At 72.0% G+C, this 56,609-nt stretch carries 49 protein-coding genes and 2 riboswitches; of the genes, 10 read left to right on the plus strand and 39 right to left on the minus strand.

Annotated features, from left to right (window positions below):
* Positions 1-149 precede the first annotated feature (149 nt).
* From serA to ACZ404_RS36115, 6 genes are all read right to left on the minus strand, one after another.
* The gene (gene serA, locus ACZ404_RS36090; RefSeq protein ID WP_468447496.1) at positions 150-1,739 is read right to left on the minus strand and encodes a phosphoglycerate dehydrogenase; all 1,590 of its coding nucleotides are present in this window, start codon (positions 1,737-1,739) and stop codon (positions 150-152) included.
* A 282-nt stretch (positions 1,740-2,021) separates the two neighbouring features.
* A complete protein-coding gene (ilvC, locus tag ACZ404_RS36095; RefSeq protein WP_468447498.1) occupies positions 2,022-3,020 on the minus strand; it encodes a ketol-acid reductoisomerase in 999 nt (332 codons plus the stop codon).
* Positions 3,021-3,140: 120 nt separating this feature from the next.
* Positions 3,141-3,665 (minus strand): acetolactate synthase small subunit, encoded by a 525-nt coding sequence (gene ilvN / locus ACZ404_RS36100; protein WP_055708145.1) that lies wholly within the window; start codon positions 3,663-3,665, stop codon positions 3,141-3,143.
* Positions 3,666-3,687: 22 nt separating this feature from the next.
* A complete protein-coding gene (locus tag ACZ404_RS36105) occupies positions 3,688-5,535 on the minus strand; it encodes an acetolactate synthase large subunit (protein ID WP_468447500.1) in 1,848 nt (615 codons plus the stop codon).
* A 254-nt stretch (positions 5,536-5,789) separates the two neighbouring features.
* Entirely contained in the window at positions 5,790-8,810 is a 3,021-nt protein-coding gene (locus tag ACZ404_RS36110) for a putative bifunctional diguanylate cyclase/phosphodiesterase (RefSeq protein ID WP_468447502.1), read from the minus strand.
* A gap of 374 nt (positions 8,811-9,184) precedes the next feature.
* Positions 9,185-10,138 carry a 2-hydroxyacid dehydrogenase gene (locus tag ACZ404_RS36115; RefSeq protein WP_468447504.1) on the minus strand — a complete coding sequence of 318 codons (954 nt, stop codon included), beginning with the start codon at positions 10,136-10,138 and terminating at the stop codon, positions 9,185-9,187.
* Between the two features lie 76 nt (positions 10,139-10,214).
* Between ACZ404_RS36115 and ACZ404_RS36120 the strand changes: the two genes are divergently transcribed.
* On the plus strand, positions 10,215-11,213 hold the full coding sequence (locus ACZ404_RS36120; RefSeq protein WP_468447505.1) for an aldo/keto reductase: 999 nt from the start codon (positions 10,215-10,217) through the stop codon (positions 11,211-11,213).
* 468 nt (positions 11,214-11,681) lie between these two features.
* Positions 11,682-12,842: a PQQ-dependent sugar dehydrogenase gene (locus ACZ404_RS36125; protein WP_468447507.1), complete on the plus strand. Its 1,161-nt coding sequence runs from the start codon at positions 11,682-11,684 to the stop codon at positions 12,840-12,842.
* A 33-nt stretch (positions 12,843-12,875) separates the two neighbouring features.
* Here ACZ404_RS36125 and ACZ404_RS36130 read toward each other — a convergent pair whose 3' ends face one another.
* From ACZ404_RS36130 to ACZ404_RS36155, 6 genes are all read right to left on the minus strand, one after another.
* Positions 12,876-15,920: a helix-turn-helix transcriptional regulator gene (locus ACZ404_RS36130; RefSeq protein WP_468447585.1), complete on the minus strand. Its 3,045-nt coding sequence runs from the start codon at positions 15,918-15,920 to the stop codon at positions 12,876-12,878.
* Positions 15,921-16,072: 152 nt separating this feature from the next.
* A complete protein-coding gene (locus ACZ404_RS36135; protein WP_468447509.1) occupies positions 16,073-16,267 on the minus strand; it encodes a hypothetical protein in 195 nt (64 codons plus the stop codon).
* 195 nt (positions 16,268-16,462) lie between these two features.
* Positions 16,463-17,008, minus strand: a complete 546-nt coding sequence (locus tag ACZ404_RS36140) for a hypothetical protein (RefSeq protein WP_468447511.1) — start codon at positions 17,006-17,008, stop codon at positions 16,463-16,465.
* A gap of 35 nt (positions 17,009-17,043) precedes the next feature.
* On the minus strand, positions 17,044-17,619 hold the full coding sequence (locus ACZ404_RS36145) for a GNAT family N-acetyltransferase (protein ID WP_468447513.1): 576 nt from the start codon (positions 17,617-17,619) through the stop codon (positions 17,044-17,046).
* Entirely contained in the window at positions 17,597-19,828 is a 2,232-nt protein-coding gene (locus ACZ404_RS36150; protein ID WP_468447515.1) for an MMPL family transporter, read from the minus strand. Before ACZ404_RS36150 ends, ACZ404_RS36145 begins: the two co-directional genes overlap by 23 nt.
* 251 nt (positions 19,829-20,079) lie before the next feature.
* Entirely contained in the window at positions 20,080-20,445 is a 366-nt protein-coding gene (locus ACZ404_RS36155) for a hypothetical protein (RefSeq protein ID WP_468447516.1), read from the minus strand.
* 183 nt (positions 20,446-20,628) lie between these two features.
* On the opposite strand from ACZ404_RS36155, the gene ACZ404_RS36160 reads away from it, so the two are divergent.
* Positions 20,629-21,429 carry a methyltransferase domain-containing protein gene (locus tag ACZ404_RS36160; protein WP_468447518.1) on the plus strand — a complete coding sequence of 267 codons (801 nt, stop codon included), beginning with the start codon at positions 20,629-20,631 and terminating at the stop codon, positions 21,427-21,429.
* A 49-nt stretch (positions 21,430-21,478) separates the two neighbouring features.
* Here ACZ404_RS36160 and gatB read toward each other — a convergent pair whose 3' ends face one another.
* From gatB to ACZ404_RS36210, 10 genes are all read right to left on the minus strand, one after another.
* Positions 21,479-22,993, minus strand: coding sequence for an Asp-tRNA(Asn)/Glu-tRNA(Gln) amidotransferase subunit GatB (gatB, locus tag ACZ404_RS36165; protein ID WP_468447520.1), 1,515 nt, complete (start codon positions 22,991-22,993; stop codon positions 21,479-21,481).
* A gap of 16 nt (positions 22,994-23,009) precedes the next feature.
* A complete protein-coding gene (locus ACZ404_RS36170) occupies positions 23,010-23,249 on the minus strand; it encodes a hypothetical protein (RefSeq protein WP_351664495.1) in 240 nt (79 codons plus the stop codon).
* Entirely contained in the window at positions 23,246-24,745 is a 1,500-nt protein-coding gene (gatA, locus tag ACZ404_RS36175; RefSeq protein WP_468447522.1) for an Asp-tRNA(Asn)/Glu-tRNA(Gln) amidotransferase subunit GatA, read from the minus strand. Before gatA ends, ACZ404_RS36170 begins: the two co-directional genes overlap by 4 nt.
* Before the next feature lie 5 nt (positions 24,746-24,750).
* Positions 24,751-25,047, minus strand: coding sequence for an Asp-tRNA(Asn)/Glu-tRNA(Gln) amidotransferase subunit GatC (gene gatC, locus ACZ404_RS36180; RefSeq protein ID WP_004925108.1), 297 nt, complete (start codon positions 25,045-25,047; stop codon positions 24,751-24,753).
* A gap of 76 nt (positions 25,048-25,123) precedes the next feature.
* A complete protein-coding gene (locus tag ACZ404_RS36185) occupies positions 25,124-25,615 on the minus strand; it encodes a cupin domain-containing protein (RefSeq protein ID WP_468447525.1) in 492 nt (163 codons plus the stop codon).
* 312 nt (positions 25,616-25,927) lie between these two features.
* Positions 25,928-28,159 carry a putative bifunctional diguanylate cyclase/phosphodiesterase gene (locus ACZ404_RS36190; RefSeq protein ID WP_468447527.1) on the minus strand — a complete coding sequence of 744 codons (2,232 nt, stop codon included), beginning with the start codon at positions 28,157-28,159 and terminating at the stop codon, positions 25,928-25,930.
* Between the two features lie 259 nt (positions 28,160-28,418).
* Positions 28,419-30,614 (minus strand): NAD-dependent DNA ligase LigA, encoded by a 2,196-nt coding sequence (ligA, locus tag ACZ404_RS36195; protein ID WP_468447529.1) that lies wholly within the window; start codon positions 30,612-30,614, stop codon positions 28,419-28,421.
* A 13-nt stretch (positions 30,615-30,627) separates the two neighbouring features.
* Positions 30,628-31,635: a methionine synthase gene (locus ACZ404_RS36200; protein ID WP_468447531.1), complete on the minus strand. Its 1,008-nt coding sequence runs from the start codon at positions 31,633-31,635 to the stop codon at positions 30,628-30,630.
* A gap of 39 nt (positions 31,636-31,674) precedes the next feature.
* Complete coding sequence (locus tag ACZ404_RS36205; RefSeq protein ID WP_468447533.1) at positions 31,675-32,373, minus strand: SDR family oxidoreductase; 699 nt, start codon at positions 32,371-32,373, stop codon at positions 31,675-31,677.
* Between the two features lie 7 nt (positions 32,374-32,380).
* Entirely contained in the window at positions 32,381-32,920 is a 540-nt protein-coding gene (locus tag ACZ404_RS36210) for an LOG family protein (protein WP_468447535.1), read from the minus strand.
* Positions 32,921-32,971: 51 nt separating this feature from the next.
* On the opposite strand from ACZ404_RS36210, the gene ACZ404_RS36215 reads away from it, so the two are divergent.
* Entirely contained in the window at positions 32,972-33,295 is a 324-nt protein-coding gene (locus tag ACZ404_RS36215) for a DUF427 domain-containing protein (RefSeq protein ID WP_468447537.1), read from the plus strand.
* A gap of 63 nt (positions 33,296-33,358) precedes the next feature.
* Positions 33,359-34,156: an alpha/beta fold hydrolase gene (locus tag ACZ404_RS36220; RefSeq protein WP_468447538.1), complete on the plus strand. Its 798-nt coding sequence runs from the start codon at positions 33,359-33,361 to the stop codon at positions 34,154-34,156.
* 392 nt (positions 34,157-34,548) lie between these two features.
* On the opposite strand, the gene mnmA is transcribed toward ACZ404_RS36220, so the two are convergent.
* Positions 34,549-35,670 carry a tRNA 2-thiouridine(34) synthase MnmA gene (mnmA, locus tag ACZ404_RS36225; protein WP_468447540.1) on the minus strand — a complete coding sequence of 374 codons (1,122 nt, stop codon included), beginning with the start codon at positions 35,668-35,670 and terminating at the stop codon, positions 34,549-34,551.
* 146 nt (positions 35,671-35,816) lie between these two features.
* Here mnmA and ACZ404_RS36230 point away from each other — a divergent pair, with 146 nt between their 5' ends.
* Positions 35,817-36,464 (plus strand): N-acetylmuramoyl-L-alanine amidase, encoded by a 648-nt coding sequence (locus ACZ404_RS36230; protein WP_468447542.1) that lies wholly within the window; start codon positions 35,817-35,819, stop codon positions 36,462-36,464.
* Between the two features lie 64 nt (positions 36,465-36,528).
* On the opposite strand, the gene ACZ404_RS36235 is transcribed toward ACZ404_RS36230, so the two are convergent.
* The 3 genes from ACZ404_RS36235 to ACZ404_RS36245 form a co-directional block, all read right to left on the minus strand.
* On the minus strand, positions 36,529-37,698 hold the full coding sequence (locus tag ACZ404_RS36235) for a cysteine desulfurase family protein (RefSeq protein ID WP_468447544.1): 1,170 nt from the start codon (positions 37,696-37,698) through the stop codon (positions 36,529-36,531).
* Between the two features lie 94 nt (positions 37,699-37,792).
* The gene (locus ACZ404_RS36240) at positions 37,793-38,071 is read right to left on the minus strand and encodes a DUF4190 domain-containing protein (protein WP_468447546.1); all 279 of its coding nucleotides are present in this window, start codon (positions 38,069-38,071) and stop codon (positions 37,793-37,795) included.
* 32 nt (positions 38,072-38,103) lie between these two features.
* Positions 38,104-38,271, minus strand: a complete 168-nt coding sequence (locus ACZ404_RS36245; protein WP_468447548.1) for a hypothetical protein — start codon at positions 38,269-38,271, stop codon at positions 38,104-38,106.
* 157 nt (positions 38,272-38,428) lie between these two features.
* Between ACZ404_RS36245 and ACZ404_RS36250 the strand changes: the two genes are divergently transcribed.
* Complete coding sequence (locus tag ACZ404_RS36250; protein WP_468447550.1) at positions 38,429-39,055, plus strand: TetR family transcriptional regulator; 627 nt, start codon at positions 38,429-38,431, stop codon at positions 39,053-39,055.
* Between the two features lie 36 nt (positions 39,056-39,091).
* Here the strand turns inward: ACZ404_RS36250 and ACZ404_RS36255 are convergent, their stop codons facing one another.
* Positions 39,092-39,487, minus strand: coding sequence for a hypothetical protein (locus ACZ404_RS36255; RefSeq protein WP_468447552.1), 396 nt, complete (start codon positions 39,485-39,487; stop codon positions 39,092-39,094).
* Positions 39,488-39,627: 140 nt separating this feature from the next.
* A complete protein-coding gene (locus ACZ404_RS36260; RefSeq protein WP_468447554.1) occupies positions 39,628-40,608 on the minus strand; it encodes a helix-turn-helix transcriptional regulator in 981 nt (326 codons plus the stop codon).
* Positions 40,609-40,710: 102 nt separating this feature from the next.
* On the opposite strand from ACZ404_RS36260, the gene ACZ404_RS36265 reads away from it, so the two are divergent.
* On the plus strand, positions 40,711-41,310 hold the full coding sequence (locus ACZ404_RS36265) for a TIGR03086 family metal-binding protein (RefSeq protein WP_468447556.1): 600 nt from the start codon (positions 40,711-40,713) through the stop codon (positions 41,308-41,310).
* Positions 41,311-41,371: 61 nt separating this feature from the next.
* Here the strand turns inward: ACZ404_RS36265 and ACZ404_RS36270 are convergent, their stop codons facing one another.
* Positions 41,372-42,232: a thioesterase family protein gene (locus ACZ404_RS36270; protein WP_468447558.1), complete on the minus strand. Its 861-nt coding sequence runs from the start codon at positions 42,230-42,232 to the stop codon at positions 41,372-41,374.
* Between the two features lie 186 nt (positions 42,233-42,418).
* Here ACZ404_RS36270 and ACZ404_RS36275 point away from each other — a divergent pair, with 186 nt between their 5' ends.
* Positions 42,419-43,675, plus strand: a complete 1,257-nt coding sequence (locus ACZ404_RS36275) for an alpha/beta hydrolase (RefSeq protein WP_468447560.1) — start codon at positions 42,419-42,421, stop codon at positions 43,673-43,675.
* Here ACZ404_RS36275 and ACZ404_RS36280 read toward each other — a convergent pair.
* From ACZ404_RS36280 to ACZ404_RS36325, 10 genes are all read right to left on the minus strand, one after another.
* Positions 43,584-44,243, minus strand: a complete 660-nt coding sequence (locus tag ACZ404_RS36280) for a trimeric intracellular cation channel family protein (RefSeq protein ID WP_468447562.1) — start codon at positions 44,241-44,243, stop codon at positions 43,584-43,586. The two genes, ACZ404_RS36275 and ACZ404_RS36280, sit on opposite strands and share 92 nt — an antisense overlap.
* Positions 44,244-44,290: 47 nt before the next feature.
* The gene (locus ACZ404_RS36285; protein ID WP_468447564.1) at positions 44,291-45,682 is read right to left on the minus strand and encodes a M1 family metallopeptidase; all 1,392 of its coding nucleotides are present in this window, start codon (positions 45,680-45,682) and stop codon (positions 44,291-44,293) included.
* 99 nt (positions 45,683-45,781) lie between these two features.
* The gene (locus ACZ404_RS36290) at positions 45,782-47,119 is read right to left on the minus strand and encodes an ABC transporter ATP-binding protein (RefSeq protein WP_468447566.1); all 1,338 of its coding nucleotides are present in this window, start codon (positions 47,117-47,119) and stop codon (positions 45,782-45,784) included.
* Positions 47,116-48,210 (minus strand): ABC transporter ATP-binding protein, encoded by a 1,095-nt coding sequence (locus tag ACZ404_RS36295; RefSeq protein ID WP_468447568.1) that lies wholly within the window; start codon positions 48,208-48,210, stop codon positions 47,116-47,118. Before ACZ404_RS36295 ends, ACZ404_RS36290 begins: the two co-directional genes overlap by 4 nt.
* Complete coding sequence (locus ACZ404_RS36300) at positions 48,207-49,214, minus strand: ABC transporter permease (RefSeq protein ID WP_468447569.1); 1,008 nt, start codon at positions 49,212-49,214, stop codon at positions 48,207-48,209. Before ACZ404_RS36300 ends, ACZ404_RS36295 begins: the two co-directional genes overlap by 4 nt.
* A gap of 72 nt (positions 49,215-49,286) precedes the next feature.
* Complete coding sequence (locus ACZ404_RS36305; RefSeq protein ID WP_468447571.1) at positions 49,287-51,038, minus strand: ABC transporter substrate-binding protein; 1,752 nt, start codon at positions 51,036-51,038, stop codon at positions 49,287-49,289.
* Positions 51,039-51,093: 55 nt separating this feature from the next.
* A complete protein-coding gene (locus ACZ404_RS36310; RefSeq protein WP_468447573.1) occupies positions 51,094-52,092 on the minus strand; it encodes an ABC transporter permease in 999 nt (332 codons plus the stop codon).
* A gap of 352 nt (positions 52,093-52,444) precedes the next feature.
* A complete protein-coding gene (locus ACZ404_RS36315; RefSeq protein WP_468447587.1) occupies positions 52,445-53,230 on the minus strand; it encodes an enhanced serine sensitivity protein SseB C-terminal domain-containing protein in 786 nt (261 codons plus the stop codon).
* Positions 53,231-53,445: 215 nt separating this feature from the next.
* Entirely contained in the window at positions 53,446-54,240 is a 795-nt protein-coding gene (locus tag ACZ404_RS36320) for an enhanced serine sensitivity protein SseB (protein WP_468447575.1), read from the minus strand.
* Positions 54,241-54,343: 103 nt separating this feature from the next.
* Positions 54,344-55,012 carry an AAA family ATPase gene (locus ACZ404_RS36325; RefSeq protein WP_468447577.1) on the minus strand — a complete coding sequence of 223 codons (669 nt, stop codon included), beginning with the start codon at positions 55,010-55,012 and terminating at the stop codon, positions 54,344-54,346.
* Positions 55,013-55,191: 179 nt separating this feature from the next.
* Positions 55,192-55,289, plus strand: a riboswitch (glycine riboswitch).
* Positions 55,290-55,402, plus strand: a riboswitch (glycine riboswitch). It abuts the riboswitch before it with no gap.
* A gap of 43 nt (positions 55,403-55,445) precedes the next feature.
* Between ACZ404_RS36325 and gcvT the strand changes: the two genes are divergently transcribed.
* On the plus strand, positions 55,446-56,564 hold the full coding sequence (gene gcvT / locus ACZ404_RS36330) for a glycine cleavage system aminomethyltransferase GcvT (protein ID WP_468447579.1): 1,119 nt from the start codon (positions 55,446-55,448) through the stop codon (positions 56,562-56,564).
* The last annotated feature ends 45 nt before the right edge of the window (positions 56,565-56,609 follow it).

Genomic DNA, 56,609 nt, shown 5'->3' on the forward strand with positions numbered 1-56,609 from the left:
GCCGGATCTTCTCCAGGAAGTCCTTGGCTCCCTCAGGGTCGGCGGCCAGCATGAAGCTGAGCTACTCCAGCCCCCCCCCCCCCCCCCCCCCCCCTACCTCCCCCCCCCCCCCCCCCCCCCCCCCCCCCCCCCGCGATCCGTCAGGATCCTCAGACCAGGTTCACCGACCGCGCCGACGTGGCCCCGATCTCCGAGGCCACCTCACCGAGCACACCCGGCGCCACCGTGTCGTCCACGGTCAGCACGGCGAGGGCCTCGCCGCCCACCGCCGCGCGGGCGACCTGCATGCCGGCGATGTTGATGCCCGCCTCGCCGAGGATGCGGCCGACGGTGCCGACGACACCCGGGCGGTCCTCGTAGCGCAGGACGACCATGTGGTCGGCGAGCGCGAGGTCGACGTCGTAGTCGCCGACCGCGACGATCTTCTGGACGTGCTTCGGGCCGGCCAGCGTGCCGGAGACCGACACCTCCTCGCCGGTGCCCAGCGTGCCGCGCACGGTCACCACATTGCGGTGGTCCGCCGACTCGGAGCTGGTGGTCAGCCGCACCTCGACCCCACGCTCCTGCGCGAACAGCGGGGCGTTGACGTAGGACACCGTCTCGTCGACGACGTCCTCGAAGACACCCTTGAGCGCGGACAGCTCCAGCACCTTCACGTCGTGCTGCGTGATCTCGCCGTAGACCTCGACGTCGAGGCGGACCGCGACCTCGCCCGCGAGGGCGGTGAAGATGCGGCCGAGGCGCTCGGCGAGCGGCAGGCCCGGCTTGACGTCCTCGGCGATGACACCGCCCTGGACGTTCACCGCGTCCGGCACCAGCTCGCCGGCGAGCGCGAGCCGCACCGACCTGGCGACGGCGATACCGGCCTTCTCCTGCGCCTCGTCCGTCGACGCGCCCAGGTGCGGGGTGCACACGACCTGGTCCAGCTCGAACAGCGGCGAGTCGGTGCACGGCTCCTTGGCGTACACGTCCAGGCCGGCGCCGGCGACCCGGCCCTCCTTCAGCGCCGCGTACAGCGCCGCCTCGTCGACGATGCCGCCGCGCGCGGCGTTGACGATGCGCACGCTCGGCTTGACCTTGCGCAGCGCCTCGTCGCCGATGAGGCCGAGGGTCTCGGGGGTCTTGGGCAGGTGGACGGTGATGAAGTCGGAGACCTCGAGCAGCTCGTCCAGGGACAGCACCTTGACGCCCATCTGCGCGGCCCGGGCGGGCTGCACGTAGGGGTCGTAGGCGACGACCTTCATGCCGAAGGCGGACATGCGCTGCGCGACGAGGGCGCCGATGCGGCCCAGGCCCACGACACCGAGGGTCTTCTCGGCCAGCTCGACGCCCGTGTACTTGCTGCGCTTCCACTCGCCGTTCTTCAGCGCGGCGTTGGCCTGCGGGATGTGGCGGGCGGTGGCGACGAGGAGGCCGCAGGCCAGCTCGGCTGCGGTGACGATGTTGGAGGTGGGGGCGTTGACGACCATTACGCCGGCCTTGGTGGCGGCGGAGACGTCGACGTTGTCCAGGCCGACGCCGGCTCGCGCGACGACCTTGAGCTTCTTCGCCGCGGCGATGGCCTCGGCGTCGACCTTGGTGGCGGAACGGATCAGGATCGCGTCGACGTCGGCGATGGCGGGGAGCAGTTCGGCTCGGTCGGCTCCGTTGCAGTGCCGGATCTCGAAGTCCGGGCCCAGTGCGTCGACGGTCGCGGGCGAAAGCTCTTCGGCGATGAGTACGACGGGTTTCGAGCTCACGAGAGGTCCTCACAAGTCCAATGCGGACGGCCGTCCCGACGGCCGCTGGCGGTGGAGGGGGGCTAGCCGCGGAAGACGCACGACGCTGTGGGCCTGACGCGTTGTTGTGCAGCAGTGTAGTGGCGCCGCGGTCCTCGCTTTACGCCACCGCGGAAGTATCACCCGGACGGGAAACTACATTTCGTAGTCCTGCCGGCAGTTGTCGAAGTCCTTCCGGCCGTGGTGGAACCGGTTGTGGAACAGGGGGCCGGAGCAGTGTGCCCCGACCCCCTGACGCGAGGCTTACGCCTCCTCGTTCACCCAGCTCATCAGCTTGCGCAGCTGCTTGCCGGTGGTCTCCAGCAGGTGCTCGGAGTCCTGCTGCTTGTACTCGTTGTACTTCTTCAGACCGCCGTGGTACTCGTCCATCCACTGCCTCGCGAAGGTGCCGTCCTGGATCTCGGCGAGGACCTTCTTCATCTCGGCCTTGGTGGCCTCGGTGATGATGCGGGGGCCGGTGACGTAGTCGCCCCACTCGGCGGTCTCGGAGATGGACCAGCGCATCTTCTCCAGGCCGCCCTCGTACATGAGGTCCACGATCAGCTTCAGCTCGTGCAGGCACTCGAAGTAGGCGATCTCCGGCTGGTAGCCGGCCTCGGTCAGGGTCTCGAAGCCCGCCTTGACCAGGGCCGCGGTACCACCGCAGAGGACGGCCTGCTCACCGAACAGGTCGGTCTCGGTCTCCTCGGTGAAGGTGGTCTTGATGACGCCGGCGCGGGTGCCGCCGATGCCCTTGGCGTACGACAGGGCGAGCGCGAAGGCGTTGCCCGAGGCGTCCTGCTCGACGGCGGCGATGCAGGGAACGCCGCGACCCTCCTCGTACTGGCGGCGGACCAGGTGGCCCGGGCCCTTGGGGGCGACCATGCAGACGTCGACGCCGGCCGGGGGCTTGATGAAGCCGTAGCGGATGTTCAGGCCGTGGCCGAAGAACAGGGCGTCGCCGTCGTTCAGGTTCGGGGCGATGTGCTCCTCGTAGACCTGGGCCTGGATCGGGTCCGGGACCAGGATCATGATGACGTCGGCCTCGGCGGCGGCCTCGGACGGCGTCACCACGCGCAGGCCCTGCTCCTCGGCCTTGGCCTTGGACTTGGAGCCCTCGTGCAGACCGACACGCACGTCGACGCCGGAGTCGCGCAGCGACAGCGCGTGGGCGTGACCCTGGCTGCCGTAGCCGATGACCGCGACCTTGCGGCCCTGGATGATGGACAGGTCGGCGTCAGCGTCGTAGAACAGCTCGGCCACTTTGGGTTCTCTCCTTGGTGTGCAGGTTGTGCGTCCCACCGTATGCCGGTGAGGGGACGGGAAGTCTCGGGGTCTCGGCATACGGGCGACCGGCAGCGCGCCGACCGCCCGTTTCCAGCCTTACGCGGATCGGTCCAGCGCGCGCAGCGAACGGTCCGTGATCGAGCGGGCGCCGCGGCCGATCGCGATCGTGCCCGACTGGACCAGTTCCTTGATGCCGAACGGCTCCAGCATCTTGAGCATGGCGGACAGCTTCTCGCTGGATCCGGTGGCCTCGATGGTCACGGCCTCCGGGGAGACGTCGACCGTCTTGGCGCGGAAGAGCTGGACGATCTCCACGATCTGGGAGCGGGTCTCGTTGTCGGCGCGCACCTTCACCAGAACGAGTTCGCGCTGCACGGCCTGACCCGGCTCCAGCTCGACGATCTTCAGCACGTTGACGAGCTTGTTGAGCTGCTTGGTGACCTGCTCCAGCGGCAGGTCCTCGACGCCCACCACGATGGTGATGCGGGAGATGTCGGGGTGCTCGGTGACGCCGACCGCGAGCGAGTCGATGTTGAAGCCGCGGCGGGAGAAGAGGGCCGCGATCCTGGCCAGGATGCCCGGGGTGTTCTCCACCAGGACGGAGAGCGTGTGCTTGGACATGGTCTTTTTACGTCTCTCTCGCTCAGTCGTCTTCGTTGTCGCCGAAGTCGGGGCGGACGTCCCGGGCGGCCATGATCTCGTCGTTGGAGGTGCCGGCGGCGACCATCGGCCACACCATCGCGTCCTCGTGGACGATGAAGTCGATGACGACCGGGCGGTCGTTGATGGAGTTGGCCTCCGCGATGACCTTGTCCAGGTCCTCGGGACGCTCGCAGCGCAGGCCCACGCAGCCCATCGCCTCGGACAGCTTCACGAAGTCCGGCACCCGGGTGCCTCGGGCCTCGGGGTTGATGTCCTCCGGGCCGCTGTGCAGCACGGTGTTGGAGTAGCGCTGGTTGTAGAACAGGGTCTGCCACTGGCGGACCATCCCGAGGGCGCCGTTGTTGATGATGGCGACCTTGATCGGGATGTTGTTCAGGGCGCAGGTGGTGAGCTCCTGATTGGTCATCTGGAAGCAGCCGTCGCCGTCGATCGCCCAGACGGTGCGCTCCGGCTGCCCGGCCTTGGCGCCCATGGCGGCGGGGACCGCGTAGCCCATCGTTCCGGCGCCGCCGGAGTTCAGCCAAGTGGCGGGCCTGTCGTACTGGATGAAGTGGGCGGCCCACATCTGGTGCTGGCCGACGCCCGCGGCGAAGATCGTGCCCTCGGGCGCGAGCTGCCCGATGCGCTCGATGACGGCCTGCGGGGACAGCGAGCCGTCCTCGGGCTGGTCGTAGCCGAGCGGGTAGGTCTCGCGCCAGCGGTTGAGGTCGCTCCACCAGGCGGTGTAGTCGCCCTGGTGGCCCTCGCTGTGCTCCTTCTGCACGGCTTGGACCAGGTCGGCGATGACCTCGCGGGCGTCGCCGACGATCGGCACGTCCGCGGCGCGGTTCTTGCCGATCTCGGCGGGGTCGATGTCGGCGTGGACGATCTTGGCGTACGGGGCGAAGCTGTCCAGCTTGCCGGTGACGCGGTCGTCGAAGCGGGCTCCGAGGGCGACGATCAGGTCGGCCTTCTGCAGCGCGGTGACGGCGGTGACCGCACCGTGCATGCCCGGCATTCCCACGTGCAGCGGGTGGCTGTCGGGGAACGCGCCGAGCGCCATCAGGGTGGTGGTGACGGGCGCTCCGGTGAGTTCGGCGAGGACCTTCAGCTCGGCGGTGGCCTGCGCCTTGATGACGCCGCCGCCGACGTAGAGGACGGGCCGCTTGGCGGAGGTGATGAGCTTCGCGGCCTCGCGGATCTGCTTGGCGTGCGGCTTGGTCACCGGCCGGTAGCCGGGCAGGTCCATCACCGGCGGCCAGGAGAAGGTGGTCTTCGCCTGCAGGGCGTCCTTGGCGATGTCGACCAGGACCGGGCCGGGGCGGCCGGTGGAGGCGATGTGGAACGCCTGCGCGATGACGCGGGGGATGTCCTCGGCCTTGGTGACGAGGAAGTTGTGCTTGGTGACGGGCATCGTGATGCCGACGATGTCCGCCTCCTGGAAGGCGTCCGTGCCGATCGCCTTCGAGGCCACCTGGCCGGTGATCGCGACGAGCGGCACCGAGTCCATGTGCGCGTCCGCGATCGGGGTGACCAGGTTGGTCGCACCGGGGCCCGAGGTCGCCATGCAGACGCCGACCTTGCCGGTGGCCTGCGCGTAGCCGGTGGCCGCGTGGCCGGCGCCCTGCTCGTGCCGGACCAGGACGTGGCGGACCTTGGTGGAGTCCATCAGCGGGTCGTACGCCGGAAGGATCGCACCGCCGGGAATGCCGAATACCGTCTCAGCGCCGACCTCCTCGAGGGAGCGGATGAGGGACTGCGCACCCGTGACGTGCTCGACGGGGGCGGACTGCTGTCCTCCGGATCGGGGCCGCGGCTGCGGATGGGCCCCGGTGGCCTGCTCGGTCATCGGCATTCTCTTCTCGATGCTGAGGGTTTGTTCGAGGTTTGTACGACGTACGGCTCGGGCTCTGCCGGAGTTCGACTTGTGCCCGTGCAACAAAAAACCCCTCGTGCCGGGAGGCAAGCGAGGGGAGCGCGCCGGTGAAGGTCGCTGGGTGTTCCGGACGTTCTCCGGTGGGTCCCAGCTCAGCCGACGCGCTGTCCAAGTACGAGAATTCGGGTGCGCATGGCACTGACCCTCCCCCCGGCACGCACCACGTGTCAAGTGGGTGGGACGGGAGTCTCATTATGTGAACGAAGGGCACTGCCACCTCCGATGACGGCGGACACCCCTCCGGTGTACACCCCCGGGCCCCCGCCCGCGAACGCCGGTTCGGCGGGGGTGTGCGGGACCGGATAGTGGCCGGATCCGAGCGCTCGGCGCAGCCGGTACTCGTCCAGCGGCCCCGCGAACGCCATGCCCTGGCCGTGCGTGCATCCCATCGCGCGCAGGGCGGCCACCTGCTCGGGCAGGTCCACGCCTTCGGCGACGGACTGCAGCCCGAGGTCGTCGGCGATGCGGAGCAGTCCACTGGTGATCTTGTGCATCCGCGGGGACTCCACGACGCCCTCGACCAGGCTGCGGTCGAGCTTGAGGATGTGCACGGGCAGTCTTCTCAGGGCGGTGATGGCCGCGCAGCCGCTGCCGAAGCCGTCGAGCGCGATCCGCACCCCGAGCCGGCTGAGCGCGGTCAGGCGCCGCTCCAGCTCGTCCAGCGACGTCCGGGAGTCGGTGTCGGCGAGCTCCACGACCAGCGCGCCGGGCGGCAGCCCGTGCCGGGTGAGCAGGGCCTCCACGGAGCCGAGCGGTTCCCCGCGGTCGAGCAGCCTGCGTGCGCTCATCCGCACGGTGACGGGGACGACGATGCCGGCGGTGGCTCGCTCGGCGGCCTGCTCCACCGCCTCCTTGAGGGTCCAGCGGTCCAGCTCCGCGGTCTTGTCGCCGTCCTCGGCGACCCGCAGGAACTCGGCCGGGGTGAACAGCACCCCCTGGGAGGAGCGCCAGCGGGCCTGGGCGCACACCGATGTGATCCGGCCGTTCTCCAGGCACACCACCGGCTCGTGCAGCAGCGCGAACTCGCCGTCGTGCAGCGCCGAGCGCAGCCGGGTGGCCAGCTCGGCCTTGCGGACGACGTCCTGCTGCATCTGCGGCCGGTACAGCTCGACGCGGCCCTTCCCGGCGGCCTTCGCCCGGTACATGGCGAGGTCGGCGTTGCGCAGCAGCTCGCCCGCGCCGAGGCCCGGCTCGGCGAAGGCGACGCCGATGGAGGCGTTGACCCGGACATCGTTGCCGTCGATGGCGTACGGCTGGGAGAGGGTCGCCCTGAGGCGGTCGGCGAGCTCCAGGATGTTGCGCTCGCGGGCGGCACGGTCGCAGGTGCCGTCCCCGGCGATCAGGGCCGCGAACTCGTCGCCGCCGAGCCGGGAGGCGGTGTCCCCCTGCCGGACGGCGTCCTGGAGTCTGCGGGCGGCCTGGACGAGCAGCTCGTCCCCGGCCTGGTGCCCGATCGTGTCGTTGACGGCCTTGAAGCCGTCCAGGTCGATGAAGAGCACGGCCGTGCCGCGCAGGGCGGCGCCCCGGTCGGTGGCGCGGCGGCCGGTCAGGGCCTGCTGGACGCGCCGGGTGAACAGCGCGCGGTTGGGCAGGTCGGTGAGCGGGTCGTGCTCGGCGTTGTGCTGCAGCTGGGCCTGCAGCCGCACCCGTTCGGTCACGTCCCGGCTGTTGAAGATCAGCCCGCCGTGGTGGCGGTTGACGGTGGACTCGACGTTGAGCCAGCCGCCGTCGCCGGAGCGGAACCGGCACTCGATGCGGGTGGTGGGTTCCTCCAGCGGGCTGACGGCGAGGAAGCGGCGCACCTCGTGCACCACGCAGCCCAGGTCCTCCGGGTGGATCAGCGCGGCCAGTTCGGTGCCCACCAGCTCCTCGGCGGGCCGTCCGTAGACCCCGGCGGCGGCCGGGGAGACGTACCTCAGGACGCCGTTGGGCGCGGCGATCATGATGACGTCGCTGGAGCCCTGCACCAGGGAGCGGAAGTGGTTCTCCGCCTGCGCCAGCTCCTGCGTGAGGGTGATGTTGTCCAGCAGCATGATGCCCTGGCGGATGACGAGCGCCAGCACGACGGCGCCCGCGGTGATCAGCACGACGTGGTCGGGCCTGCGGCCGTTGAGGACGCTGTAGAGAATGCCGAGGGTGCACACGGCTGCGGCGAGGTACGGGGTGAGCGCGGCGAGGGATCCGGTGAGCGGGCGGCCGGCCGGGTAGCGGCTGTGGTCGCTGCCGGGGGCGGGTGCGGCCGGGTGCGGGTGGGCCGCGCCGCGCTGGCCCGGCACGTGCTCGTGGACCACGCGCGTGTGCCCGTCCGGCACGTGCCGCTCGGCCTCCTGTGCCCCGCGGCGGCGCGGGGCGGCCCAGGGGGCGTAGGCGAGCAGCAGCGAACCGGCGAACCAGCCCGCGTCCAGCAGCTGTCCGGAGTGGTAACTGCTGTGCAGCAGGGGCGAGGTGAACAGCGCGTCGCACATGACGGTGAGGGCGAGCGCGCCGATCGCGGTGTTCACCGCCGTGCGGTTGCCCGGGGAGCGGCGGAAGTGCAGCGCGAGCACCATGCTGACCAGTGCGATGTCGAGCAGCGGGTACGCCAGCGACAGCGCGGTGTGCGCCACGCTCGGCCCGTCGAACCGGGCGGCCTGGGCGAGGGCGAGGCTCCACGACAGGGTCAGCAGGGAGCCGCCGATCAGCCAGGCGTCCAGCCCCAGGCAGATCCAGCCCGCCCGGGTCACCGGCCGCTTGGCGAGGACCAGCAGGCCCACGATGGCCGGGGGCGCGAAGCACAGGAAGAACAGGTCGGCGTAGCTCGGGCTGGGCACGGGCCGGTCGAGGACGACCTCGTACCACCCCCAGACCGCGTTGCCCAGGGCCGCCATCACCGAGGAGAGCGCGAACAGCAGCCAGGCCGGGCGGAAGCGCACCCGGGGGCTGCGCGCGTAGCGGAAGCAGGAGACGGCGGCGGTGCCGGCCGCGGCGCTCAGTCCGAAGTCGCCCATGACGAGGGCCAGTTCCTGTGAGCCCCAGTCGAAGGTGGACCCGATGGCGTAGGCCCCGCAGATCAGGGCGAGGACGAGCTGAGGAACCAGCCGCGATCCGGGGCCGGCGGCCGGCGGACGGGGCGGCGGCAGCGCCCCCGACGAGGGCGCCGTGCGCAGCGCTCCGTCGAGGGGGGTGGTCACGGAGGGCGGCGCGTTCACCGGGGCCTCCCGGTCTGCGCCGCTCCCCGGTCCCGCGGGTCCCGGTGCGCATGCCTCCTGCGTCCGCCCGGCCTGCGGTGGTGGGTGTGGTGGCCGGTGTGATGGCCGCGCCTGCGCGTGGCCGTGCGCCAGGGTCGCCGCCGGCGGCTCCGCCGCGTCGGATCGTTCGTCCATAGGCCGTGCATCGCCCGTCGCCCCCCTCACAGATCTGAAATGTCCATCCCCGGCGCCGAACGGTCAGCGGCGCTGCCCCTGTCCGGGACGATACACCAGGATCGTCACTCAGGGACATAGCTTCTCTACGCTCCGTGACGAGTGAGGGAGGGTCGGACACCGTCCGCGTCCGGAGGATTGCGGAGCGTACCGGAGCTGGATTACGCCCCTGTGGTGAGGATCACGTTCCGCAGGGGCTCGTGGTTCACGAAGCGGGTGAGCTGGTCCACGAGCAGCCGCTTGGCGCGCGGCAGGAAGGCCGAGCTGGGCCCGCCCACATGGGGGCTGATGAGCACGCCGGGCGCCTGCCACAAGGGATGTCCCGGGGGCAGCGGCTCGGGGTCCGTCACGTCCAGGGCCGCGGTGAGGCGGCCGGTCTCCAGCTCCGCGAGCAGGGCCTTGGTGTCGACGACGGGCCCGCGGGCCACGTTCACGAGCAGCGCCCCGTCCTTCATCCGGCCGAGGAACTCGGTGTCCACCAGACCCCTGGTCTGCTCCGTCAAGGGCGTGGAAAGGATCACGACATCGGCGTGCGGAAGCAGTGAGGGCAAATCGGTGAGCGGATGCACCAGACCGCGCGCCGTGGTGCGCTCGGAGCGCGCAACGCGCGCCACCCGCGCGAGTTCAAAGGGCGCGAGCCGGTCCTCGATGGCGGCGCCGATCGCGCCGTAGCCGACGATGAGGACGCTCTTGTCGGCGAGGGAGGGGTGGAAGGAGCTCTGCCAGCGCTCCTCCGCCTGCGCGCGCACGAACTGCGGGATGCCGCGCAGCGAGGCCAGGGTGAGGGCCAGCGCGAGCTCGGCCGTGCTCGCCTCGTGCACGCCCCGCGCGTTGCAGAGCCGCACGCCCGGCCGGATGACCGAGAGCCGGGCGGTGACGTCGTCGACGCCGGCCGTGAGCGTCTGGATGACCTGGACGCCGGTCAGGTGCTCCAGCGGGCGCACCTTCACCGGCCACCGCTTCATGTACGGCACCACGTACAGGACGCAGTCCGCCGGGTCGCCGGGGAACTCCTGGTCGCCGTCCTCGCCGCCGTCCCAGAACAGGTACCGGGGCCCCTCGGGCAGCCCCTCGATCTCCTCCGGCGCGATGGGAAGCCATACGTCTGCAGTCATGGGAAGGAGGCTATGTCAGCCGTACTGGTGTGCGGGGGTTAGGTTGGGGGCCCGGACGAGGGAGGTTCACGGGCACGTGGAGCGCAGGACGATCGGCGCGGGGGCGCTCGCGGTGGGGGCCGTCGGACTCGGGTGCATGCCGATGAGCTGGGCATACAGCACCTCGCGGCAGCGGGGGGACGAGTCGCTCAGAACCGTGCACCGGGCGCTTGACCTCGGCTCCACGTTGCTGGACACGGCCGACATGTACGGCCCGTTCACCAACGAGCTGTTGCTGGGGCGGGTGTTGAAGGAGCGGCGCCAGGACGCCTTCGTGTCGACGAAGGTGGGGCTGCTGGTGGGCGAGCAGCACATCGTGGCCAACGGGCGCCCCGGGTATGTGAAGCGGGCCTGCGACGCCTCGCTGCGGCGCCTGCAGACGGACGTGATCGACCTGTACCAGCTGCACCGCGCCGACCCCGAGGTCCCGGTCGAGGAGACATGGGGTGCGATGGCCGAGCTGGTGCGGGCCGGGAAGGTGCGGGCGCTGGGCCTGTGCGCGGTGGGCGCCCGGGCCGGACGCCGGCCGGGGGCCCGGCTGCACGACGCCACGCTGCGCCGGCTGGAGCGGGTGCAGCAGGTGTTCCCGGTGAGCGCGGTGGAGGCCGAGCTGTCGGTCTGGTCGCCGGAGGCGCTGGAGGCGCTGCTGCCGTGGTGTGCGGCGCGGGGCGTGGGCCTCCTCGCGGCGATGCCGCTGGGCAACGGCTTCCTGACCGGAACGCTGACTCCCGGTGAGGGCTTCGAGCCGGACGACGTGCGCGCCCGGCACCCGCGGTTCACGGCCGAGATGATGGCGGCCAACCAGCCGATCGTGGCCGGTCTGCGCCGCGTCGCCCGCCGGCACGGCGAGGGTGTCACCGCCGCCCAGGTGGCGCTGGCCTGGGTCCTCGCGCAGGGCCCTCAGGTGATCGCGCTGCCCGGCGCCAAGCGGGCCCGCTGGGCGCAGGAGAACGCGGCGGCCGCGGCCCTGCGGCTGACGCCCGAGGACCTGACGGAGCTGTCCCGGCTGCCGGGGGCCCAGGGGTCGTGGGACTGACGGGCGGCGGGCCCGAGCTGACGCCAGGGTCGTGGGACCGGCGGGCGGCGGGCCCTGGATGACGCCAGGGTCGTGGGACTGACAGGTGGCGGGCCCAGGATGACGCCAGGGTCGTGGGACCGGCGGGCGGCGGGCGGCGGGCGGCGGGCGGCGGGCGGCGGGCCCAGGATGACGCCAGGGTCGTGGGACTGACCGGCGGCGGGCCCGAGGTGACGTCAGGGTCCTGCAACCGTCCACCGGCTCCCGAACGGCGGCCGGCCGACGGCACCGGCGTCCGGGGCCGGAACCGGCGGCCGGGTCCTCGAGCGAGACGTGCCCTGCAACCGGCCGCGCGGGACGCCCCGTCCGGCGGCGCGGGTCCCGATCCGAGGGTTCCGCATGCCGCGGACCCCGCCCGGGAACCCGGGCCGGCTCATGCGGTGTATGAGAGAGGGAGAGCGTTCGCCGGATCACCGCCTCGAAGGGACCATGATCGTGCAACGTCGAGCTGTGTCGGCCGTGCTGGCCGCGACCGCGCTCCTGCTGACGGCGGGCTGCTCCTCCGGGGACGGCGGACCACCCGCCGGTCACGGGAGCACGACGTCACCGGGCAAGGCCGCCTCTTCCGCCCGGGCCACCGAGTCGGCACCGCCCGCCAAGGGCTCGGTGAAAGTGCTGCGCACGGTGGCCGAGGGTCTGAAGACGCCGTGGGGACTGGCGCCGCTGCCCGGCGGGGGCCTGCTGGTCTCCTCCCGGGACGACGGCACGATCACCCGGATCGACACGAAGACCGGGAAGAAGACGGAGCTGGGCCAGGTGTCCGGGGTCTCCCCGGCCGGCGAGGGCGGGCTGCTGGGCATCGCCCTGTCCCCCGACTACGCCTCCGACCACATGATCTACGCCTACTTCACCTCCGCCTCGGACAACCGCATCGTCCGGATGCTCTACGACGAGCGCAAGCCGGCCGGTGAGCAACTCGGGGCGCCCGACACGGTGTTCAAGGGCATCCCCAAGGGCGTGATCCACAACGGCGGCCGGATCGCCTTCGGCCCGGACAAGATGCTGTATGCCGGCACCGGCGAGAGCGGCGACCGGGGCCTCGCCCAGGACAAGAAGTCCCTGGGCGGCAAGATCCTGCGGATGACCCCGGAGGGCGAACCGGCGCCGGGCAACCCCTTCCCCGGCTCGGTGGTGTACTCCTACGGCCACCGGAACGTGCAGGGGCTGGCCTGGGACGACGAACAGCGGCTGTTCGCCTCGGAGTTCGGGCAGGACACCTGGGACGAGCTGAACGCGATCAAGCCGGGCGGCAACTACGGCTGGCCCGACGCCGAGGGCAAGTCCTCCGACGCCGCCTTCCAGAACCCGGTGGCCCAGTGGCACACCGACGACGCCTCGCCCAGCGGCATCGCCTACGTCGACGGCGTGATCTGGATGGCGGGCCTGAAGGGGGAGCGCCTGTGGCGCATCCCCCTGCGGGGCACCAAGGCCTCGGCGCCCCCGCAGTCCTTCCTCCAGGGCGAGTACGGCCGCCTGCGCACGGTGGTCGCGGCGGGCGGCGGCACGGTGTGGCTGGTGACGAGCAACACCGACGGCCGGGGGAACCCGAAGAAGGGCGACGACCGGGTGCTGGAGGTGCGGGTGCGGTAAGGGGGCGGGGTGCCCGGCCTCCATGAGCGGCCCCTACCCCGCCACCAGCCGGTCCTCCGCTCCCGGCGGGAACAGCCCCAGCCGGTGCGCCACCGCCGCCGCCTCGCCCCGGCCCGCGACGCCGAGCTTGGCCAGGATGTTGGAGACGTGGACGCTCGCCGTCTTCGGGGAGATGAACAGCTCCTCGGCTATCTGACGGTTGGTGCGCCCGGCCGACACCAGGCGCAGCACGTCCCGCTCCCGGCTGGTCAGTCCCAGCGCCTCGGCCGGGTCGGCCGGCGCCGGGGCCTGGCGCGGGGCGCGGGTGAGGGGGAGCCGGGCGCGCTGGGCGAGCCGTGCGACCGCGTCGGCGAGCGGGCGGGCGCCGAGGTGCTCGGCGACGGCACCGACCAGCCGGAGCAGTTCCACGGCGCGCTCCCGCTCGTCCTCGCCACCCTGGGTGAGCAGGGCCCGGGCCAGGCGGTGGCGGACGCGGGCGAGGTCGTAGGGACGGTCCAGGCACTCGAAGGCGGTGACCGCCTCCGACCAGACGCAGACGGTGTCCCGTCCCTCGGCGCGGAGCAGTTCGGCGCGGGTCCACCGGTCGTAGGCCGCCCACAGGGGTGCGCCCGTGGTGAGCGTGCGGACCGCCGCGAAGAGCCGGTCGAGCAGCTCCGCCCGGCCGGGCTCGGCGGCGGGCAGGGTGCGGGCGTCGGCCTCGGCGGTGGCGGCGGCCAGCAGCAGGGGCCAGGCATAGCGCTGGGTGCCGGCCGGGAGACCCGACTCCAGAGCGGCGAGCAGCTCGGCGCGGGCGTCGAGGATCCTGCCCTCCGCGGCTGCCACGCCGATGGCGACGCGGGCGACGGGCAACCACTGCTGGGGCATCGGGTCGTGGGTGCCGTAGCGGGCGCGGGCGGTGGCGAGGTGGCGGGCGGACTCGGCGATGTCGCCGCGCGCCAGGGCGAAATGGGCCAGGCGCAGGGCACCCGCGCCCTGGGGCTTGGCGCTGTGGCCGACGCGGATGGCGTTGCGGGCGGCCTCGGCGGCCTCCTCCCACTGGCCGAGCGCGTACAGCGCGTCGGAGAGGTTGCCCCACACCCACGCCTCGGCGTCGAGCAGCCCGTACTTCCGGGTGTAGGCCACGCCCGCGCGCAGGACGGGCTCGGCCTCCCGGTCCCGGCCGACGCTCTGCAGCAGGGACGGCAGGTTCACATGGGCGCGGCCGGCCACGTCCGTGAAGCCTTCGGCCAGGGCGTCCGTCATGACCTGCCGCATCTCGGCGAGCCCGGCCTCGACGTCGCCGGCGTCGACCGTGAGGCCGCCCAGGGTGAGGCGGGCGTTCAGCTCGATCTCGCGGGCGCCGACCATGCGCGCGTACTCCACGGCCCGCTCGGCGGCGGCGAAGGCCTCGGGGCCCGGCCGGTGCAGCATGGACCAGTTGGCGGCGAGCGCGAGGACCTCGGCGTGCACCTCGGAGGGGGGCAGGCCGCGCACCAGGTCCTGGGCGGTGGACAGTTCCCGCCATCCGTCGCCGCGGGCGAGGGCCTGGACGAGCCGGGAGCGCTGCACCCAGAACCAGGCGGCGCGCTGGGGGTCGGGCTCGTCCTCCAGCAGCCGCAGCGCCCGCTTGACGATCTTCAGGGCGCGTTCCCGCTCCCCGCCGAAGCGGCCCGCGGCCGCGGCCTCGGCCATCAGGTCGAGGTAGCGCAGCGGGGTGGTGGCCGGGTCGCAGCCGCAGGGAGGGTAGACGTCGGTGTAGTCGACCGGGCGCAGGGCGGAGCGGACCTCCTCGGGGGTGGTGTCCCACAGCTCCATCGCCCGCTCCAGCAGGCGCAGTTGCTCGGTGTAGGCGTGCCGGCGGCGGGCCACGACGGAGGCGGCCAGGACGGCGGGCAGGGCCCGGGCGGCGTCCCGGGCGTGGTACCAGTGGCTGGCCAGGCGCATGACGCGCTCGTCGGCGGGGGCGAGCGTGACGTCGGTTTCGAGGGCCTCGGCGTAGCGGCGGTTGAGGCGGGAGCGCTCGCCGGGCAGCAGGTCGTCGGCGACGGCCTCGCGGACCAGGGCGTGCCGGAAGCGGTAGCCGTCGCCGGCCGGGGTGACGGTGAGCAGGTTGGCGCCGACGGCGGCCCGCAGCGCCTCGATGAGGTCGTCCTCGGAGAGCCGGGCGACGGCGGCGATCAGCCGGTACTCCACGGTGCAGCCGCCCTCGGCGACGATCCGGGCGACCTGCTGGGCGCTCTCGGGCAGCGCCTCGACGCGCACCAGGAGCAGGTCGCGCAGCGAGTCGGTGAGGCCGGTGCAGCTGCCCTCCCAGGCGGCGACGGCGAGTTCCTCGACGAAGAAGGCGTTGCCGTCGGAGCGTTCGAAGATCTCGTCGACCTTGGCGGGGTCGGGTTCGGTGGCGAGGATCCCGGCGATCTGGCGGGCGACCTCCTCGCGGGTGAACCGGGCGAGTTCCAGGCGGCGGACGGTGCGCAGCCGGTCGAGTTCGGCGAGCAGGGGGCGCAGCGGGTGGCGGCGGTGGATGTCGTCGGCGCGGTAGGTGGCGAGGACGAGGAGGCGGCCGGTGCGCAGGGTGCGGAAGAGATAGGCGAGGAGGTGGCGGGTGGAGGCGTCGGCCCAGTGCAGATCCTCGAGGACGAGTACGACCGTGCGCTCGGCGGCGGCCCGCTCCAGCAGCCGCACGGTGAGTTCGAACAGGCGGGCCATGCCCTGTTCGTCGTGCCGGCCGGCGGGGGCCTCGCCGAATTCGGGGAGCAGCCGGGCCAGTTCCTCCTCCTGCCCGGCCGCGGCGGCGGCGAACTCCTCGGGGAGGGCCTCGCGCAGGGTGCGCAGCGCGGTGGTGAAGGGGGCGAAGGGCAGCCCGTCGGCACCGATCTCCACGCAGCCGCCCACGGCGACGACCGCCTTGCCGCGGCAGGCGGCCGTGGCGAACTCCTCGACGAGGCGGGTCTTGCCGACCCCCGCCTCGCCGCCCAGCAGCAGCGCCTGCGGCTCGCCCGCGGCGGCACGGGCGAGCGCATCGTTGAGCGTGTCCAGTTCGTCGGTGCGGCCGACGAACACGGGACTGACGGACCTGGTTTCCACGGGCCCGAGCATCGCACGGGGCCGGGAGGCCGGGGCACCCGTTTTCCACAGCTCCGGTGCGATGGTCATATTGATGGACGGACCCGTGCGCGGAAGGGGCGTACCGGCGGCCGGGAGAGTCGTACCACTCGGGCCCGTGCCGCCGGCGCCCGCCGGCCCGGTGCTCACGCGGTGCGCGGCAGCCGGTGCCGTCGCGAGCGGCCGGTATGGCTCTCGGCGCCCGCCGTGGCGTGGCGGGCCGCCTCCTCGCGGCGGGCGGCGCGTACGGCCTCGCGGGCCAGGCGCTCCTGCTCGGCCGTGCGGCGCAGCTCGGCGGAACGCATCCGGTGCAGGTCGAGTTCGTACAGGGCGGCGTGCATGGCAGGTCCTCCGGGAGAGTCGGTGGGGCGTCGCGTTCTGCGATGCCTCCACCCTCGTCGCCCAGGGGGGTGCGCCACATCGGGAGAGTTCCGCATCTTCGAGCGCGGGGCGGGCCCCGGACGCGGGTAAGGGGGCCTCAGAGGCTCCGCATGGTGGGTACGGATTCCCTAAGGCCCCCGGGGACCTGCGGTTTCTCAGCCCGTCGAGGGCAGGGCGAGCAGCGCGTCGGAGTACTTCAGGACCGCCAGCAGCAGGCCGACGACGCCGAGCGAGACGCCCGCCCAGGCGACCGACTTGATCCAGGCGGCCTGCGGGCGGCCCGGCGCCCCGAACGCGGGCCGGGCGAGCACGACCACGCCGGTGAGCAGCGCGGCCAGCGCGAACAGGCCGGCCCACAGGGCGGTGGTGTGCCAGGCGTCGCCGTAGACCTCCTTGACCTGCTTGGCGACGCTCGCGTTGGAGGCGGTCTGCAACTGGCCGACGAGGGTCTCGCGGGCGGCGGCGACGGTGCCGATCCAGCCACCGCTGAGCGAGACCAGGCCCAGCGCGGCGGAGACGACGGCACCGGCGCCCTGACCGACCCCGGAGGGCCGCTTGTCCTCACCGTTCTCGGCGCCCTCGGCGGCCTGCGCGGCCTCGGCTTCCCCGCCGGCCTCGGCCCGGGGCTCCGTCTCCTCCGGTGTCTCCTCCGGTGCCCGCTCGTCGTCGGTCTTCGTCACGTCCACTGTCTTCGTTGCCATGCCGGGCACCGTACGGACGCTGTCTGAGAAGTCCCTTAATGATCGTTGTGACGACTCCGCGCGCGTGCCTCCCGCCACTCGGGGGCGAGCACCGACCAGATCTCGGTACTGGTGCGCACGCCCCGGTGGGGGTAGTTCTCGCGCAGGACGCCCTCGCGGGTCATGCCGAGCCGCCGGGCCACGTTGATGCTGGGCTCGTTGGCCGAGGACACGTGCCACTCCACCCGGTGCATGCCGCGCTCGTCGAACGCCCAGTCGAGCAGCACCCGCAGCGCGCGCGTGACCAGGCCCCGCCCGGCCGCCGCCGGTTCCAGCCAGCAGCCGGCCTCGCAGACCCCGCTCGGGGTGTCCCACACCCGGAACAGCACGCCGCCGACCAGCGTGCCGTCGAGCCAGATGCCGTGCAGGGCGCCGGCGTCGGCGGCGCGCTTGTCGGCGTACGACCGGATCCAGGCGCGGGCGCCGTCCAGGTCGGACACCACGTCGGGCAGGCCGATGTGCCGGCCGATGAACTCCCGCCCCCGGTCGATGTCGGCGAGCAGCTCCTCGGCGTGCCAGACCTCCAGCGGGCGCAGTTCGGCACCGTCGTCACCCAGGGATATCGCGTACATCGTGTTCCTGTTCCTCCCGCAGTTCCGCCACCGAGACCTCGCCGAGCCTCTCATGCGCGGCGCGGCACTCGGGCGGCTCGATGCTGATGCGCGGCAGCCGGCGCTCCAGCCAGGCCGGCAGCCACCAGTTGGCGGCGCCGAGCAGATGCATCAGGGCGGGCACGAGCAGCGTGCGCAGCACGAAGGCGTCGAGGGCGACGGCGGAGGCCAACGCGATGCCGAACATGGCGATCACGCGGTCACCGCTGAGCACGAAGGCGAGGAACACCGAGATCATGATGACCGCGGCGGAGTTGATCACCCGGCTGGTCTCGGCGAGGCCGACCCGTACCGCGCGCCGGTTGTCGCCGGTCTCCAGCCACTCCTCGTACATCCGGCTGACCAGGAAGACCTGGTAGTCCATGGAGAGCCCGAAGAGGACCGCGACCATGATGACGGGCAGGAAGGGTTCGATGGGTCCGGCGCGGCCGAGGCCGAGGAGTTCGCTGCCCCAGCCCCACTGGAAGACGGCGACGACGATGCCGAACGCGGCGGCGACGGCGGCGATGTTCATCACGGCGGCCTTCAGCGGGATGCCGAGCGAACGGAAGGCGACGAGCAGCAGCAGACAGCCGAGCCCGATGACCACCCCGACGAACAGCGGCAGCTTGCCGACGATCACATCCGCGAAGTCGTCGTAACTCGCCGTGACGCCGCCGACCGCCACGTCGAGGGAGGTGCCGGTCTCCGCGCGCGGGAGCACCTCGGTGCGCAGCCGGTCGACGAGTTCGCTGGTGCGCTGCGACTGGGGCGCCGAGCCGGGGACGACGGTGAGGTAGGCGGTGTCGCCCTCGCTGTTGAACGTCGCCGGGGTGACGGCCGCGACGTCGCGGGTGGCGCGCAGGGTGGTGTCGAGGGTGTCAAGGGCGAGCTTGTCGTCCCCGCCGTCCACCCGTGTCACCAGGGTCAGCGGGCCGTTCACGCCGGGGCCGAAGCCCTCGGCGAGCAGGTCGTAGGCCTGCCGGGTGGTGGAGGTGCGGGGGTCGTTGCCCTGGTCGGAGGTGCCGAGGCGGAGGCCCAGGGTGGGCAGCGCGAGCACCGCGACGACGACGACGGCGAGCGCGCCGAGCAGTTTGGGCCGGCGCTCGACGAACGCGGACCAGCGGGCGGCGACACCCGTGGGCAGCTCCGGCTGCGGCCCGTGCTCGGCGAGCCGGCGCCGTTCGCGGCGGCTGAGGGCGCGCGCTCCGATGTACGACAGCAGGGCGGGCAGCAGTGTCACGGAGGCCGCCACGGTGAGCACCACGGTCAGCGAGGCGGCGACCGCGACGCCGTTGAGGAAGCTCAGGCGCAGTATCAGCATGCCCAGCAGGGCGATGCACACGGTCGCACCCGCGAAGACAACCGCGCGTCCGGTGGTGGCGACGGCGTTCGTGGCGGCTTCGGTGGCGCTCAGGCCGCGTTTCAGGCCACGCCGGTGGCGGGTCACGATGAACAGGGCGTAGTCGATGCCGACGCCGAGGCCGATCAGCATGCCGAGCATCGGCGCGAAGTCGGCGACGTTCATGGCGTGTCCGAGCAGCTCGATCCCGGCGTACGCGGTGCCGACGCCGACCAGGGCGGTGGCGATGGGCAGCAGGGACGCGGCGAGCGAGCCGAAGGCGACGAACAGCACGACGGCGGCGACGGCCACGCCGACCACCTCGGCGGTGTGGCCCCGCGAGGGGGCGGTGAGCCCGATGGCACTGCCGCCCAGCTCGATGCGCAGCCCGTCCCGCTCGGCGGCCCTGGCGGTGCGGACGACGGCCTCGGCCTCGGACTTCCTGATGTCCTCCGCCTGCCGGGTGAAGGTGACGGTGGCGTAGGCGGTGTGGCCGTCCTCGCTGATCCGGTGGGCGCCGTGGCGGCCGTACGGTCCGGCCACCGAGGCGACACCGGGCAGGTCGGCGATCCGGTCGAGGGTGCGGGTCATCCTGCGCTTGACGCCGTGCGCCCGGACGGTGCCGTCGGTGGTGCGCCAGACGACGGTGTCGCTGTCCCCGGCCAGGCCCGGGAAACCCTTCTTCAGCAGCTGGGCGGCCCGCCCGGACTCGGTGCCCGGCACGTCGTAGTGGTTGGAGTACGCCCCACCGGCCACGGCGGCGGCCACGGTGGCCCCTCCGAAGGCGATCAGCCAGAGCAGGACGGCGACCAGGCGGTGCCGGACACACCAACGGGCGAGGGCTGCCACGAACGTGCTCCCAGAGAACGATGTATGGATCTTTGGCAGGGAATCATCGTCCATGAACGGAACAGCCCGCAAAGAACACATGAATGTGCGCAGGACACTCTTGCAGGCGAAAGTGATCGTTTGCCGCGTTCGTGGGCCTGACGAAGGAGAGTGGGAGGGACGTCACAGGACAGTGACGCGAACTCTGTCGTATCGTCGCTCGTTTCGGTCCCTTTTGTTCACTTGCGGCGCGTGAGGCGGCAGGGACCGCCTCAGTCGAACTGGTCGCCCAGCGCCATCACCATCGCCCCCGCGACCAGCAGCCACAGCGCGCGGCGGGTGCGGCCGCGGTGGCCGAGGACGGCGGCGAGCGCACACACGGCTGCGCCGGCGGCGTAGGCGGCGGGAACGAGGAGCGGCGCGGCGCCGGTGAGCCGGAGCAGGGCGGCGGCGAGCCCGGCGAGGCAGAGCAGGGCTCCGGTGCCGGCCGCCGTCCAGCGGGCCCGCCGAGCCTCGGCGACGTCGTCCACCGGGTCGTCCACCAGGTCGTCCACCAGGTCGTCCGCCGGATCGTCCGCCGCGTCGGTCACGGCGGGTTCCATGCCGGGACCGGTGCCGGAATCGATGCGTCCACTCATGGCCGGTGAGCGTAGTACCCGTGGCTCGGCAATTCGGATGCGGTGCGCGCGGGCGGCTGTTAGCGTCCCGCCGTCCGCCGCCGGCCCATCGCCGCCGACCGAAGCAGGTGCATTGTTTGACGGTCCGACCGAGCTCCCACGCATCCCTCTTCCGTACGAAGGAACCAAGGAGCCCGTTCACCGATGCCCGACATCACCCCGAACGACCCGGACCTCTCCCTGACTGACCGCCTCACCCTGCCGCGCTACCCCCGCAGCAGCGGCTACGACGCCCGCTGGGCCGTCGAGAACCAGATGGGCCCGCACGCGCTGTGGCTGCTGGAATGGCTGGCCCCCGCGCTGGGGCTCGACCGGCTGCCGCCCGGCGCCCGGGTGCTCGACCTCGGCTGCGGGCGTGCCATGACGTCCGTCTTCCTGGCCCGGGAGTACGGCGTCCAGGTGGTCGCCGCCGACCTGTGGGTCAAGCCCGACGACAACGCCGCACGCATCGCCGAGGCGGGCGTCGCCGACCGGGTGCTGCCGGTGTTCGCCGAGGCGCACGACCTGCCCTTCGGCGAGGCCTGCTTCGACGCCGTCGTGTCGGTCGACGCCTACCAGTACTTCGGCACGAACGACCTGTATCTGCCCACCGTGGCCCGGCTGCTGAAGCCGGGTGGGCGGATCGGGGTCGTCGTGCCGTCGCTGCGGGAGGAACTCGACGGGACCGAGCCGCCCGCGCATCTGCGGGAGCACTGGGACCCGGCCTTCTGGGCGTTCCACTCCCCCGCCTGGTGGCGGCGGAACTGGACGCGCACGGCCGTGACCGTCGAGACCGCCGACTGGCTCCCGGACGGCTGGCGCGACTGGCTGCTGTGGAGCGAGGTGTGCGCCGAGGAGAGCCCGAGCGGGTTCATGGCGGGCATGGCGCGCGAGTCGGTGGAGCTGCTGAACGCCGACCGGGGGCGGCTGCTGGGCTTCGCCCGCATCGTGGGCCGCCGCGGGTAGCGGTGCGGCCCCGGGGGGCATCCCTCCGGGGCCGCACGGCAGAACCTGCTCAGCCCTCGCTGACGCCCAGCTTCTGAAGGATCAGCTCCTTGACGCGGGCCGCGTCGGCCTGGCCGCGCGTGGCCTTCATGACGGCGCCGACCAGGGCGCCGGCCGCGGCCACCTTGCCGCCGCGGATCTTGTCCGCGACGCCCGGGTTGCCGGCGATGGCCTCGTCGACGGCCGCGGTCAGCGCGCCCTCGTCGGAGACGACCTTCAGGCCGCGCTTGTCGACGACCTCGTCCGGGGTGCCCTCGCCCGCGAGGACGCCCTCGATGACCTGACGGGCCAGCTTGTCGTTCAGGTCGCCCTTGGTGACCAGCTCGGTGACCCGGGCGACCTGCTGCGGCGTGATCGGCAGCTCGTCCAGGGCCTTGCCCGACTCGTTGGCGCTGCGCGCCAGTTCGCCCATCCACCACTTGCGGGCGGAGGCCGCGTCGGCGCCGGCGTCGATCGTGGCGACGATCGGGTCCAGCGCGCCGGCGTTGAGGATCGCCTGCATGTCGGTGGCCGAGATGCCCCACTCGGCGAGCAGCCGGGTGCGGCGGGCCAGCGGCAGCTCGGGCAGCGCGGCCCGGATCTCCTCGACCCACGCGCGGGAGGGGGCCACCGGGACGAGGTCGGGCTCCGGGAAGTACCGGTAGTCCTCGGCCTCCTCCTTCACGCGGCCCGAGGTCGTCGACCCGGTGTCCTCGTGGAAGTGGCGGGTCTCCTGCACGATCGTGCCGCCGGAGGACAGCACGGCCGCGTGCCGCTGGATCTCGAAGCGGGCCGCGCGCTCCACGGACCGCAGCGAGTTGACGTTCTTGGTCTCCGAGCGCGTGCCGAACTTGTCGCTGCCCTTGGGCATCAGCGACAGGTTGACGTCGCAGCGCATCTGGCCCATCTCCATGCGGGCCTCGGACACGCCGAGGGCCCGGATGACCTCGCGCAGCTCACGGACGTACGCCTTCGCCACCTCGGGGGCGCGCTCACCGGCGCCCACGATCGGCTTGGTGACGATCTCGATGAGCGGGATGCCCGCGCGGTTGTAGTCCAGCAGGGAGTGGGACGCGCCGTGGATACGGCCGGTGGCGCCGCCGACGTGCGTCGACTTGCCGGTGTCCTCCTCCATGTGGGCGCGCTCGATCTCCACGCGGAAGGTCTCGCCGTCCTCCAGCTGCACGTCGAGGTAGCCGTTGAAGGCGATCGGCTCGTCGTACTGGGAGGTCTGGAAGTTCTTCGGCATGTCCGGATAGAAGTAGTTCTTCCGGGCGAAGCGGCACCACTCGGCGATCTCGCAGTTCAGCGCGAGACCGATCTTGATCGCCGACTCGACGCCGGTCGCGTTGACGACCGGGAGCGCGCCGGGCAGGCCGAGGCAGACGGGGCAGGTCTGGCTGTTCGGCTCGGCACCGAGCGCGGTCGAACAGCCGCAGAACATCTTGGTCCTGGTGCCGAGTTCGACATGGACCTCGAGGCCCATGACGGGGTCGTACGACGCCAGTGCGTCCTCGTACGACACCAGGTCGGTCGTGGTGGTCACGGTGAAAACTTCCCTCTCAGCCCAGCAGGACGTCGTCGTCGCCCAGCCGCTTCAGCTCGCGGTAGAGGATGGCGAGGCCGGTGACGATCGCGACGGCGGACACGGTGGCGTCGATCAGCCGCAGCGTGTCCTGCTCGGCGCGCGCCTTCTTGATCTGCTTGGCCACGCCGAACGCGCTGAACGCGGTCCCGGCCATCGACAGGTACGTGCCGGACTTCGACTTCTTGAAGCCCTTGGCCTTGTTCAGTGCACTCACAGCGACGGAGCCTCCTCGATCAGCGGGTGTCCCCACTTTTCCACGTAGGCGGCCTCGACCGCGGCGCCGACCTTGTAGAGCCGGTCGTCCTTGAGCGCCGGGGCGATGATCTGCAGGCCCACCGGGAGGTTGTCCTCCGGAGCGAGACCGCAGGGCAGGGACATGGCCGCGTTGCCCGCCAGGTTGGTCGGGATCGTGCACAGGTCGGCGAGGTACATCGCCATCGGGTCGTCGGCACGCTCGCCGATCGCGAAGGCGGTGGTGGGCGTCGTCGGGGACACGATGACGTCGACCTGCTCGAACGCCTTCTCGAAGTCGCGCGTGATGAGCGTGCGGACCTTCTGCGCGGAGCCGTAGTAGGCGTCGTAGTAGCCGGAGCTCAGCGCGTACGTGCCGAGCATGATGCGGCGCTTGACCTCGGGGCCGAAGCCCGCCTCACGGGTGAGGGAGGTGACCTCCTCGGCCGAGTGGCCGCCGTCGTCGCCGGTGCGCAGGCCATAGCGCAGGCCGTCGAAGCGGGCGAGGTTGGAGGAGCACTCGGACGGCGCGATCAGGTAGTACGCCGACAGCGCGAGGTCGAAGGACGGGCAGTCCAGCTCGACGATCTCGGCGCCCAGCTCCTTGAGCAGCTCGACCGCCTCGTCGAAGCGCTGGATCACGCCGGCCTGGTAGCCCTCGCCGCGGAACTGCTTGACCACGCCGACCCGCATGCCCTGGACGCTTCCGTTCCGCGCGGCCTCGACCACCGGCGGGACGGGGGCGTCGATGGAGGTGGAGTCCATCGGGTCGTGGCCGGCGATGACCTCGTGCAGCAGGGCCGCGTCCAGGACCGTGCGGGCACAGGGGCCGCCCTGGTCGAGCGAGCTGGAGAAGGCGACCATGCCGTACCGGGACACCGCGCCGTACGTCGGCTTCACACCGACCGTGCCGGTGACGGCGGCCGGCTGGCGGATGGAGCCGCCGGTGTCGGTGCCGATGGCGAGCGGCGCCTGGAAGGAGGCGAGCGCGGCGGAGGAGCCGCCGCCGGAGCCGCCGGGGATCTTGGTGAGGTCCCAGGGGTTGCCGGTCGGCCCGTAGGCGCTGTTCTCCGTGGACGAGCCCATGGCGAACTCGTCCATGTTGGTCTTGCCGAGGATGACGACGTCGGCGGCCTTCAGCCGCTTGGTGAGCGTCGCGTCGTACGGCGGGATCCAGCCCTCGAGGATCTTCGAGCCGACGGTCGTGGGCACGCCCTCGGTGGTGAAGATGTCCTTGAGCGCGAGCGGGACGCCGGCCAGCGGGCCGAGCTTCTCGCCGCGCTCGCGCTTGGCGTCCACGGCGCGGGCCTGGGCGAGGGCGCCCTCGCGGTCGACGTGCAGGAAGGCGTGCACCTTCTCGTCGACGGCCTCGATGCGGGCGAGGTGGGCCTCGGTGACCTCGACGGCCGTGAGCTCGCCGGAGGCGATCCGCTCGGCGATCTGTGCGGCCGTGAGCTTGATGATGTTGCTGTCCGTCATGGTGGTCACTCCTCCCCCAGGATCTGCGGCACCTTGAAACGCTGCTGCTCCTGGGCCGGGGCGCCGGAGAGCGCCTGCTCGGGGGTGAGCGAGGGACGGACCTCGTCCGGCCGCATGACGTTCGTCAGCGGGAGCGGGTGCGAGGTCGGCGGTACGTCTTGGTCGGCGACCTCGCTGACGCGGGCGACCGCGCCGATGATGTCGTCCAGCTGGCCTGCGAAGTGGTCGAGTTCTTCGGGCTTCAGCTCCAGACGCGCCAGCCGGGCGAGGTGGGCGACCTCCTCGCGCGTGATGCCAGGCATGCAGCGATCCTCTGGGGTGAGTGTGTGTGGTTTGGCGCCAATCCTATGGGGCGGGGGGCCGTGCCCGTGAAACGGATCAGTGCCGTCCGTCCCAGGCCGCGCTTCTCAGGAAGTGGTTGTCGTACCGCTCCTGGACCTCCAGCAGGCTCTCTGGGGTGAGCTCGCCCAGGCGGATGCGCTGGAGGTGGCGGAAGTACTCGAAGCGCTCGACGCCCGGGGTGATGACGATGAGCAGGTCGGCGGTGGCGCCGGGGGCGGCGGCGAAGGCGTGCGGGCGGTCCGGCGGGACGATGATCAGGTCGCCGGGCCCGGCGGTGACGACGTCGTCGCCGGAGAGGACCTCGGCGGCGCCGTCGAGCAGGTAGAACATCTCGGCGGAGTGGTGGTGCACGTGCGGGCGGGCTCCGTCGGCGCCCTCCGCGAGGGTCACGCGCACGGTGGACAGCGCGCCGCCGCTGGCGCTGCTGTCGGCCAGCAGCCGGACGGCGACCGGGTCGCCGCCGACCACCTCGGCCTCGGCGTCACGGACCAGGACGGTCTCGTCGAACTTCGGTACGAACAGCGACATGGTCATCCCCCTTCTCGAGGCGTCGGACGGCGAAGATCGTCCGGCGCCGATCAGTACAACGATCGCGGTGGCGAAGTGGATCCCGGGTCTCGGCCCGTGCGCCGGCGAAGGCGAGCAGGGCCGGGCCCGGCAGGACCGACGTGCCGTCCCCAGGCCCATGACGGACAGGTGGGCGCCCGCGTCGCCGGGCAGGTCGGCCGGGGCGCCGCAGCCGGCGCCGGGGCCGGGCCGAAGCTGCTGATCGGCCGCTTCAGGGTGGGCGCGGTGAGCCGAGCGGTCACGGCTGCGCCGGGCGAGCAGGGGCGGGAGAGGTCACTCGGCGGCGGGGAGGGCGGCGCGAGGGCGCTGCCAGCCGCGTGAGCCGCGGGCCAGCAGCCAGGCCGTCGTCTCGTCCGGTGGCATCGCGGCGGCGACCAGCCAGCCCTGCACGGCGTCGCAGCCGAGGTCCCGCAGCCGCTCCCAGGTCTCGTCGTCCTCCACGCCCTCGGCGACGACGAGCAGCCCCAGGGAGTGGGCCAGGTCGACGGTGCAGCGCACGATCTCCGCGTCCTCGGCGTCCACGGCCAGCCGCGCCACGAAGGACCGGTCGATCTTCAGCTCGCTGACGGGCAGCCGGCGCAGATGCACCAGCGAGGAGTACCCCGTGCCGAAGTCGTCCAGGGACATCTTCACGCCGTGCCCGGTCAGACCCGCCAGGGTGTCCGCGGCCCGCTGGGGATCCTCGAGGAGGACGTGCTCGGTGATCTCCAGCTGCAGCGCCCCCGCGGGAACCCCGTGCCGGGCCAGCCGGGCCGCGACCGACCCGGCGAAACCGGGGGTGTGCACGTCACGCGGGGAGACGTTGACCGCCACCGGCACCCGCAGCCCCTGTGCCCGCCACCGGGCGACCTGGCCGAGCGCCGTCTCCAGCACGTACTCCGTCAGATGGGGCATCAGCCCCGACGACTCGGCTATCGCTATGAACTCGTCCGGCGGCACCTTCCCGCGCTCGGGATGCACCCAGCGGACCAGCGCCTCGAGCCCGGCGACCTGGCCGTCGAAGCGGACCTTGGGCTGGTAGTGCAGCTCGACCTCGTGCGCGTCCAGCGCCCGGCGCAGATCACCCAGCAGGCCCAGCCGGTCGGGGGTGTTGGAGTCCCGCTTGGACTCGTAGACCTCCACGCCCGTGCGGTCCCGCTTCGCCTGGTACATCGCGACGTCCGCCCGGCGCAGCAGCCCCTCGGCGTCCAGGGCGTGGTCGGGGAAGACGGCGACGCCCGCGCTGGCCTCCAGGACGAGGGTGAGCCCGTCGAGGTCGAGCGGGGAGCTGAGGGCCGCGACGAGACCGCGCGCGACCCGGGTCGCCGACGTGGTGGAGTCGGCGACGGGCAGTAAGACCGCGAACTCGTCCCCGCCGAGCCGGGCCGCCTCCGCACCGCGCGGCAGGGCGAGCCGCAGCCGCTCGGCGATCTGGAGCAGCAGCCGGTCACCGGCGAGATGGCCGAGGGTGTCGTTCACCGACCGGAACCGGTCGAGGTCGATCAGCATGAGGGCGGCGCGGGCGCCGATGCGCTCGGCGTCGTCGAGGGCGGTCCAGATCCGCTCCAGCAGCCACTGCCGGTTGGGCAGTCCGGTCAGCGGGTCGCGCAGCTGCTCCTCGGCGCGGGCGCGGGCCATCCACAGGGTGGAGTCGAGGGCGATCAGCGGGATCGCGAACAGCGGCAGCAGGATGGGCTGGGCGTCGGCGACCACGCACACCAGCGGCGCGATGCCGAGCAGCGCCACGGCGACCAGGCCCTGTCTGACCACGGCGGCGCGGGTGACGGCGGACAACCCGGCGCCGCGCGGGGCGTGCAGGTACCACAACAGGCCCCGGCTGACCGCGAGGTAGGCGCCGGCGACCAGCACCACCTCGGGCACGCTGGCGATGCTCCAGCTGTCCGGCCGCCAGGGTTCTTCGACGGTGGGGACGCGCCCGAAGGAACCGAGCACCAGCGCGCCGGCGCTGATGCCGAGGATGTCGACCGCGCCGTGCAGCACGCCCTGCCGCCAGCGGTGCCGCCGGGCGACGCCGACCAGGACGACGACGGTGAGGCTGACCATCCCGGCGGCCACCCAGCCGTAGAGCAGCAGGACGGCGAGGGTGAGGGCCGCGCCGGAGCCGGTGCCGCCCCACCAGCGGGCGCGGCCGAGCATCACGAGGTGGCCGACGATGATGCCGGTGAGCAGGGCCAGCGACCAGCCGAGCGTGCCGCACGGGAAGAGGGCGTGGTTGCCGCTGACGGCGCGGTACAGGCCCGCGCCCAGGGCGAGCGCGGCGCCGGCCACTGCGGCCAGGGGGCGTGCGGGCCAGGACAGGTGCCGTTCGGCGTCGCCGCCGGGCAGGGCGGGGGCGGGCTCGATGGCCAGGGGGAGGGTGACGGGTGCGTCGGGGGCGGTGCCCGGGCGCGCCCGGGCACCGGGGCGCTCGGTGCCGCGCCCCGTCCACCGGCTCCCCCGCCACGCGCCCGCACGGCGGCGCAGGCGCAGCCATGAGTCCGGGGCGGCGCTCTCGGTCGGTTCCATTCCCGTCCCTCTCACAGCCGGCGGTGCCCACGCCACGCGGCCCGATGCCCGACAACCATCAGCGGCTCCGCGTCGAAGAACCCTTCCCCGTGCCCCTGGCGGGCAGGAGGATGCCCCAACCGCAGCTGGGCACGGCAGGCGCACATCTCAACAGTAGGCCGCGGAAGGCTTCCTCGGGCAGCGGTCGTCGACGGTTGCCCGAATGCGCCCGGGCCACCCGTATGCAACTGATATGCGCCGATCGGGTGGCCTTCAACCGCTACTCCCCGGTCGGAAGCGCGACTTCGGCCGCCGCCTCGGGGCCCTGCTCCAACAGGACGCCGAATCCGTCCTCGTTCAGAACCGGCACCTTGAGCTGCATGGCCTTGTCGTACTTCGATCCGGGGTTGTCGCCGACGACGACGAACGAGGTCTTCTTCGACACCGAACCGGTCACCTTCGCACCACGGCTCTGCAGTGCCTCCTTGGCGCCGTCCCGGGTGTGGTTCTCCAGGGTGCCGGTGACGACGACGGTGAGCCCCTCGAGCGGGCGGGGCCCCTCGTCCTCGCCGGACGACTGGTCCTCCAGCGGCACTCCGGCCGCCTTCCACTTGCGGACGATCTCGCGGTGCCAGTCCTCGGCGAACCACTCCTTGAGCGCGGCGGCGATGATCGGTCCGACGCCGTCGGTGGCCGCCAGCTCCTGCTCGGTCGCCTGTTCGATGCGGTCGATGGAGCGGAACTCGCGCGCGAGGGCCTGCGCGGCCACCGGTCCGACGTGCCGGATGGAGAGCCCGTTGAGGAACCGGGCGAGCGGCCGCTGCTTGGCCGCCTTGATGTTCTCCAGCAGGGCCAGGGTGTTCTTCTTCGGCTCGCCCTTCTGGTTGGCGAAGACCGTGACGACCTTCTCCTCGCCCGTCTTCGGGTCCCGCTTGGGCAGGCCGCTGTCCGGGTCGAGGACATAGGCCTTGATCGGCAGCAGCTTCTCCACCGTCAGGTCGAACAGGTCGCCCTCGTCGACCAGTGGCGGGTCGGTGGGCTCCAGCGGGCGGGTCAGCGCGGCCGCGGCCACCCCTCCGAAGTGCTCGATGTCCAGGCACTCACGGCCCGCCAGGTAGGACACGCGCTCGCGCAACTGGGCCGGACAGGTGCGGGCGTTGGGGCAGCGCAGGTCGATGTCGCCCTCCTTCATGGGCCGCAGCGGCGTGCCGCACTCCGGGCACGCGCCGGGCATCACGAACTCCTGCTCGCTGCCGTCCCGCAGGTCGACCACGGCGCCGAGGATCTCCGGGATGACGTCACCCGCCTTGCGGATCACCACGGTGTCGCCGATGAGCACGCCCTTGGCCTTGACGACCTCCTGGTTGTGCAGGGTGGCGAACTCCACCTCGCTGCCCGCGACGGTGACCGGCTCCACCTGCGCGTACGGTGTGACCCGGCCGGTGCGGCCGACACCCACCTTGATGTCGATGAGCTTGGTGTTGACCTCCTCCGGCGCGTACTTGTACGCGATCGCCCAGCGCGGCGCCCGCGCGGTGGAGCCGAGGCGGCCCTGGAGGCGGATCTCGTCCAGCTTGACGACCACGCCGTCGATCTCGTGCTCCACGGAGTGGCGGTTCTCGCCGTAGTGGGCGATGAACTTCCGTACGCCGTCGAGGTCGTCGACCACCCGGTTGTGCCGGGAGGTGGGCAGGCCCCAGGTCTTGAGCAGGTCGTAGGCCTGGGACAGGCGGGTCATGCCCGTGAAGCCCTCCAGGGCACCGATGCCGTGGACCACCATGTGCAGCGGGCGGGTGGCGGTGACGCGGGGATCCTTCTGGCGCAGCGAACCGGCGGCGGCGTTGCGCGGGTTGGCGAAGGGCTTGTCCCCGGCGGCGACCAGGCGCTCGTTGAGCTCGAGGAACTTCTCCATCGGGAAGTAGACCTCGCCGCGGATCTCCACGAGGTCGGGCACCTCGTCGCCCTTGAGGCGGTCCGGGATCTCCGCGATCGTCCGCACGTTGGGAGTGATGTCCTCGCCGGTGCGGCCGTCGCCCCGCGTGGCCGCGCGCGTGAGGCGGCCGCGCTCGTAGGTGAGGTTGACCGCGAGGCCGTCGACCTTCAGCTCGCACAGGAAGTGGTACGTCTGCTCGCCCAGCTCCTTGGCGATGCGGTCGGTCCAGGCGGCGAGTTCGTCGTCGTTGAAGGTGTTGTCGAGCGAGAGCATGCGCTGGTGGTGCTCGACCGCGGTGAACTCGGTCGCGTACGACCCCGCCACCTTCTGGGTGGGCGAGTCCGGGGTGCGCAGCTCCGGGTACTCCGCCTCCAGAGCCTCCAGCGTCTTCAGGAGCTTGTCGAACTCCGCGTCGCTGATGACCGGAGCGTCCTTCACGTAGTACCGGAAGCGGTGCTCCTCGATCTGCTCAGCGAGCTGCGCGTGCCTGTCCCGTGCCTCGGCGGGCACTGCCGTCTGAGCCTGCTGCTTGTCGCCGGCCACCGTGTTCCTCCCGTTACTCTGGGTTGTCCGCGAGGGATCTCGCCGCCCGGACGCAGTGGGCGAGCACCTGGCGCGCGTAGACGGGGGAAGCGCCCGCGAGACCGCACGCCGGAGTCACCGTGACCGCCTCCGCGAGCAGCCCGGGACGCAGCCCCAGCCTGCGCCACAGCGTCCTGACACCCATGACGCTACCGGCAGGGTCTGACAATGGGCCGTCCGTGCCCGGGACGACACCGGCGAACAGCCGGGTCCCGGCCTCCACGGCCTCGCCGATCATGTCGTCGTCACGCTCGGTGAGCAGCGAGAAGTCGAAGGAGATGGCCGACGCACCCGCCCGGCGCAGCAGCGCGAAGGGGACGTCGGGCGCGCAGGAATGGACCACGACGGGTCCACCGCCGTGCGCCCCGATCACGTCCCGGAGCGTGGCCTCGACGACCTGCCGGTCCACGGCCCGGTGGGTGCGGTAGCCGCTGGCGGTCCTGACCTGCCCGCGCAGGACGGAGGTGAGGGAGGGCTCGTCGAGCTGCAGCACGAGCCGGGCGCCCGGGACGCGGCGGCGCACCTCGGCCAGGTGCAGCCGCAGCCCCTCCGCCAGCGAGGCGGCGAGGTCGCGGCAGGCACCGGGGTCCGACAGCGCGGCCTCGCCGTTCTTCAGCTCCAGGGCGGCGGCCAGGGTCCACGGGCCGACCGCCTGCACCTTCAGGTCGCCCTCGTAGCCCTGGGTGAACTCCTCCAGGGAGTCGAGGTCCTCCCCCAGCCAGGACCGGGCCCGCTTGGTGTCCCGGCCCGGCCGGTCCCCGATCCGCCAGCCGCTGGGCTCCACGCGCGCGTACAGCTCGACGAGCAGGCCGGCGGTGCGGCCGATCATGTCGGCGCCGGGGCCGCGGGCGGGGAGCTCGGGCAGGAACGGGAAGTCCTCGAAGCTGCCGGTCGCGGTCTTGGCGGCCTCCCTGGCGTCGCCGCCGGGCAGGGAACCGACGCCGGTGGCCGCCGGAAAGCTGAACTGGCTGTTCTCACTCACCCCGGCAGGGTATGCCGTACGGCCCCGGGCACCGCACGGTCAGCGGCCCGGACGTACCGTCAGGTCGTTGATCTCCGCGTCTCTCGGGAGGTCCAGTGCCGTCAGGATCGTCGTCGCCACCGACTCGGGGTCGATCCACCGGGAGGCGTCGTACTCCTTGCCCTCCTGCTGGTGGACCTTGGCCTGCATGGGGCTGGCCGTGCGGCCGGGGTAGACGGAGGTGACACGGACGCCGGCCGCGTGCTCCTCCTGGCGCAGGGAGTCGGCGAGGGCCTTCAGGCCGTGCTTGGAGGCGGCGTACGCGGACCAGCCGGCGTGGGCGTTCAGGCCGGCGCCGGAGTTGACGAAGATCACATGGCCGCGGGCCGCGCGCAGCTGGGGCAGGAAGTGCCGGGTCAGCTCGGCGGGGGCGATGAGGTTGACGTTGAGCTGGTGGCGCCAGGACTTCGGGGTGAGGTCGCCGACCGCGCCGAGGTCCACGACTCCGGCGATGTGCAGGAGCGAGTCGACGCGGTCCGGGAGCGTCTGGTGGGAGAACGCCCAGGACAGCTTGTCGGGGTCGGCGAGGTCGCCGACCAGGGTGCGCGCCCCGGGGAACTCGGCGGCCAGTTCCTTCGCCCGGCCCGCGTCGCGCGCGTGGAGCACGAGATCGTCCCCGCGCGCGTGCAGACGGCGGGCGACGGCGGCGCCGATGCCGGAACCGGCCCCGGTGATCACATGAGTAGCCATGCCCGCCATGCTCGCATCAGCGGGTGCCCGCCGACTCCTCCAGGTAGGCCAGTGCCCCGATCGGCTCCTCGGCGAAGAACACCAGGTCGGACAGCGGGCGGGGCAGGAAGCCCTCGTCCTCCATGCGGCGGAACTGCTCCTGGAGGCCGTCGTAGAAACCGGCGGTGTTGAGCAGGACGACCGGCTTCTCGGTGCGGCCGTGCTTCTTCAGCTCCAGGATCTCGGTGGCCTCGTCCAGCGTCCCCGTGCCGCCCACCATGATCACCACGGCGTCGGCCTTCTCCAGCAGCAGCTTCTTGCGCTCGGCGAGGTCGGCGGCGATGACCATCTCGTCGGCACCCGGCCGCGCCTTGTTGGCGAGGAACTCCACGGAGACGCCCAGCAGCCGGCCGCCCGCCTCCTGCACGCCGTCGGCGACGACCTTCATCAGACCGACGTTGGAGCCGCCCCAGACCAGCGTGTGGCCGCCCTTGCCGAGCAGTTCCGCGAACTCGCGCGCGGGGCGCGTGTAGCGCTCGTCGAGGTCGGCGGCGGACAGGAAGACGCAGATGTTCATGCCCCCCACCGTACGCGGGAACAAGCGCGGACCCGGCGGTGCTCATCCGGTATGGCCCATGGACACACGATCACCATCGAACAGGGTGCGCGGCACGTGCGCGTGGTGCACGGCGGCCAGGTGCTCGCGGAGAGCGACCGTGCCCTTCTGCTGCGCGAGACCGGCTGTCCGGTGCGGTACTACATCCCCGCCGAGGACGTCCGCCTCGACCTCCTGACCCTTTCCGAGACCCACACCGTCTGCCCCTTCAAGGGCACCGCTTCCTACTGGTCGCTGCCGGACGCGCCAGACCTGGCGTGGGGGTATCCCGACCCCAAGCCGGACGTGGCGCAGATCAAGGACCACCTGTGCTTCTACGAGGTCGAAGTGGCCTGACCTTGCGCGAGACCGACGTGTCGCGACCGATGAGTCCCGTGCCGTGCGGCAGTCTGCACGGGCATGGACAAGAAGACGACTTCCCGCGACGGCACGTCCCTCGCGTACCAAGTGATCGGCCAGGGGCCGACGGTCATCCTGGTGAGCGGCGCGATGTCCACCGGCGGCACCGTGGCGCCCCTGGCGCACCGGCTCGCGGACCGCTGCACGGCCGTCGTCTACGACCGCCGGGGCCGCGGCGAGAGCGGTGACACGGCGCCGTACGCGGTGGCGCGCGAGGTCGAGGACCTGGCCGCGCTGATCGACGCGGTGGGCGGCGCGTCGGGCCTCTTCGGGGTCTCCTCGGGCGGCGCCCTGGTGCTCGAGGCGGCGGCGAGCGGGCTGCCGGTCCGTCAGGCCGCGGTGTACGAGGTGCCGTTCGCCGACTTCCTGGACGGCGGCGCCGGGAAGCAGGCGTACGCGGAGAACCTGCACAAGGCACTCTCCGAGAACCGGCGCGGGGACGCGGTGGAGCTGTTCCTGCGGCTGACCGGCCTCGGGGAGGAGACGATCCGGGGCGCGCGCCAGTCCCCGATGTGGGCCGGCATGGAGTCGGTCGCGCCGAGTCTGGCCTACGACGACGCGGTCATGGGCGACGGCGTGCTGCCCCGGGAGCGGCTGGCCGCGATCTCCGTGCCCGTGCTGTCCGTCGCGGGCGGGGCGAGCCCGGAGTGGATGCGCGAGGCGGCCCGGGAGGTCGCCCGGGGGGTGCCGCAGGGCTTCCACCGCGTCCTGGAGGGCCAGACCCACATGGTGGAGCCGGACGTCCTGGGGCCGGTGCTGGCGGACTTCTTCGCCGGGCAGCCGGGACAGCGGGGTTAGCCGGGACGGCGGGGTTGGCTGGCCGGGACCCAGGCCGGGACACCGGGTTGGCCGGACCGCACGGTTGGCCGGGACTGCAGGGTTGGCCGAGACCGCGCGGTTGGCGGGACTGCACGGTTGGCCGCGACTGCACGGTTGACCGAGGCCGCCGGGTTGGCCGAGACCGCAGAGTTGGCCGAGACCGCAGAGTTGGCCGACCGCCGAGTTGGCCGACCGCAGGGGTGGCCGAGACCGTCGGGGTGGCCGAGACCGCCGGGTTGGCCGAGACCGCCGGGTTGGTCGAGACCGCCGGGTTGGTCGAGACCGCCGGGTTGGCCGGGACCGCCGGGTTGGCCGGGACCGCCGGGTTGGCCGGGACCGCCGGGTTGGCCGGGACCGCCGGCGGGCCGGTCCTAGACCGCCGTCGTCGCGCGTGTGGTCGTCGCGATCGTCGCCGAACCGACCACCCGCGTGCCGTCGTACAGGACGATCGCCTGACCGGGGGCGACGCCGCGGACCGGCTCGGTGAAGGAGACCTCCAGGGTGCCGTCGACGAGTTCCGCGGTGACCTCGGTCTCGCCGCCGTGGGCGCGGAGCTGGGCGGTGTAGGTGCCGGGGCCGGTGGGGGCGGAGCCGCACCAGCGGGGCTTGATCGCGGTGAGGGCGCTGACGTCCAGCGAGGCCGCCGGGCCCACGGTGACCGTGTTGGTCACCGGGGAGATGTCGAGGACGTAGCGCGGCTTGCCGTCGGGGGCCGGGGTGCCGATCCTCAGGCCCTTGCGCTGGCCGATGGTGAAGCCGTACGCCCCCTCGTGCGTGCCCAGCCTGGCGCCCGACTCGTCGACGATGTCGCCCTCGGCCTTGCCGAGCCGCTGCGCAAGGAAGCCCTGGGTGTCGCCGTCGGCGATGAAGCAGATGTCGTGCGAGTCGGGCTTCTTGGCGACCGCCAGGCCCCGGCGTTCGGCCTCCGCGCGGATCTCCTCCTTGGTGGTGACCGTGTCGCCGAGCGGGAACATCGCGTGGGCGAGCTGCTTGTCGTCCAGGACGCCGAGCACGTACGACTGGTCCTTGGCCATGTCGGAGGCGCGGTGCAGCTCCCGGGAGCCGTCCGCGTTCACGATCACCTTCGCGTAGTGACCGGTGCAGACCGCGTCGAAGCCGAGGGCCAGCGCCTTGTCCAGCAGCGCCGCGAACTTGATCTTCTCGTTGCAGCGCAGGCAGGGGTTGGGGGTGCGGCCTGCCTCGTACTCGGCGATGAAGTCCTCGACGACGTCCTCGCGGAAGCGGTCGGCGAGGTCCCAGACGTAGAACGGGATGCCGATGACGTCGGCGGCGCGGCGCGCGTCGCGCGAGTCCTCGATGGTGCAGCAGCCCCGGGCGCCGGTGCGGAAGGATTGCGGGTTCGCGGAGAGCGCGAGGTGGACACCGGTCACGTCGTGCCCGGCTTCGGCGGCACGCGCGGCGGCGACGGCGGAGTCGACACCGCCGGACATGGCGGCGAGGACGCGGAGGGGGCGCTGCGGGGTCTCAGTCATAACCCTTTCAGGGTACGGGGCCCAGGGAACCCGGGCCGCCGGACATCCGTTGACGATCACAGCGGGCGATCGAAGAAGGCGATCCGAGAACACGATCACGAGGGCGATCAAGAGGGCGGGACGGGGAGGAGCCGGGGGGTGGGCATATGAGCGAGGCGGACGCGGACCGCCGGCTGGGGCGGCGGGCCCTGCTCGTGGGCGGTGCCGCGGCGGCCGTGGGGACGGCGGTGCTGGCCCGGGACGAGCTGTCCCGGCTGTGGTGGCGGCTGCCGGACGTGGAGAAGCCGCGGGTGGCGGGCGCGGTCGACTTCCGGGGAGCGCGCTGGGTGGCGGCGTCGGTGGCGAACTACCGGCGGGCCGACCGGCCGGCCGACTATCCGGTGGACCGGGTGGTCGTCCATGTCACCCAGGGCGGTTACGCGAGCGCGGTGAAGGCGTTCCAGGACCCCGCGCACAGGGCGGCCGCGCACTACATCGTGCGCCGGGACGGCCGCATCACCCAGCTGATACGGGAGCTGGACGTGGCCTTCCACGCGGGCAACCGGGAGTACAACGAGCGGAGCGTCGGCATCGAGCACGAGGGGTTCGTGGAGGACGCCTCCTCCTTCACGGCCGCCATGTACGCGTCGTCCGCGCGCCTGACGGCCGCGATATGCGGGCGGTACGGCATCCCGGTCGACCGCGGGCACATCATCGGCCACGTCGAGGTGCCGGGCACGGACCACACCGACCCGGGCCCGCACTGGGACTGGCAGCGGTACCTGGGGCTGGTGCGCCGGGCACGGGCCGCGTAGGGGTCCGGGTGGTACTGCCGGTCTTCGGGTGGTGCTGCTGATGCCCGGTGGCTGAGCGGTCGGGTCAGGTCAGTCCCGCCGCGCGGGCGCGTTCCACCGCCGGTCCGATCGCCTTGGCCACGGCTTCGACGTCCGCCTCGGTGGAGGTGTGGCCGAGGGAGAAGCGCAGGGTGCCTCGGGCCAGGTCGGGGTCGGTGCCGGTGGCGAGCAGGACGTGGCTGGGCTGGGCGACACCGGCGGTGCAGGCGGAGCCGGTGGAGCACTCGATGCCCTGGGCGTCCAGCAGGAGCAGCAGGGAGTCGCCCTCGCAGCCGGGGAACGTGAAGTGGGCGTTGGCCGGGAGGCGGCCACCGGGTGCCGGGTCGCCGCCGAGAATCGCGTCCGGGACGGCGCTGCGCACGGCGTCGACCAACTGGTCGCGCAGGGCGCCGATCTCGCGGGCGAACCACTCCCGCTGCTCGGCGGCGAGGCGGCCGGCCACGGCGAAGGAGGCGATGGCCGGGACGTCGAGGGTGCCGGAGCGGACGTGGCGTTCCTGGCCGCCGCCGTGCAGCACGGGGACGGGGCTGTACTCGCGGCCGAGGAGCAGGGCGCCGATGCCGTACGGGCCGCCGATCTTGTGGCCGGAGACGGTCATCGCGGCAAGGCCGGAGGCGGCGAAGTCGACGGGGACCTGACCGAAGGCCTGGACCGCGTCGGCGTGCAGGGGGATGCCGAACTCCGCTGCGACGTCGGCGAGTTCGCGGACCGGCATGACCGTGCCGATCTCGTTGTTGGCCCACATCACGGTGGCCAGGGCGACGTCGTCGGGGTTGCGGGCGACGGCCTCGCGCAGCGTCTCGGGGTGGACGCGCCCGTGGGAGTCGACGGGGAGGTATTCGACGGTGGCGCCCTCGTGCTCGCCGAGCCAGTGGACCGCGTCGAGGACGGCGTGGTGCTCGACGGGGCTGGCGAGGACGCGGGTGCGGGCCGGGTCGGCGTCGCGGCGGGACCAGAAGAGGCCCTTCACCGCGAGGTTGTCGGCCTCGGTGCCGCCCGAGGTGAGGACGACCTCGCTGGGGCGGGCGCCGAGCGCTTCCGCGAGGGTTTCGCGGGACTCCTCGACCGTCCGGCGGGCCTGGCGGCCGGATGCGTGGAGGGAGGAGGCGTTGCCCGTGATGCTCAGCTGGGCGGTCAGTGCCTCTGCCGCCTCCGGGAGCATCGGGGTTGTCGCGGCGTGGTCGAGGTAAGCCATGGTGAGGCGATTCTACGGCGCCTGCTTCCTCCGCCTCGCTGCGAGTGGGCCCGGCGGATCGGCGCCCCGTCGCCCTCGGGGCTCCTGCCGCCGGTCACAGGCTCCAGGACACGGTGTGGGAGATGTCCATCGCCAGGGCCAGGACCGCGAGGTCGGCGATGCCGAGGGCGAGGCCGAGGTAGGCGCGGGCACGGCGGGTGGTGCCGCGCCAGAGGGACACGGCGGCCAGGACGATGGCGACCGGGCCCAGGAAGATGTTGAGGACGAGCAGGCCGAGCAGGCCGAGGATGAAGGACGCCACGGCCATGCCGTCGGCGTCGCGGGTGCGCGGACGGGTGTCGGTGCGGCCGGTGGCCGGTGCGGTCAGTTGCATGGTGCTCAGCTCCTGGAAGTCGGTGCGGACGGTCAGTTGGCCGAGGTGCGGCGACGGCGGCCGTGGCGCTCGCGGATCGCGAAGACGCCGAGCCAGACGGCGATGCCGGCGGCCATGGCGGCCGTGACGGTCAGCGGCGCGTGGGCGATGGTGCCCAGCACCACGCCGAGCAGCATGAGTGCGGCGACGAGGAACAGCATGGAATCGGATCCCCCCTCCGGGATGCCTTGTGTCGGGCCCCGTGATCGAGCCCGTGTGAAGTTTGGGTGAACAGTTGTAGTAACACTTGTTCACTGACTTCAGTCTAGCGCGCCCCACCGCTTCCCAATTACAGAGAACAGTTGTTAACTGGATGACATGAGTCACACCCTCGGCATCCGGCAGGCCCAGAAGCAGAAGACCCGGCAGGCGTTCCTCGACGCGGCGCTCGCGCTGCTGGAGGAGCAGAGCCTGAGCAGTCTGGGCCTGCGTGAGGTCACCCGGGCCGTCGGGGTCGCCCCCACCGCCTTCTACCGGCACTTCCGCTCCACCGCCGACCTCGGTGTCGCGCTGGTCGACGAGGCGCTGGGCAGCCTGCACCCCATGGTGCGCACGACCGTGTCCACGGCGGGCGACAGCGAGGAACGCATCGCCCGCGCCATCGACCTGATCGCGGATCACGTCGACGCCTGTCCCGCGCACGTCCGTTTCATCGCCCGCGAGCGGCACGGCGGGGTCCAGCCGGTGCGCGAGGCGATCCAGGCCCAACTGGCCCGGTTCGCCGAGGAGGTGAAGGCCGAGCTGGCCAAGGACCCGCAGGCGGAGGGGTGGAACGACGACGACCTGCTGATGCTCGCGCATCTCTACGTCGACCAGATGCTCATCACCGCCTCCCTCTTCCTGGAGGCCCTTGAGTCACCCCAGGGCGAACGGGAGCGCGTCACCCAGCTCGCCACCCGGCAGATGCGGCTCATCAGCATCGGCCGGCGGCACTGGCTGGACTGACCCGCCCCGCCGTCCGGCAGGCGCGCCGTTCTCCGGTCAGCCCTGCTGGGCCTGGCCCCCGCCCTGGCCCCCCGCCCGACCGCCCGGCCCGCCGCACCCGCCCTGACCGCCGCCGGGGCCACCCTGACCGCCCTGCGCGCCCCGGTCCCCGCCGGAAGCCCCGCTCGGCATCCCCGAAGGCGCCCCCGACGGGCGCCCCGTGGGCGTGCCCGTGGGCGTGCCCGTGGGCGTGCCCGTCGGCTTCAGCCCCGACGGTGCCCCGCTCGGGCGGCGGCCCGCGGCACCCGTCGGCATGCCGGACGGGGCCTGGCAGGCCTGCTGACGGGAGGAACCGGTCGGGGAGGAGGACGAGTCGCCCGAGCCGCACGCGGTGAGCAGCAGCGGGGACAGCCCCAGCAGGGCGACGGCGGGGACGAGGCGTGCACGTGTCATGAGAATCAGCTCCGCGAACGATGAGGAAGTCCTGAGGCAGGCACTGAACCAACCGTGCTTGGGCCGTTCCTGGGCACCCGCTGTCCCCGGCCTGTCAGTCGGGTGAAGCACGCCTCAAGTGCCGCCACTCACCAGGGGTTTCACGTCACGCCCGGCTCGGCCTCCTGGTACAGGGCCGTGACAGAGCGGAGCCCGCGCAGCAGTTCCGCGCGTGCCTCGGGCGGGTCCAGGATCTCCACCTGGTCGGAGAACGCGAGGAGTTGGCGCACCGCGCGCAGCACCGGGTACGACAGCCGGGCGGTGACCCACTCGCTCTCGCCGTCGTCCTCGGGAAGCGCGGTGAGCTGGGCGGCGGCCATGCGTTGGAACATGTCGAGACGCTCGCGCCGCACCCGTACCGTGACGTCGATGCCGTCCTTCGGCCGGTCCTCCACCTGGCGGCGCAGCACCTCCCAGACATCGGCCAGTTCGACACCGGGCCGGCGCCGCACGGGATCGTCCAGCAGGCGGGCCGAGCGCACCCGGTCGGCGCGGAACAGGCGGGGCGCGCCGCGCCGGTCGGCGACCAGGTACCAGACGCCGGCCTTGGCGACCAGGCCGTAGGGATCGACGGTGTACGTGCGCGGCTCGCGCTCCCCGCTGTGCCGGTAGCGCAGTCTCAGCCGCCGGTCGGAGAACACCGCGTCCTGCAGCACCTCCAGGTCGACGGACTGCTGCGGGCCGCTCTTCCAGCGGGTGGCGTCGACCAGGACCCGGCGGCTGGTGACCTCGGCGGCGGGCCGGTGCGGTGCGGGCAGGGCGGCCATCACCTTGCGCAGGGCGGAGCCGAGCGCCGCGTCCAGTCCGAGGGCGGCGTGGGCGCCCTGCGCGGCCAGGACGAACAGGGCCCGGGACTCGTCGGCCGTCAGGCCGGTCACGTCCGTGCGGAACCCGGCGAGGAGTTCGATGCCGCCGTGCCGGCCGCGCTCGGCGTACACGGGCACGCCGGAGGCGGACAGCGCCTCGATGTCCCGGTAGATGGTGCGGACCGACACCTCGAGCCGGCCGGCGAGTTCGTGGGCGGGGACGCGGCCCCGGGTCTGCAGGAGCAGCAGGATCGACAGCAGCCGGTCGGACTTCACGGCCCCAGCATCGCGCCGCGTCGGCCGCCCGTGCAAATGTTGACGGATTCTGTCAGGTTATCCGGGGATGCTCGGCGCACCGACTCACGAGAGGTGCACACCATGACCACCACCGGCTTCACCGACCCGCGCCCCCTCTACGCCCGCGCCACCGAGCAGGCGGCCGCTCTGATCAAGACCGTGCGCCCCGAGCAGCTCGCCGGCCCCACCCCCTGTGCCGAGTTCGATGTGCGTGCCCTGCTGAGCCACGTGGTCGGCGGCACCCGGCGGATCGCCGTGGTCGGCGAGGGCGGTGACGGACTCGCGGTGCAGCCCGTCGCCGAGGGCGTCGCGGACGACGGCTGGGCGGCGGCCTACGACGAGGTGCGGGTGCGCGTGCTGAAGGCCTGGGAGAGCGACGAGCGGATGACGTCCACGGTGCGCGTGCCGTGGGGCGAGGTGCCGGGGCACGCGGCGCTGTCCGGGTACGTCATGGAGATCGTGACGCACACCTGGGACCTCGCCGAGGCCGTCGGTCACCCGCACGAACTGGACCCGGAGCTGGCCGAGTTCGCCCTCGCCACCGCCCGCCGGGTGCTGCCCGACTCCCGCCCGCGCGACGCGCAGACCCCGTTCGACAACCGCCGCGAGGCACCCGAAGGAGCGGACGCCTACGGCCGGCTGGCGGCCTGGCTGGGCCGCACCCCGCTCACCCGGGCATGACATCCGCCCCCGAGGGGGCCGGAACACCGCCGGGCCGACCGCCCTACGGGACCCGGGCGCGTCAGCCCAGCCTGACCCGCGCGAGCTGTCGCGACTGGGCGACCAGGCGGTCGGCGCTGTCCCAGACCTCCGCGTCCTCCTCCAGGAAGCCGCCGGCCAGGTTGCGCGTGGTGATGGACACGCGCAGCGGGCCGGGGGCCGGGCGGTGGCGGACGTGCACAGTGAGTTCGACCGTCGGCACCCAGCCCTGGAGGCCGATCTCGAAGGCGGTCGGCGGCAGGGCGTCCACGGCGAGCAGGAGCGAGAGCGGGTCCGCGTCCCGCCCGTCGGCGAGCCCGAACCAGGCCCGCATCTCGCCCTTGCCCGAGGGCGCGCCCAGGGCCCAGCCGAGCGTGGCCGGGTCCAGCTTGAGCATGAGCCGGTCGGTGATGGCCGAGCTGCCCGGGATCGGTGCGGGAGAGTCGTCCGGGCCGAAGCACTGCTCCAGCGGCGGGATCGCGGGCGGCGTGGCCGTCGTACGGACGTCGTCGGGGAGGGTGGTGAGGTCGCCGTAGGAGGCGAGGACGCGGATGCGCTCGACCTCGTTGCCCTCCTCGTCGTACTGGAAGAGCGAGGCCTGGCCGGTGGAGAGGGTGCGGCCGGTGCGGACCGTCTCGGTGCGGACGACCGCCGGACCCGGCTGGGAGGCGGTCAGGTAGTGCGCGGAGATGGTGAAGGGGTCCGGGTGCGGCAGGGTGTCCGCGAGGGCCCGGCCGAGGACGGCCAGCAGATAGCCGCCGTTGACGGCGTTGATGATGGTCCAGCCGGCCGAGAGGTCGATGTCGTAGACACCGGGCCGACGCCGGGTGACCGCCGTGTCGCGGTCGAACTCGCTGTCGCCGGTCACGGACCGGGTGGCGGGAACGGAAGCTGCTTCTGGCATGACTGAACGGTACAACAGGAAATTACTAAGCGGTAGCTTTTCGGATTCCATCGCCGCCGCGACCGACCACCGCAATCCGGACGCCCGCGCGAAACCCTCCCGCCAGCGGGTGAGATCCCGGCAATTTCTCGGTAAGTGTCCGGACACGTCCACAACCCCCGGCCGCCGATTCCCCTCTATGGGGACATGAGCCTCACCGGGACTCCGTTCCTCTACACGACCGTCGTGCTGGCCGTGGTCGCCCTCATACTGCCGCTCGTCCTGTGGTCGCGGATGCGCGGGCCCAAGGCCCTGCGCACCGCCGCCCGGGTGCTGATGCTGCTGTTCGCCCAGGGCACGGCCGTCACGCTGGTCTTCGTGCTGGTCAACAACCAGAACAACCTGTACGACAACTGGGCCGACCTCTTCGGCACCGGCAACCACGTCCAGCAGGCCGCCGACCTCGGCCGGGACGGCACCGGCGGCATCTCGTTGAAGCGCCTGCCCAAGGTGCGCCAGGCCTTCAAGCCGGCCGACGGGCCCGGCATGCGCGCGGCCGGCGGGGTGCGGGTCACCCAGCTCAAGGGCCGGGTCTCCGGCGTGAACGCCGAGGTCTACGTCTGGCTGCCGCCCCAGTACGGCGAACCGGCCTACCGCCACACGAGGTTCCCGGTCGTGGAGCTGCTGCCGGGCTACCCCGGGTCCGCCAAGGCCTGGTTCGGCTCGCTCGAGGCGCACGAGCAGCTGCTGCCGCTGATGCGCAGCGGCCAGGTGGCGCCGTTCATCCTGGTCGCGCCGCGCACCAACCTGCTGGCCGGTGTGGACACCGGCTGCGCCAACATCCCCGGGCAGGTCAACGCCGACAGCTGGCTGAGCATCGACGTGCCGAAGATGGTCATGGACAACTTCCGGGCCCAGCCCGCCCCGCAGGGCTGGGCGGTGGCCGGGTACTCGGCCGGCGCGCACTGCGCGGTCAAGCTGGCCGTGGCCCACCCCGACCGCTACCGCGCCGCGGTGAGCATGTCCGGCTACAACGACCCCATCGGCGAACGCAACTCCCTCGCCGCGCAGAACCCCGCCCTGCGCGCCGAGAACAACCCGTACCTGCTGCTGCGGAAGGCGGCCGTGCCGCCGCGGATCGCGCTGTACGTCTCCGGCGAGTCCGGGGACGGCTACCAGGCGGGCGTGGCGCTGGAGTCGATCGCCAAGGCGCCGACGACCGTGCACGTGGTGTTCCTGCCGCGCAGCGCGGGCGGGCACACCATGGCGCTGTGGCGGCCGCAGGTCACCACGGTGTTCCGCTGGCTGACCCTGCAGATGGGCCAGAACCACGCCCGGGGCGAGGACCGGTCCCTGACCGGAACCGCCGGCACTACTCCTCGGACACCGTCGACCGCCGGTTCCACGCGCGCGGCGCTCGCCAGTGGAAGCGCATCGCGAGCAGGCGCAGGACGAAGGCCGTGACGGCCGCGAGGCCGCTGGCCAGCGGGGTCAGGGCGGCGTAGCGCAGGCACAGCGCGACCATGGTGGCGCCGACGATCGCCGGGACCGCGTACAGGTCGCGGTCCCAGCGCAGCAGCGAGGGGACCTCGTTGGCGAGCACGTCCCTGAGCACGCCACCGCCGACCGCGGTGGCGAGGCCCAGGGTGGCCGACGCGGTCAGGTTCAGGCCGTAGGAGTACGCCTTCGTCGTACCGCTCACGCAGAACAGCCCGAGGCCGGCCGCGTCGAAGACCAGGACCGCCGACTGGATGCGCTCCACGTGCGGGTGCAGGAAGAAGACCACGAGCGTGGCGAGCAGCGGGGTGAGGAAGTACCCCAGGTCCGTGAAGGCGGCCGGGGGTACGGCCCCGATGACCAGGTCGCGGAACAGCCCCCCGCCCAGCGCGGTGACCTCGGCGAGCACGGCCATGCCGAACACGTCGAAGTTCTTCCGGACGGCCAGCAGCGCGCCGGAGATCGCGAACACGAAGATGCCGATGACATCGAGCGTGTGCTGGACGGAGGGACTGAAGAGCTGCAGGACTGGCACCCTGCCATTGTCCCCTGTCAAGGGGTGTGGGCCTTACAAAGCCAGGCTCAGACGGCGGGCTTGCCTGTCGTGAACAGCCAGGTGTGGAAGAGGTCGTCCAGTTGTCGTCCGCTGATCCGCTCGGCGAGGCGGACGAAGTCGGCGGTGTCCGCGTTGCCGTAGCGGTGCAGCCGGGTCCAGGCGGGCAGCAGCCGGAAGAACGCCCGGTCGCCGATCCGTTCGCGCAGCATCTGGAGCGTCATCGCGCCGCGCTGGTAGACGGCGGAGGCGAACATCGTGTCGCGCTGCGGGTCGGCCACCTCGATCTGCCAGAAGGAGGAGTCGGCGGGACGGGAGTCGTAGGCGGCGCGGAAGGAGTCGTGGGCGCTGCGGGTGCCCTGGTGCTCGGCCCACAGCCACTGGGCGTAGGTGGCGAAGCCCTCGTTGAGCCAGATGTCCTTCCACTGCGCCACGCTCACCGAGTCTCCGAACCACTGGTGGGCCAGCTCGTGGACGATGGTCGACTCGTTGCGGACGGCCGAGTAGGCGGGCTTGCTCTGCACCTCCAGGGAGAACCCGGCCTCGGGCATGTCGTCGACGATGGCGCCGGTCTCCTCGAACGGGTACGGCCCGAAGACCTGCGACCAGTAGTCGGTGGCGGCGGCCGTGACGGCGTACACGTCGACGTCGTTGCTGTTCTTCAGCACCGGGTCGATGGCCACGTAGACGGGGATGCCGCCCGGGGTGCGGCCGGTGCGCACGTCGAACCTGCCGATGGTGGCGGTCGCGAGGTAGGTGGCCATGGGCCGGTTCTCGCGCCAGTGCGTGTACGTCGAGCCGCCCCGGTCGTACGTCGAGACGAGCCGGCCGTTGGAGACGCCGGTCAGGCCCCTGGGCGCCTTGATGCGGATGTCGTAGGTGGCCTTGTCCGCGGGGTGGTCGCTGGACGGGAACCAGGTGGAGGCGGCGTTGGGTTCGCAGGCGACGAAGACGCCGTCCGCCGTCTTCATCCAGCCGTACTTGGAGCCGAACACGATGGGCCCCCCGAGCGGTTCGGGTACGCCGCCGTAGGTGACCCGGACGGTGAAGGTGCGGCCCTCGCGCAGGACGTCGCGCGGGGTGACGGTGACCTCGTCGCCGTCGCGGGTGAACCGGGCGCGTCTGCCGTCGACCTCCACCCGGGTGATCTTCAGCTGCTGCAGGTCGAGGTCGAAGGAGGAGAGGGTGCGGGTGGCGCGCGCGGTGAGGGTCGTACGGCCGTCCAGGCGGCCGGTGCCGGGGGCGTAGGCGATGTCCAGGTCGTAGTGGCGGGCGTCGAAGCCGCCGTTGCCGAGCTGCGGGAAGTAGGGGTCGCCGATGCCGGGGGCGCCCGGGGTGGGGGCGAAGGAGGCGCCGAGGACGAGGAAGGAGGCCGCCGCGGTGGTCAGGGCGGCTAAGCGTGCCGAACGGGAGAGTGCCATGGTCGTCCCTTTCGAGCGTGTACCGATCAGTGGTCGGACACGGAGGACTCTGCACGCTCCCGTTCGGGCATGTACATGACTTTACCGAGTTGTCATGTGCTACTTGTCGGTTGACTCCTGAGACGCGGCGGGCGTCCCGGACTCGTTCGGCTCCTCGGACCCGGCCTCGCGAGCCGTCTCCTCGGCCACGGTGGCGGCCTCCGGCTCCATGGCGGGAGCGTCGGCGGCGGCGCCCTCGGCGTCCGTGGGCTCCGGGGCGGGGCTGTCGGCCTTCGGCGCGGCGGCCTTGTCGGTCGACACCTTCGCACCCGGACCCGTCTTCGCGTCGGTGGCCTGCGCCGACTCCTCCAGCACCGCGTCCGGGACCAGCGCGGAGGCCTCCTGCGCCGCCGAGAGCAGCACCGTGTCCTCGGGCGCCTGGTCCGCGAAGTTCTCCGGGTGGTGGCAGGCGACCCGCTGACCCGGCCTCAGCTCCACCAGCTGCGGCTCGGTCGTCGTGCAGATCTGCGTCGCCTTCCAGCACCGGGTGTGGAAGCGGCAGCCGCTCGGCGGCGCGATCGGCGACGGCACGTCACCGCGCAGCAGGATGCGCTCGCTCTTCTGGCCCCGGCGCTTGGGGTCCGGCACCGGCACCGCCGACATCAGCGCCTTGGTGTACGGGTGCATCGGCGCCTCGTAGAGCGAGGTGCGGTCGGAGAGCTCGACGATCTTGCCGAGGTACATCACCGCGATCCGGTCCGAGACGTGCCGGACGACGGACAGATCGTGCGCGATGATCACGTACGTCAGGCCCAGCTCCTGCTGGAGGTCGTCCATGAGGTTGACGACCTGGGCCTGGATCGACACGTCCAGCGCGGAGACTGGCTCGTCGGCGACGACCAGCTTCGGCTTGAGCGCGAGCGCGCGGGCGATGCCGATGCGCTGGCGCTGGCCGCCGGAGAACTCGTGCGGGTAGCGGTTGTAGTGCTCGGGGCTCAGGCCGACCAGCGACAGCAGCCGCTGGACCTCCTTCTTCACCCCGCCCTCGGGCTCCACGCCCTGCAGCCGGAAGGGCGCCGAGACGATCGAGCCGATGGTGTGACGGGGGTTCAGGGAGCCGTACGGGTCCTGGAAGATCATCTGGATGTCGCGGCGCAGCGGACGCATCTGCCCGGTCCGCAGCCGCGTGATGTCCCGGCCCTCGAAGGTGATCCGGCCACCGGTCGGGTCCTGCAGGCGGGTGATGACCCGGCCCATGGTCGACTTGCCGCAGCCCGACTCGCCGACCACGCCCAGGGTCTCGCCCTTGCGCACCTCGAAGTCGATGCCGTCGACGGCCTTCACGGCGCCGACCTGGCGCTGCAGGATGCCCTTCTTGATCGGGAAGTGCTTGGTCAGACCCTCGACCCGGAGCAGCACCTCGCCATCGGCGGACTGGTTCTTCGTCGTCTCACTCACAGCTTCGGCGCAATCTCTTCGGTCCAGATCCGCGTACGGTCCTCCGCCGAGAGGTGGCAGGCGGACCAGTGTCCGGTGCTCACCTGCTCCAGCTCGGGACGCACCGTGCGGGTGACGTTCCCCTTGGGGATGTCCGCGTACGGGCAGCGCGGGTGGAAGGCGCAGCCCGAGGGGACGTTGATGAGGCTCGGCGGCTGGCCCTTGACCGGGATGAGCCGTTCGGAGGTCTCGCGGTCGATGCGGGGCATCGAGCCGAGCAGGCCCCAGGTGTAGGGGTGCTGCGGCTGCTCGAAGACCTCCGCGGCCGGGCCGCGCTCCACGCACCGGCCGCCGTACATCACCAGGACGTCGTCGGCGATCTCGGCGACCACGCCGAGGTCGTGGGTGATCATGATGACCGCGGAGCCGAACTCCTTCTGCAGGTCCCGGATCAGGTCGAGGATCTGCGCCTGGACGGTGACGTCGAGGGCGGTGGTCGGCTCGTCCGCGATGAGCAGCTCGGGGTTGTTCACCAGCGCCATGGCGATCATGGCGCGCTGGCGCATACCGCCGGAGAACTCGTGCGGGTAGTTGTCGACGCGCTTGGCCGGCTCGGGGATGCCGACGCGGTCGAGCATCTCGATGGCCCGCGTGCGGGCGACCTTCCTGCTGACCTTGTGGTGGACCCGGTAGGCCTCGACGATCTGGTCGCCGACCTTGTAGTACGGGTGCATCGCGGACAGCGGGTCCTGGAAGATCATCGCCATCTCGCGGCCGCGGAGCCTGCGCACCTCGTCCGGAGCGGCGGAGACCAGTTCCTGGCCGGCGAGCCAGATCTCGCCGGACATCCGCACGTTCTTGCCGCGGGTGCCCAGCCGGTGCAGGCCCATGATGGCCTGCGAGGTGACCGACTTGCCGGAGCCGGACTCGCCGACGACGGCGAGGGTCCGGCCCTTCTCCAGCTTGAAGCTGAGCCCGTCGACGGACTTGACCACGCCGTCGTCGGTCGGGAAGTGCACCTTGAGGTCGCGGACCTCGAGGAAGGCCTCGGGCGCCTTGCCGGTGGGAGCCGGCTCGCCCACGGCGGCGCCGGTCTTGGACAGTTCGGTCACGAGAGCCTCACCCGCGGGTCGGCGGCGGCGTAGAGGACGTCCACCACAAGATTTGCGATCACGACGAAGAAGGCGGCGAGCAGGGTCACGCCGAGGATCTTGGGCAGGTCGTTGTCGGTGATGCCCTGCACCGCGTACTCGCCGATGCCGTGCAGCGAGAACACGGACTCGGTGATCACCGCGCCGCCGAGGAGCAGGCCGAGGTCCATGCCGAAGACCGTGATGATCGGGGTGAGGGCGGCCCGCAGTCCGTGCCGGACCACGACGCCCCGTTCGGGCAGGCCCTTGGCGCGGGCCGTGCGGATGAAGTCCTCGTTCATCGTCTCCAGCATGCCCGAGCGGGTGAGCCGGGCGTAGATGGCGGAGTACAGCAGCGCGAGCGAACACCATGCCGGGAAGAGCGTGTTGGCCCACTGCGCCGGGTTGTCGGTGAACGGGACGTACGTGCGGCCGAAGATCGGCCACTGGTAGGTGAAGAGCAGGATCGCCAGGCTGCCCGTGAAGAACATGGGGAGCGAGACACCGGCGAGCGCGACGCCCATGAAGGTGCGGTCGAAGAACGAGCGCGGCTTCAGTGCGGAGATCACACCGACCACCACACCCGAGACCAGCCACATCACGGCGGCGCCCACGGCGAGCGAGAGGGTCACCGGAAGGCGGGAGGTGAGCTGCGGCCAGACCGCGACGTGGTCCTTGAAGGAGTAGCCGAAGCAGGGCGCGTCGCAGTGCACCGTGGTGGGGCCGAGGTTGTAGTCGGCGCCGGCCACGATCCCCTTGATGAAGTGCCAGTACTGGACGTAGACAGGCTGGTCCAGGCCGAGGTTGTGCTTGACAGCGGCGATGTCCGCCTTCGACGGGCTCTTGCCGATGTACTGCTGCGCCAGCTGGTCCGCTGTCTGGCCGACGAGCCGTGGCAGCAGGAAGAAGATGGCGAAGGTGACCGCGGAGACGACCAGCAGCAGGAGCACTGCGGCGATCGTCCGGCGGAGGATGTACGAGATCACGGGGACCGGCGCTGGTGCCCGCGGGCCGCGAAGCCCGCGGGCACCAATGCCTTCACCTGCCTTCCGGGGCTGCTACTTCGACGCGACGCCGATGTTGAGGTAGTCGTACTGGCCGCTGAAGGCCGCCGTGGACACCAGGTTGGTGTAGGTCGTCGGGCGGGCCAGCAGGACCTTGAAGTAGGTCAGCGGGACGAGGACGGCGTCATCCATCGTCTGCTTGTCGATCTGCGTGTAGATGCCGTTGCGCGTCGCCGTGTCCTGCGTCGCGATGGCCTTGGAGAGCAGGTCGTTGACCTTCTTGTTGTCGTACTGCGACAGGTTGGTGTTGCCCGACTGGCTGATCGCCTTGCCGTTCAGGATCTGCTGCAGGAAGCCGTAGCCGGAGGGCCAGTCGGCACCCCACTGCATCATGATCAGACCGATGTTCTGCTTCTCGGTGAACTTCGGGACACCCGCGTAGTCGGTGAAGTACTTGCCCGACGGGTACTGCTTGAGGGTGGCGTTGATGCCGACCTTCTTCAGCGAGTTGATGATCGCCGTGGCGGCGTCGATCTCCTGCGGACGGTCCGAACGGGCCGAGATGTTGGTGGAGATCGAGGACTTGCCGCAGGCCTTCAGCTGCTCCTTGGCCTTGGCGACGTCACCCTTGCTGCCCGTGGTCGCGTAGACGTCCGACTTCTCGTAGCCGGGGATGTCCGGCGGCAGCACCGTGGAGGCGATGTCACCGCGGATCGGGCCGCCCTCGGCGGTCTGCACCGAGACCTTGTCGATCGCGTACTGCACGGCCTTGCGGCACTCGACCTTGTCGAACGGCGCGACCTTGGTGTTGACCGCCATGTAGACCAGGCGGCCACCGTAGGTGTTGTCGGTGTTGGACTTCTTGGCGGTGTCGGTGAGGATCTTCGCCTGGGTGGAGGCCTGGACACCGGTGCCGGCCAGGTCGATGGCCTTGCCGGCCATGACGTCCTGGTCGATGGTCTCCGGGTTGACCTTCAGGTTGACGACGATCTTGTCCGGCAGCTGCTTGCGCAGCGGGTCCGTCTTCGGGTCCCAGTTGGGGTTGCGGACGAGGACGGCCTGCTTGCCCTCGTCGTAGCTCTGGAACTTGTACGAGCCCGAGGACACGATGTGCTTGACGTAGTCGACGCCCTTGTCCTTGGACTGGGGCACCGGGGCCGTCTGCGGGGCCGCGACCAGGTAGTCGAACTCCTGGAAGGCCTGCTTCAGGTGGAAGACGATCGTGGTGTCGTCCGGCGTCTGGATGGAGGACAGGCCCTTGGCGCTCTTGTCCTTGTACGGGCCCTTGTACTTGTCGCCGCCGGCCATCAGCTGCTGGAAGTAGTTCGGGCCGAGGGAGAGCACGTCACGCGCGAAGTTGGAGCGCTCGACGGCGTACTTGACGTCCTTCGAGGTGATCGGCGTGCCGTCCTCGTACTTCAGGCCCGAACGCAGCTTGTACGTCCAGGTCTTGCCGCCGTCGCTCGGCACGCCCTTGCCCGCCGCGAGGTCCGGGACGAGGGTGTTGCCCTTGGAGCCGGGACCGGGCTCGAAGGTCATCAGCGGACGGGCGTAGAGCCGGCTGAGGTTGTACATGTACGCGTAGTACGTGTTGCCGGGGTCGAAGGAGTCCGGCACGTCGGACAGCTCGTAGGTGACCGTGCCGCCCTTCTTGTCGGAGGCGTTGACGACGCCCTTGGTCGCGGCGTTGGCCCCGGCGGACTTGGTGCCGTTGTCATTCGTGTTGTCATCGGCCTTGCTGCAGCCTGCAACGAGCAGGCTGGCGGAGCCGATGGCCGCGATCGCGGCCAGCGCTGACCTTCGCATGATGGGCGCTTTCCCCTCCATTGTCGGAAACTTGTTGGGCTCTCGGGTGCAGGCGTCAGCGGCTGCGCGGGTCGAGAGCATCGCGGAGACCGTCACCGAGCAGGTTGAACGCCAGGACGGTCACGAAGATGGCGAGACCGGGCACGATCATGTACTGGGGATCGACCTGGTAGTAGGTGACCGCATCGCGGAGCATGCCGCCCCAGGACGCCTGCGGAGGCTGGATGCCGACGCCGAGGAAGCTCAGGGACGCCTCGAACAGGATGTTGGTCGGGATCAGCAGCGTCGAGTAGACGATGATCGGGCCGACCAGGTTGGGCATCAGCTCGCGGAAGAGGATGTACGGGCCCTTGGCCCCCATGCCGCGCGAGGCGTCCACGAACTCGCGCTCGCGCAGGGCGAGGGTCTGGCCGCGCACGATCCGGCCCAGGTAGGGCCAGTTGAAGAAGCCGATGACGAAGATGAGCACGCTCAGGTGGAGCGGCAGCCCGTTGAGGCCGAACGCACCGCCCTGCAGGGTCGCGGAGATGGCGATCGCGAACAGCAGGAGGGGGAAGGCGAGGAACGTGTCCATCAGACGGCTGATGACGGAGTCGACCCGCCCGCCGTAGTAGCCGGCGACGACACCCATGACCGCGCCGATCACATTGGACAGGATGGTGGCGCCGAAGGCGACCACCAGCGACACCCAGGAGCCCTCGAGGATGCGGGTGGCGATGTCCCGGCCGAACTTGGGGTCCACGCCGAGCGGGTGGTCCGCGCTCATGCCGCCCCAGGCGCCCTTGGGCAGCGAGGTGTCCGGAGTGATCAGGTCCTGGTGGAAGGCGTTCGGGTCGAGACCCAACAGGGCCTGGAGGGGACGCGAGAGGATCGCCAGGACGATCAGCAGGACGACGATGACGCCGCCGGCCACGGCGACCTTGTCCTTCTTGAACCGGGACCACGCGATCTGCCCCAGGGAACGGCCCTCGATCTGCCCCTTACCGGCACCCTCGAGCACAGCTTCCGGCTGTGCCTCGGATGCCGCCCCGGTGGTCTCGATCGGTGCGGTCACAGTGACCCGACCCCTCTCGCCGGTGGTGACCGGCCTGCGCCTGCCGCGGATTGCGGCTTTGTCGACTTGCTCGATCACGAGGTCTCGACCTCGTGTCTGAGTCGCGAGTCTTCAGCTTTGCCGCGATCACCCGCCAGAGCTGGCGGAGAAAGTATGCGTAACCGTGATGCAGTCCAGGGGATTCCGTTATCCGATCCCTGGGTAACGCCCATCGGACACAGGCCAATTGGGACATACAGGATTGTTTTGCCGCATCACCGGACATAGAGGCGCGCGTCTACGCGCGCAGAAGTCCGGTCGGCTGTTTGATTCTGCCATCCCGTCCAAGGGCCGGACCGCGCGGGCCCGTCGGTCAGTAGCCGCCGTGCACCGGCGGATAACCGTATCCGGCGGCCGGTGACTGGGACTGCGGCGGTGCCTGGAGCTGGGGCTGGAGCGGCGCCGCGTGGGCCTCGCGGTCGTAGAACGGGCGGGCGTTGGCCCGCATCCACATCACGACCGGGTCGTAGTCGTCGGTCATCGCGACCGTCGAGACCGGCAGGCCGTCCGGGACCGCGCCGACGGACTGCTGCATCATCGCGCGCACGGAGTCGACCGCGGCCGGCGAGGTGTCGTACACGTCCAGGCCGATGGCGAGGTACGGCGCCCCGAGCGCGGGCTGCACCCAGGCGCGGCGCAGCGAGCGCAGGGCGGGGGTGCGGTGGGCGTTCTGCGCGATGAGGGCGTAGAACTGAGGGATCTCGATGCCGGGTTCGGACAGGCGCAGGGGGCCGGCCGGCTGGCGGTCCAGGCCGGTGGCGATGCGGCGCAGGTCCAGCCAGGGGACGCCGACGCCGCCGCCCGGGGCGTGCGGGTTGAGCCAGAGGCCGTAGTGGTCGGGGTAGAGGGTGCGGGCGACGTCGAGTGCGTCGACCACCTCGTAGGAGCGGTTCCAGCCGCTGGCCGACAGCTCCTGGGCGGAGGTCACGCAGGGGGCGTAGTGGAAGCCCTCGACCTCCATGTTCCCGTACTGGGCGTCCGGGGAGCCGGCCTGGCCGTGCCACAGGAGCATCCAGATCTGGCCGGAGGAGGGGGTGGCGAGGGCGCGCAGCAGTGCCTCGTAGGCGTCGTAGCGGCCGGGGGTCACCTGGCGCAGCATGTGCTCGACGCTGCCGCTTGGGCTCGCGCTCACCTGTCTTACCGCCCCTTCGATTCTTCTTGCCCCGCGTTTGGACACAGCTTATGCGCCCAGTCGCTCGGGGCCTCGTCCTCGTTCGCGGGTGCGGGTCGGGAGTGGCTGGTCGCGCCCCGCGGCGGAGTCGCGCATCGGCACGGCCCCGCGCCCCTTCGGGTCCGGCATCCCCCGGTCGGGTTCTAGGTGCCGTACTGGTAGAAGGGGCGGACGTTCGCCCTGAGCCAGGTGGAGACCGGGTCCTGGGTCACGTCCAGGAGGACCAGGTTCACGGGCCACTTGACCGGGACTTTGCCGAGGGCGCGGCCGAGGGCTTCCAGGGGGCGGGAGCGCAGGTCGCCCTCCCACTGGGAGAGTTCGACGCCGATGAACATGACCGGCTCGGCCGTCTCGATGACGGCGAGGCAGCGGCGGGCGGTGAGGACCACGCCGGTCGCGGAGAACTCGGCGGAGGCGGCGGCGAGGAAGTCGACCGGGTCGTCCTGCCAGTCCGGCTCGAAGAGACGGACCCGGCCGCCGGTGCCGGGGCCGTCCAGCGGGGTGCGCCCGGCGCGGCACAGCTCGGCCACGGCCTCCGGCGGCAGCGGGACGCCGACCACGCCACCGGGGTTGACCGCGATGCCGGCCTGCGGCGGCAGGCCCTGGGCGAACTCCACCGCCGGGGCGATGGTGTACGACATGTGGGAGCCGGTCGCCTGGTGGAGCTGTTCCTCGGAACTGAAGACGGGGACGTAGACCTGGCCTTCGATCTCCAGGGTGGGCAGGTCCAGCGGGCCACTGTGCGGGCCGCCGCCGCTGGGCAGCGGGATCCACAGGAAGCTGCGGCTCAGCACCTCGACGATCCGTCCGCCGGCGGCGGGTACGCCGAGGGAGGCCGAGAGCACCTCCTCCAGTTCGTTGCCCGGCCAGCCGCCGTGCGGGTGGGGGTGTGCCTGTGCCGGGAAGTCCGCGGGAAAGTCCGCCGCCGAGAAGTCCATCTGCCTGCCGCCTGCCGGTACCACTGGATATCGGTCAGAAGGCTAGCGGGTGCCGGTGACAGTCCCTCATCCCTGAGCCCTCGCTCATGAGCCCCGGGGGGGCTCAGCCCGTGAAACCGATGCGGCCCAGGACGTCCGCCGCCGCGCGGTCCAGCAGGACCGCCGAGCCGCAGCCCGCGGGCAGGTTCCCCCGCTCCACCGCGCGCAGCAGGCGGGCCGCCGTGCGGCGGTGGCGGCGGAAGGCGTAGCGGGAGACTCCCCGGCCGCGCTCGCGCTGGCCCTCCCGGGCCGTCTCGGGGGTGACGTCGAGCAGGAGCAGGTGCAGCGTGCCGCCGCGGCGGCGGGCCTCGCGGGCCAGCCAGGCGCGCACCCAGGCCTGGGTGCCGCAGTCGTGCACGACGACTCCCTCGCCCGTCCGCAGGGCGCGGCGCAGTCCGGCGTAGTGGGCGAGGCGGACCAGGGGGCGGTAGAGCGCGTAGGGCAGGAGGCGGGGCACGCGGGCGGCCCAGCGGTCGCGGCTGTCCTGGGAGTCGACGCGGTGGCCGCGCACCGCGCGGTGCATCAGCGTGGACTTGCCGCTGCCCGGCAGACCGGTGATCACCACCAGGTCCCGGGGTCCGAAGAGCAGGGCGTGCGGGCTGTGCCCGGCGCGCTCGCGCAGGTCGCGCACGACCGGGGCGGGGCGGTCCGCGGAACGCTCGCGGGCCGGGGCGGAGGGCTGCTTCGGCACCGCGACGCCGGCGGTGGCGGCACAGGCCGTGGTCCTGTTCACCGTGATCGTCCTCCCCTGTGGGCCTGGTAATCTCCATGCCCATCGCGTGTAAAGAGAAGGTAATGCGCGATGTCCGGTGGTTGCGTGCGCGTCGTGCCACAGGTCGGTTACAGATGCGGGCCCTGACGGCCGGGGGCGTGGCGTGCAATGATGGCCCCGCCAACTGCATACCGGCCGCTTGAATCCGCGCGGGAGAGTCCCTGGCCATGTTCGCCGGGGCGCCGAAGGAGCAAGTCCCTCCCTTGAATCTCTCAGGCCCCGTTACCGCGCGGGCGAGGCACATCTGAAAAGCGGGCCGCTGTGACAGTGGCTCCACCCAAGGTGCAAGCCGTGATCGCCCCCGTGGCGGTCCTGGCGAACCTCTCAGGTTCCGATGACAGATGGGGAGGAACGTTCCTCGCCTGTCATACCTGCCTTGGGAGACGACCGTCCGATGAGCAGCACTGAACTCCGTCATACCGCGCTCGATGCCGTGCATCGCTCGCTCGGTGCGACGATGACCGACTTCGCCGGCTGGGACATGCCCCTGCGCTACGGCTCCGAGCGCGACGAGCACCTCGCGGTGCGGACGCGGGCCGGGCTGTTCGACCTCTCCCACATGGGTGAGATCACCGTGACCGGGCCCGAGGCGGCCGCCCTGCTGAACTACGCCCTGGTCGGCAACATCGCCTCCGTCGGCGTCGGCCGCGCCCGCTACACCATGATCTGCCGGGCGGACGGCGGCATCCTGGACGACCTGATCGTCTACCGGCTCGCCGAGGCCGAGTACATGGTGGTCGCCAACGCCTCCAACGCCCAGGTGGTGCTGGACGCCCTCGTCGAGCGTGCCGCCGGCTTCGACGCCGAGGTGCGCGACGACCGGGACGCGTACGCGCTGATCGCCGTCCAGGGACCGGAGTCCCCCGGCATCCTGAAGTCGCTCACCGACGCCGACCTGGACGGCCTGAAGTACTACGCGGGCCTGCCCGGCACGGTCGCCGGCGTCCCCGCGCTGATCGCCCGCACCGGCTACACCGGCGAGGACGGCTTCGAGCTGTTCGTGAAGCCGGAGCACGCCGTCGAGCTGTGGCAGGCACTGACCAAGGCCGGCGAGGGCGCCGGCCTGGTGCCGTGCGGCCTGTCCTGCCGGGACACGCTGCGCCTGGAGGCGGGCATGCCGCTGTACGGGCACGAGCTGACCACCTCCCTGACGCCCTTCGACGCCGGGCTCGGCCGGGTGGTGAAGTTCGAGAAGGAGGGCGACTTCGTGGGCCGCGAGGCGCTGCGGGAGGCCGCCGCCCGGGCCGAGCAGAACCCGCCGCGCGTCCTCGTCGGCCTGGTCGCCGAGGGCCGCCGCGTGCCGCGCGCCGGGTACTCGGTCGTCGCGGGCGGCGAGGTGATCGGCGAGGTCACCTCCGGCGCCCCCTCCCCCACCCTGGGCAGGCCGATCGCCATGGCGTACGTCGACGCGGCGCACGCGGCGCCGGGCAGCGAGGGCGTCGGCGTGGACATCCGGGGCAGCCACGAGCCGTACCAGGTCGTGGCGCTGCCCTTCTACAAGCGCCAGAAGTGACACCGTCGTAGCCCGGCTCTTCACTGGAAGTGACGTGGGGCACAT

The sequence above is a fragment of the Streptomyces sp. NPDC030798 genome, from assembly GCF_055572275.1.

What these genes read in the sequence shown, in the direction of transcription:
- ACZ404_RS36140 (WP_468447511.1), bottom strand. Translation starts at nt 17,008, where the DNA reads ATGGCAACGAAGACAGTGGACGTGACGAAGACCGACGACGAGCGGGCA.
- ACZ404_RS36275 (WP_468447560.1), top strand. Translation starts at nt 42,419, where the DNA reads ATGAGCCTCACCGGGACTCCGTTCCTCTACACGACCGTCGTGCTGGCC.
- ACZ404_RS36230 (WP_468447542.1), top strand. Translation starts at nt 35,817, where the DNA reads ATGAGCGAGGCGGACGCGGACCGCCGGCTGGGGCGGCGGGCCCTGCTC.
- mnmA (WP_468447540.1), bottom strand. Translation starts at nt 35,670, where the DNA reads ATGACTGAGACCCCGCAGCGCCCCCTCCGCGTCCTCGCCGCCATGTCC.
- ACZ404_RS36205 (WP_468447533.1), bottom strand. Translation starts at nt 32,373, where the DNA reads ATGGCGGGCATGGCTACTCATGTGATCACCGGGGCCGGTTCCGGCATC.
- gatA (WP_468447522.1), bottom strand. Translation starts at nt 24,745, where the DNA reads ATGACGGACAGCAACATCATCAAGCTCACGGCCGCACAGATCGCCGAG.
- ACZ404_RS36255 (WP_468447552.1), bottom strand. Translation starts at nt 39,487, where the DNA reads ATGACACGTGCACGCCTCGTCCCCGCCGTCGCCCTGCTGGGGCTGTCC.
- gatC (WP_004925108.1), bottom strand. Translation starts at nt 25,047, where the DNA reads ATGCCTGGCATCACGCGCGAGGAGGTCGCCCACCTCGCCCGGCTGGCG.
- ACZ404_RS36115 (WP_468447504.1), bottom strand. Translation starts at nt 10,138, where the DNA reads ATGACTGCAGACGTATGGCTTCCCATCGCGCCGGAGGAGATCGAGGGG.
- ACZ404_RS36210 (WP_468447535.1), bottom strand. Translation starts at nt 32,920, where the DNA reads ATGAACATCTGCGTCTTCCTGTCCGCCGCCGACCTCGACGAGCGCTAC.
- ACZ404_RS36190 (WP_468447527.1), bottom strand. Translation starts at nt 28,159, where the DNA reads ATGGAACCGACCGAGAGCGCCGCCCCGGACTCATGGCTGCGCCTGCGC.
- ACZ404_RS36185 (WP_468447525.1), bottom strand. Translation starts at nt 25,615, where the DNA reads ATGTCGCTGTTCGTACCGAAGTTCGACGAGACCGTCCTGGTCCGTGAC.
- gcvT (WP_468447579.1), top strand. Translation starts at nt 55,446, where the DNA reads ATGAGCAGCACTGAACTCCGTCATACCGCGCTCGATGCCGTGCATCGC.
- ACZ404_RS36245 (WP_468447548.1), bottom strand. Translation starts at nt 38,271, where the DNA reads ATGCTGTTCCTCGTCGCCGCACTCATGCTGCTCGGCGTGGTGCTGGGC.
- ACZ404_RS36315 (WP_468447587.1), bottom strand. Translation starts at nt 53,230, where the DNA reads ATGCTGCGCCAGGTGACCCCCGGCCGCTACGACGCCTACGAGGCACTG.
- ACZ404_RS36285 (WP_468447564.1), bottom strand. Translation starts at nt 45,682, where the DNA reads ATGGCACTCTCCCGTTCGGCACGCTTAGCCGCCCTGACCACCGCGGCG.
- ACZ404_RS36270 (WP_468447558.1), bottom strand. Translation starts at nt 42,232, where the DNA reads ATGCCAGAAGCAGCTTCCGTTCCCGCCACCCGGTCCGTGACCGGCGAC.
- ACZ404_RS36145 (WP_468447513.1), bottom strand. Translation starts at nt 17,619, where the DNA reads ATGTACGCGATATCCCTGGGTGACGACGGTGCCGAACTGCGCCCGCTG.
- ilvN (WP_055708145.1), bottom strand. Translation starts at nt 3,665, where the DNA reads ATGTCCAAGCACACGCTCTCCGTCCTGGTGGAGAACACCCCGGGCATC.
- ACZ404_RS36155 (WP_468447516.1), bottom strand. Translation starts at nt 20,445, where the DNA reads ATGAGTGGACGCATCGATTCCGGCACCGGTCCCGGCATGGAACCCGCC.
- ACZ404_RS36160 (WP_468447518.1), top strand. Translation starts at nt 20,629, where the DNA reads ATGCCCGACATCACCCCGAACGACCCGGACCTCTCCCTGACTGACCGC.
- ACZ404_RS36130 (WP_468447585.1), bottom strand. Translation starts at nt 15,920, where the DNA reads ATGCTCGGGCCCGTGGAAACCAGGTCCGTCAGTCCCGTGTTCGTCGGC.
- ACZ404_RS36105 (WP_468447500.1), bottom strand. Translation starts at nt 5,535, where the DNA reads ATGACCGAGCAGGCCACCGGGGCCCATCCGCAGCCGCGGCCCCGATCC.
- ACZ404_RS36135 (WP_468447509.1), bottom strand. Translation starts at nt 16,267, where the DNA reads ATGCACGCCGCCCTGTACGAACTCGACCTGCACCGGATGCGTTCCGCC.
- ACZ404_RS36215 (WP_468447537.1), top strand. Translation starts at nt 32,972, where the DNA reads ATGGCCCATGGACACACGATCACCATCGAACAGGGTGCGCGGCACGTG.
- ACZ404_RS36250 (WP_468447550.1), top strand. Translation starts at nt 38,429, where the DNA reads ATGAGTCACACCCTCGGCATCCGGCAGGCCCAGAAGCAGAAGACCCGG.
- ACZ404_RS36305 (WP_468447571.1), bottom strand. Translation starts at nt 51,038, where the DNA reads ATGCGAAGGTCAGCGCTGGCCGCGATCGCGGCCATCGGCTCCGCCAGC.
- ACZ404_RS36220 (WP_468447538.1), top strand. Translation starts at nt 33,359, where the DNA reads ATGGACAAGAAGACGACTTCCCGCGACGGCACGTCCCTCGCGTACCAA.
- ACZ404_RS36265 (WP_468447556.1), top strand. Translation starts at nt 40,711, where the DNA reads ATGACCACCACCGGCTTCACCGACCCGCGCCCCCTCTACGCCCGCGCC.
- ACZ404_RS36125 (WP_468447507.1), top strand. Translation starts at nt 11,682, where the DNA reads ATGATCGTGCAACGTCGAGCTGTGTCGGCCGTGCTGGCCGCGACCGCG.
- ACZ404_RS36240 (WP_468447546.1), bottom strand. Translation starts at nt 38,071, where the DNA reads ATGCAACTGACCGCACCGGCCACCGGCCGCACCGACACCCGTCCGCGC.
- ACZ404_RS36235 (WP_468447544.1), bottom strand. Translation starts at nt 37,698, where the DNA reads ATGGCTTACCTCGACCACGCCGCGACAACCCCGATGCTCCCGGAGGCG.
- ACZ404_RS36320 (WP_468447575.1), bottom strand. Translation starts at nt 54,240, where the DNA reads ATGGACTTCTCGGCGGCGGACTTTCCCGCGGACTTCCCGGCACAGGCA.